Annotated in this window: 55 protein-coding genes, 2 pseudogenes and 1 riboswitch (1 of these 58 running past the window's edge); of the genes and pseudogenes, 45 read left to right on the top strand and 12 right to left on the bottom strand. The window is 53.3% G+C overall.

The window, feature by feature from the left end; genetic code table 11:
* Both ACI1P2_RS25815 and ACI1P2_RS25810 read left to right on the top strand, forming a co-directional pair.
* Positions 1–661: the 3' portion of an ABC transporter ATP-binding protein gene (locus ACI1P2_RS25815; protein ID WP_355324876.1), read on the top strand. It extends 401 nt beyond the left edge of the window; the window shows 661 of its 1,062 coding nt (coding positions 402–1,062); its start codon lies beyond the left edge, outside the window; the stop codon is at positions 659–661.
* Positions 662–751: 90 nt separating this feature from the next.
* Complete coding sequence (locus ACI1P2_RS25810; protein ID WP_355324873.1) at positions 752–2,464, top strand: adenine deaminase C-terminal domain-containing protein; 1,713 nt, start codon at positions 752–754, stop codon at positions 2,462–2,464.
* 72 nt (positions 2,465–2,536) lie between these two features.
* Here ACI1P2_RS25810 and ACI1P2_RS25805 read toward each other — a convergent pair whose 3' ends face one another.
* Positions 2,537–3,010 carry a MarR family winged helix-turn-helix transcriptional regulator gene (locus tag ACI1P2_RS25805; RefSeq protein ID WP_355324870.1) on the bottom strand — a complete coding sequence of 158 codons (474 nt, stop codon included), beginning with the start codon at positions 3,008–3,010 and terminating at the stop codon, positions 2,537–2,539.
* 123 nt (positions 3,011–3,133) lie between these two features.
* Here ACI1P2_RS25805 and ACI1P2_RS25800 point away from each other — a divergent pair, with 123 nt between their 5' ends.
* From ACI1P2_RS25800 to ACI1P2_RS25775, 6 genes are all read left to right on the top strand, one after another.
* Positions 3,134–3,889, top strand: coding sequence for an SDR family oxidoreductase (locus tag ACI1P2_RS25800; protein ID WP_355324867.1), 756 nt, complete (start codon positions 3,134–3,136; stop codon positions 3,887–3,889).
* 109 nt (positions 3,890–3,998) lie between these two features.
* Positions 3,999–4,919 carry an alpha/beta hydrolase family protein gene (locus ACI1P2_RS25795; RefSeq protein WP_355324865.1) on the top strand — a complete coding sequence of 307 codons (921 nt, stop codon included), beginning with the start codon at positions 3,999–4,001 and terminating at the stop codon, positions 4,917–4,919.
* 418 nt (positions 4,920–5,337) lie between these two features.
* Complete coding sequence (locus ACI1P2_RS25790; protein ID WP_355324862.1) at positions 5,338–5,760, top strand: SRPBCC family protein; 423 nt, start codon at positions 5,338–5,340, stop codon at positions 5,758–5,760.
* Between the two features lie 292 nt (positions 5,761–6,052).
* Positions 6,053–6,535 carry a Dps family protein gene (locus tag ACI1P2_RS25785; protein WP_355324859.1) on the top strand — a complete coding sequence of 161 codons (483 nt, stop codon included), beginning with the start codon at positions 6,053–6,055 and terminating at the stop codon, positions 6,533–6,535.
* Between the two features lie 163 nt (positions 6,536–6,698).
* The gene (locus tag ACI1P2_RS25780; RefSeq protein ID WP_408976351.1) at positions 6,699–7,826 is read left to right on the top strand and encodes a nitric oxide synthase oxygenase; all 1,128 of its coding nucleotides are present in this window, start codon (positions 6,699–6,701) and stop codon (positions 7,824–7,826) included.
* A gap of 113 nt (positions 7,827–7,939) precedes the next feature.
* Positions 7,940–8,398 (top strand): hypothetical protein, encoded by a 459-nt coding sequence (locus ACI1P2_RS25775; RefSeq protein ID WP_355324856.1) that lies wholly within the window; start codon positions 7,940–7,942, stop codon positions 8,396–8,398.
* Positions 8,399–8,497: 99 nt separating this feature from the next.
* Here ACI1P2_RS25775 and ACI1P2_RS25770 read toward each other — a convergent pair whose 3' ends face one another.
* From ACI1P2_RS25770 to ACI1P2_RS25745, 6 genes are all read right to left on the bottom strand, one after another.
* Entirely contained in the window at positions 8,498–9,217 is a 720-nt protein-coding gene (locus tag ACI1P2_RS25770; RefSeq protein ID WP_355324853.1) for a 3-ketoacyl-ACP reductase, read from the bottom strand.
* A 42-nt stretch (positions 9,218–9,259) separates the two neighbouring features.
* A complete protein-coding gene (locus tag ACI1P2_RS25765) occupies positions 9,260–9,568 on the bottom strand; it encodes an antibiotic biosynthesis monooxygenase (RefSeq protein WP_355324850.1) in 309 nt (102 codons plus the stop codon).
* Positions 9,569–9,749: 181 nt separating this feature from the next.
* Complete coding sequence (locus tag ACI1P2_RS25760; protein ID WP_355324847.1) at positions 9,750–10,424, bottom strand: S-layer homology domain-containing protein; 675 nt, start codon at positions 10,422–10,424, stop codon at positions 9,750–9,752.
* 222 nt (positions 10,425–10,646) lie between these two features.
* Positions 10,647–12,188: an FAD-dependent oxidoreductase gene (locus ACI1P2_RS25755; RefSeq protein ID WP_355324845.1), complete on the bottom strand. Its 1,542-nt coding sequence runs from the start codon at positions 12,186–12,188 to the stop codon at positions 10,647–10,649.
* Between the two features lie 263 nt (positions 12,189–12,451).
* Entirely contained in the window at positions 12,452–12,835 is a 384-nt protein-coding gene (locus ACI1P2_RS25750; RefSeq protein WP_408976350.1) for a hypothetical protein, read from the bottom strand.
* A 184-nt stretch (positions 12,836–13,019) separates the two neighbouring features.
* Positions 13,020–13,628 carry a hypothetical protein gene (locus ACI1P2_RS25745; protein WP_355324839.1) on the bottom strand — a complete coding sequence of 203 codons (609 nt, stop codon included), beginning with the start codon at positions 13,626–13,628 and terminating at the stop codon, positions 13,020–13,022.
* Positions 13,629–13,849: 221 nt separating this feature from the next.
* On the opposite strand from ACI1P2_RS25745, the gene ACI1P2_RS25740 reads away from it, so the two are divergent.
* Positions 13,850–14,500 (top strand): helix-turn-helix domain-containing protein, encoded by a 651-nt coding sequence (locus ACI1P2_RS25740; RefSeq protein WP_355324835.1) that lies wholly within the window; start codon positions 13,850–13,852, stop codon positions 14,498–14,500.
* Positions 14,501–14,544: 44 nt separating this feature from the next.
* Here the strand turns inward: ACI1P2_RS25740 and ACI1P2_RS25735 are convergent, their stop codons facing one another.
* The 3 genes from ACI1P2_RS25735 to ACI1P2_RS25725 all read right to left on the bottom strand — a co-directional run bounded on the left by ACI1P2_RS25735 (position 14,545) and on the right by ACI1P2_RS25725 (position 17,518).
* Complete coding sequence (locus tag ACI1P2_RS25735; protein ID WP_355324832.1) at positions 14,545–14,955, bottom strand: DUF948 domain-containing protein; 411 nt, start codon at positions 14,953–14,955, stop codon at positions 14,545–14,547.
* A 119-nt stretch (positions 14,956–15,074) separates the two neighbouring features.
* Complete coding sequence (gene nrdG, locus ACI1P2_RS25730) at positions 15,075–15,584, bottom strand: anaerobic ribonucleoside-triphosphate reductase activating protein (RefSeq protein ID WP_355324829.1); 510 nt, start codon at positions 15,582–15,584, stop codon at positions 15,075–15,077.
* Positions 15,581–17,518, bottom strand: a complete 1,938-nt coding sequence (locus ACI1P2_RS25725) for an anaerobic ribonucleoside triphosphate reductase (protein WP_408976352.1) — start codon at positions 17,516–17,518, stop codon at positions 15,581–15,583. Before ACI1P2_RS25725 ends, nrdG begins: the two co-directional genes overlap by 4 nt.
* Before the next feature lie 232 nt (positions 17,519–17,750).
* Between ACI1P2_RS25725 and ACI1P2_RS25720 the strand changes: the two genes are divergently transcribed.
* The 5 genes from ACI1P2_RS25720 (at position 17,751) to ACI1P2_RS25700 (ending at position 23,472) form a co-directional block, all read left to right on the top strand.
* The gene (locus tag ACI1P2_RS25720; protein WP_355324823.1) at positions 17,751–18,194 is read left to right on the top strand and encodes an RrF2 family transcriptional regulator; all 444 of its coding nucleotides are present in this window, start codon (positions 17,751–17,753) and stop codon (positions 18,192–18,194) included.
* Between the two features lie 199 nt (positions 18,195–18,393).
* Positions 18,394–19,980, top strand: a complete 1,587-nt coding sequence (locus ACI1P2_RS25715) for a spore germination protein (RefSeq protein ID WP_355324820.1) — start codon at positions 18,394–18,396, stop codon at positions 19,978–19,980.
* 27 nt (positions 19,981–20,007) lie between these two features.
* Positions 20,008–21,228 (top strand): Ger(x)C family spore germination protein, encoded by a 1,221-nt coding sequence (locus ACI1P2_RS25710; protein WP_355324817.1) that lies wholly within the window; start codon positions 20,008–20,010, stop codon positions 21,226–21,228.
* 19 nt (positions 21,229–21,247) lie between these two features.
* A complete protein-coding gene (locus ACI1P2_RS25705) occupies positions 21,248–22,345 on the top strand; it encodes a GerAB/ArcD/ProY family transporter (RefSeq protein WP_355324814.1) in 1,098 nt (365 codons plus the stop codon).
* Positions 22,342–23,472 carry a GerAB/ArcD/ProY family transporter gene (locus tag ACI1P2_RS25700; protein WP_355324811.1) on the top strand — a complete coding sequence of 377 codons (1,131 nt, stop codon included), beginning with the start codon at positions 22,342–22,344 and terminating at the stop codon, positions 23,470–23,472. The genes ACI1P2_RS25705 and ACI1P2_RS25700 overlap by 4 nt, the downstream gene beginning before the upstream one ends.
* On the opposite strand, the gene ACI1P2_RS25695 is transcribed toward ACI1P2_RS25700, so the two are convergent.
* Positions 23,368–23,685 (bottom strand): hypothetical protein, encoded by a 318-nt coding sequence (locus ACI1P2_RS25695; RefSeq protein WP_355324808.1) that lies wholly within the window; start codon positions 23,683–23,685, stop codon positions 23,368–23,370. The two genes, ACI1P2_RS25700 and ACI1P2_RS25695, sit on opposite strands and share 105 nt — an antisense overlap.
* A gap of 181 nt (positions 23,686–23,866) precedes the next feature.
* Here ACI1P2_RS25695 and ACI1P2_RS25690 point away from each other — a divergent pair, with 181 nt between their 5' ends.
* The 21 genes from ACI1P2_RS25690 to ACI1P2_RS25590 all read left to right on the top strand — a co-directional run bounded on the left by ACI1P2_RS25690 (position 23,867) and on the right by ACI1P2_RS25590 (position 45,611).
* Entirely contained in the window at positions 23,867–24,262 is a 396-nt protein-coding gene (locus ACI1P2_RS25690; RefSeq protein WP_355324805.1) for a Fur family transcriptional regulator, read from the top strand.
* Positions 24,238–25,038: a winged helix-turn-helix domain-containing protein gene (locus tag ACI1P2_RS25685; protein ID WP_355324802.1), complete on the top strand. Its 801-nt coding sequence runs from the start codon at positions 24,238–24,240 to the stop codon at positions 25,036–25,038. Before ACI1P2_RS25690 ends, ACI1P2_RS25685 begins: the two co-directional genes overlap by 25 nt.
* 619 nt (positions 25,039–25,657) lie before the next feature.
* The gene (locus ACI1P2_RS25680; RefSeq protein WP_355324799.1) at positions 25,658–26,071 is read left to right on the top strand and encodes a BlaI/MecI/CopY family transcriptional regulator; all 414 of its coding nucleotides are present in this window, start codon (positions 25,658–25,660) and stop codon (positions 26,069–26,071) included.
* 3 nt (positions 26,072–26,074) lie between these two features.
* Positions 26,075–26,938, top strand: a complete 864-nt coding sequence (locus ACI1P2_RS25675) for a M56 family metallopeptidase (protein WP_355324796.1) — start codon at positions 26,075–26,077, stop codon at positions 26,936–26,938.
* Between the two features lie 93 nt (positions 26,939–27,031).
* Positions 27,032–27,442: a DoxX family protein gene (locus ACI1P2_RS25670; protein WP_355324793.1), complete on the top strand. Its 411-nt coding sequence runs from the start codon at positions 27,032–27,034 to the stop codon at positions 27,440–27,442.
* 582 nt (positions 27,443–28,024) lie between these two features.
* Positions 28,025–29,620, top strand: a complete 1,596-nt coding sequence (locus ACI1P2_RS25665) for a spore germination protein (RefSeq protein WP_355324790.1) — start codon at positions 28,025–28,027, stop codon at positions 29,618–29,620.
* A 3-nt stretch (positions 29,621–29,623) separates the two neighbouring features.
* Positions 29,624–30,808, top strand: a complete 1,185-nt coding sequence (locus ACI1P2_RS25660) for a Ger(x)C family spore germination protein (protein ID WP_355324787.1) — start codon at positions 29,624–29,626, stop codon at positions 30,806–30,808.
* Entirely contained in the window at positions 30,801–31,022 is a 222-nt protein-coding gene (locus ACI1P2_RS25655) for a hypothetical protein (protein ID WP_355324784.1), read from the top strand. The genes ACI1P2_RS25660 and ACI1P2_RS25655 overlap by 8 nt, the downstream gene beginning before the upstream one ends.
* Positions 31,023–31,066: 44 nt before the next feature.
* Complete coding sequence (locus ACI1P2_RS25650; protein ID WP_355324782.1) at positions 31,067–32,167, top strand: GerAB/ArcD/ProY family transporter; 1,101 nt, start codon at positions 31,067–31,069, stop codon at positions 32,165–32,167.
* A gap of 96 nt (positions 32,168–32,263) precedes the next feature.
* On the top strand, positions 32,264–33,127 hold the full coding sequence (locus tag ACI1P2_RS25645) for a uroporphyrinogen-III synthase (RefSeq protein ID WP_355324779.1): 864 nt from the start codon (positions 32,264–32,266) through the stop codon (positions 33,125–33,127).
* A gap of 222 nt (positions 33,128–33,349) precedes the next feature.
* Positions 33,350–33,931 (top strand): LOG family protein, encoded by a 582-nt coding sequence (locus ACI1P2_RS25640; protein WP_355324926.1) that lies wholly within the window; start codon positions 33,350–33,352, stop codon positions 33,929–33,931.
* Positions 33,932–34,011: 80 nt separating this feature from the next.
* A riboswitch (cobalamin riboswitch) is annotated at positions 34,012–34,201 on the top strand.
* 474 nt (positions 34,202–34,675) lie between these two features.
* A complete protein-coding gene (cobJ, locus tag ACI1P2_RS25635; RefSeq protein ID WP_355324923.1) occupies positions 34,676–36,397 on the top strand; it encodes a precorrin-3B C(17)-methyltransferase in 1,722 nt (573 codons plus the stop codon).
* A gap of 93 nt (positions 36,398–36,490) precedes the next feature.
* Positions 36,491–37,522: a sirohydrochlorin chelatase gene (locus ACI1P2_RS25630; protein WP_355324773.1), complete on the top strand. Its 1,032-nt coding sequence runs from the start codon at positions 36,491–36,493 to the stop codon at positions 37,520–37,522.
* Positions 37,519–38,334, top strand: coding sequence for a precorrin-6A reductase (gene cobK, locus ACI1P2_RS25625; protein WP_355324770.1), 816 nt, complete (start codon positions 37,519–37,521; stop codon positions 38,332–38,334). Before ACI1P2_RS25630 ends, cobK begins: the two co-directional genes overlap by 4 nt.
* Before the next feature lie 64 nt (positions 38,335–38,398).
* The gene (locus ACI1P2_RS25620) at positions 38,399–39,049 is read left to right on the top strand and encodes a precorrin-8X methylmutase (protein WP_355324767.1); all 651 of its coding nucleotides are present in this window, start codon (positions 38,399–38,401) and stop codon (positions 39,047–39,049) included.
* Positions 39,050–39,145: 96 nt separating this feature from the next.
* On the top strand, positions 39,146–40,252 hold the full coding sequence (locus tag ACI1P2_RS25615; protein ID WP_355324920.1) for a cobalt-precorrin-5B (C(1))-methyltransferase: 1,107 nt from the start codon (positions 39,146–39,148) through the stop codon (positions 40,250–40,252).
* Entirely contained in the window at positions 40,245–41,504 is a 1,260-nt protein-coding gene (gene cbiE, locus ACI1P2_RS25610) for a precorrin-6y C5,15-methyltransferase (decarboxylating) subunit CbiE (RefSeq protein ID WP_355324764.1), read from the top strand. Before ACI1P2_RS25615 ends, cbiE begins: the two co-directional genes overlap by 8 nt.
* The gene (gene cobI / locus ACI1P2_RS25605) at positions 41,504–42,214 is read left to right on the top strand and encodes a precorrin-2 C(20)-methyltransferase (protein ID WP_355324761.1); all 711 of its coding nucleotides are present in this window, start codon (positions 41,504–41,506) and stop codon (positions 42,212–42,214) included. Before cbiE ends, cobI begins: the two co-directional genes overlap by 1 nt.
* The gene (gene cobM, locus ACI1P2_RS25600; protein WP_355324758.1) at positions 42,211–43,035 is read left to right on the top strand and encodes a precorrin-4 C(11)-methyltransferase; all 825 of its coding nucleotides are present in this window, start codon (positions 42,211–42,213) and stop codon (positions 43,033–43,035) included. Before cobI ends, cobM begins: the two co-directional genes overlap by 4 nt.
* Positions 43,028–44,149: a cobalt-precorrin 5A hydrolase gene (locus ACI1P2_RS25595; protein ID WP_355324755.1), complete on the top strand. Its 1,122-nt coding sequence runs from the start codon at positions 43,028–43,030 to the stop codon at positions 44,147–44,149. Before cobM ends, ACI1P2_RS25595 begins: the two co-directional genes overlap by 8 nt.
* Positions 44,139–45,611, top strand: a complete 1,473-nt coding sequence (locus ACI1P2_RS25590) for a cobyrinate a,c-diamide synthase (protein WP_355324753.1) — start codon at positions 44,139–44,141, stop codon at positions 45,609–45,611. Before ACI1P2_RS25595 ends, ACI1P2_RS25590 begins: the two co-directional genes overlap by 11 nt.
* Positions 45,612–45,897: 286 nt before the next feature.
* Here the strand turns inward: ACI1P2_RS25590 and ACI1P2_RS25585 are convergent, their stop codons facing one another.
* Entirely contained in the window at positions 45,898–46,347 is a 450-nt protein-coding gene (locus ACI1P2_RS25585; protein WP_355324750.1) for an AbrB/MazE/SpoVT family DNA-binding domain-containing protein, read from the bottom strand.
* A gap of 334 nt (positions 46,348–46,681) precedes the next feature.
* Here ACI1P2_RS25585 and ACI1P2_RS25580 point away from each other — a divergent pair, with 334 nt between their 5' ends.
* From ACI1P2_RS25580 to ACI1P2_RS25535, 10 genes and pseudogenes are all read left to right on the top strand, one after another.
* Positions 46,682–47,347 (top strand): ThuA domain-containing protein, encoded by a 666-nt coding sequence (locus ACI1P2_RS25580; RefSeq protein WP_355324747.1) that lies wholly within the window; start codon positions 46,682–46,684, stop codon positions 47,345–47,347.
* 81 nt (positions 47,348–47,428) lie between these two features.
* Positions 47,429–47,788, top strand: a complete 360-nt coding sequence (locus tag ACI1P2_RS25575) for a phasin family protein (RefSeq protein ID WP_355324744.1) — start codon at positions 47,429–47,431, stop codon at positions 47,786–47,788.
* Positions 47,789–49,447, top strand: coding sequence for an ABC1 kinase family protein (locus tag ACI1P2_RS25570; protein ID WP_355324741.1), 1,659 nt, complete (start codon positions 47,789–47,791; stop codon positions 49,445–49,447).
* A gap of 415 nt (positions 49,448–49,862) precedes the next feature.
* Positions 49,863–50,054 (top strand): annotated as a pseudogene (locus tag ACI1P2_RS25565) (STAS domain-containing protein); the annotation flags it as partial.
* A 226-nt stretch (positions 50,055–50,280) separates the two neighbouring features.
* Positions 50,281–51,621 (top strand): annotated as a pseudogene (locus ACI1P2_RS25560) (DEAD/DEAH box helicase); the annotation flags it as partial.
* A gap of 118 nt (positions 51,622–51,739) precedes the next feature.
* A complete protein-coding gene (locus tag ACI1P2_RS25555) occupies positions 51,740–52,888 on the top strand; it encodes an AI-2E family transporter (protein ID WP_355324735.1) in 1,149 nt (382 codons plus the stop codon).
* Between the two features lie 207 nt (positions 52,889–53,095).
* Positions 53,096–54,139 (top strand): FecCD family ABC transporter permease, encoded by a 1,044-nt coding sequence (locus tag ACI1P2_RS25550; protein ID WP_355324732.1) that lies wholly within the window; start codon positions 53,096–53,098, stop codon positions 54,137–54,139.
* On the top strand, positions 54,139–55,167 hold the full coding sequence (locus tag ACI1P2_RS25545) for a FecCD family ABC transporter permease (RefSeq protein WP_355324729.1): 1,029 nt from the start codon (positions 54,139–54,141) through the stop codon (positions 55,165–55,167). Before ACI1P2_RS25550 ends, ACI1P2_RS25545 begins: the two co-directional genes overlap by 1 nt.
* Before the next feature lie 47 nt (positions 55,168–55,214).
* On the top strand, positions 55,215–56,093 hold the full coding sequence (locus ACI1P2_RS25540) for an ABC transporter ATP-binding protein (protein ID WP_355324726.1): 879 nt from the start codon (positions 55,215–55,217) through the stop codon (positions 56,091–56,093).
* A gap of 209 nt (positions 56,094–56,302) precedes the next feature.
* Complete coding sequence (locus tag ACI1P2_RS25535) at positions 56,303–56,779, top strand: glutathione peroxidase (RefSeq protein WP_355324723.1); 477 nt, start codon at positions 56,303–56,305, stop codon at positions 56,777–56,779.
* Positions 56,780–57,188: the final 409 nt, after the last annotated feature.

The following is a 57,188-nucleotide window of genomic DNA, read 5'->3' as shown; positions in this document are numbered from 1 at the left end:
GTCGGGGGGCCAGCGGCAGCGTGTCGCCATTGCGCGGGCGCTTGTCATTGAGCCGGATTTGCTGCTGTTTGACGAACCGCTCAGCAATCTGGACGCCAATCTGCGGGTGAACATGCGTGTGGAAATCCGCCGCATTCAGCAGGAACTAGGCATTACGACAGTCTACGTGTCCCATGACCAGGAGGAGTGTTTTTCGATATCCGATCAGGTGGCTATTATGAACAAGGGAACGATCGAGCAGCTTGATGCTCCTTCGGCCATTTTCAAGTATCCGTCAACGGAGTATGTGGCCCGGTTTATAGGTTTCAACAACTTCCTTCAATTTGACGAGAGAATCGTAGAGGATGAGGGGCAGCTTACACTGACTTCAGGGGGCAGACCTTTCCTGCTTTCCCGCAATCCGGGAACTGCCCAGCCGGGCGCGCGGATGGGTGCGATCCGTCCCGACGATATCATCATCCGGGAGAACATGGGGGAGAGCTTGCCCAATGAGATTCCAGGCATCATTAAAGTGAGCACCTATCTCGGAAGAAGCTATCAATACGTTGTTGAGACCGAGCAGGGTCTCTTCACCGCCAACCAGGAGACGGATGTGCCTTACCCGAGCGGTCAACGGGTCATTCTGCATTTTCCCCAAGACAAAATGGTGCTCGTTCATTAATGAGCGATCGTGACGGTCCGGCGTTTGCGCCTCCGGTTTCAGCCGAAGGTACGCAGCAGCAAGAACGGCGAACTGAGAAGGAGATACCTTATGCGTGCAGATAAGCTGATTTTACAAGTGCAAGTCTATAATAGCTTTTACAAACGATTTGAAACAGGGAACGTGGCGGTGCTGAACGGACAATTCATGTACATTGGCAGCCGCGGACTGGATACGTTTCATGCCGATGAGATTGTCGAGGGCGGCGGCAGATATATGATTCCCGGCCTGATTGACATTCATCTTCATATTGAGAGCTCGATGGTTACACCCGCCGCCTTCTCGGACGGGCTGATCCGCAATGGTGTGACAACGATTGTTCCGGAGCCCCATGAAATGGCCAATGTGTTCGGTCTTGAAGGGATCCAAAAGATGATGGAGGCGAGCCGGGAATGTGTGGCGGATATGTTTTATGCCATTCCCAGCTCCGTACCGGCGACACCGATGGAAACGTCCGGCGGGGAAATCGATATACCGGAAATTGATCAGCTCCTCCAGACCGGAGAGATGATCTGTCTTGGCGAAATTATGAACTATGTAGATGTGATCCGTGATCCGGACAGCAAAACCAACCGGATTCTGAACCATGTCCGCGAGCATTATCCGGACCTGATCATTGAAGGCCATACGCCAAAGCTGCTTGACCTCGATCTGCATCGCCTGATTTATGCCGGCATCGGCTCCGATCACACCCATCAGAGCATCGAAGGCATGACAGCCCGGATCGCCGCAGGCATGTTTATTGAAATTCAGGAAAAATCGATGACCCCCGAGGTTATGGAATATTTGATTCGTGAAGATGTGGCCCAGCATTTCTGTTTTGTGACCGATGATGTGATGCCGGATTCCTTTGTGGAGCGGGGGCATCTCAATCATATCGTACGCAAGGCGGTAGAGATGGGCATGCAGCCTGAGCATGCCATCTATGCGGCGACCTTTACACCTGCTGCGCGGATGCGCATGAATGACCGCGGGACCATCTCTCCGGGCAAAATTGCCGACTTCGTGCTGCTGTCCGATTTGCAGAGCTTTGAGCCGGATCAGGTGTACAAGAGCGGGCTCAAGGTGTTTGACCGGTATGAAGAACAAGCAAGCAAGCTGGCGTCCGGTTACTTTCCGCAGCATTTTTATCACAGTGTGCAGCTCCCGCTGCTGGAGGAAGAAGACTTCAAAGTCGGTATTGACGAGGAAGACGGGGTGCATGATTGCCGCGTGATGATCGTTAAGGATGGCTCCACGTTTACCGAAGAGCATATTGCCCCGGCTGTGGTACGTGACGGCCTGCTGCAGTGGGAAGAAGGGGAATACGGCCTGATTGCCACATTTGAACGGTATGGCAAAAACGGGAACCGTGCGTACGGCTTGATCGGTGGAGACACCATCAAACGCGGAGCGGTAGCAACAACGTATTCGCACGATAATCATAACCTGCTCGTGGTCGGACATAATCCACAGGACATGGTGCTGGCGGCCAACACCGTTATTGCAGGGCAGGGCGGCTTCTGCGTTGTGCATGACGGCAAGATTTTAGCTCATCTGCCCCTCACTGTCGGCGGTATTCTGACGGAGGAGCCGCTTGACATCGTGGCTGTCAAGGTTAAAGAGCTTCGCTCGGCCATGCTGTCACTGGGTTATCGCCATTACAACCCTATAATGTCGCTGAGCACACACTCTCTGCCCGTAAGTCCTGCTTTCAAAATTACCGATCATGGGCTGATTGACGTGAATGGGGGCCGAGTTGTGCCACTGCTGGTAGAAAAATAACATGGAAAAATGGATATGATAAAAAGAGAAAAGCAGCTTCATCCTCATCCGGGGATGGAGCTGCTTTTCTCTTTAAGATTCACTATCCGTTTTGCAAGACGTTGAAGATCCTGCTTTGGTTCTTTCCCCCAGCTTCATAATCAACTCAATGTCTTGATCGGTTAATCGATCAAGGAAATGTTTGCGTATTGCCTGGGAGACGATGGGGCGGGCCTCAGCCAATGCCAATTTTCCAGTGGAAGTGATGATGACTTGAACACCACGATCCGTGTCTAATGGTTTCCTCATCACAAGTTCGCGTTTTTCCATCCGTGTCAGATGGTGTGACAATCGGCTCTTATCCCAGCCCATCGAGTCGGCCAATTCCTGCTGGCGAAGGCTGCCGTCCCCCAAAAGGTCTAACCGATCCAGTACCCCATAATCACCCTCTGATAGTCCTGTGTGCTCGGACATCTCTTTGATTACGCGACCGAAGATGCTCTGAAAGGAGCCTTTCCACGTATGCCATATTCGCATTTCTTCTGCGTTCAATTCGTTTTTATCCATAGCAACATCATAACATGGTTGACGCATCAACTTCAATATGTTACAGTGGATTTAGGTTGACGTGTCAACTTGATTCAGAGCTATATTTGGCTACATATCGATACCAAAAAGGAGACTGTGTCTATGCAGGATAAACCCGTCGCCCTGGTCACCGGGGCCAACAAAGGAATCGGCCTTCAAATCGCAAAGGATCTCGCGGAGCACGGCTTCACTGTGCTTGTCGGGTCGCGTAATCTCGAGCATGGGGAGACGGCCGTGAAGAGCGTCGGAGCAGATGCCCGCGCCCTCCAGCTTGACGTCACGAATCAGGCTTCCATCACCGCCGCGGCAGAGCGCATCCGCAGCGAGCTCGGCCGTCTTGATGTGCTCGTCAACAACGCGGCCATCTCGCATACGAGTCGGCCGCCGGGCATGTCCGTCGAGGAGTACGCTAAGTCGACCATGCCGAGCAACGTGTCCCTCGATGAATTGCGTACGGTGTTCGAGACCAACGTGTTCGGCGTCGTTGCCGTTACCCAAGCGATGCTTCCGCTTCTACGTGAGGCCCCGGCAGCCCGTATCGTCAACGTGTCGAGCGGCGCTGGCTCGCTGACGATGAACGCGGCCCCGGACTTCCCTTGGCGCTCGATTTACGGCCCCGTCTACCCTGCGTCCAAAACGGCGCTCAACGCCATGACACTTGCCATGGCGATCGAACTGGAGTCGACGGGCATAAAGGTTAACGCTGTAAGCCCGGGCTTCGCTGCGACGGCTCTCAACAATTTCGCGGGCACGCTCACCGTGCAACAGGCTGCACGCGAGCCCGTGCGCCTCACACTCCTCGGCCCGGACGGACCGACAGGCACGTTCTCGGGCGAGAACGGCCCAATTCCGTGGTGATGCAGTCTCGAGTGCATGATCCTGAGGGATCGCAGATTGGAAATGAAGTACAGAACGGTTGGGCCAATCTCTCTAAAAAATATGTTGTTATGGAAGGGAAAGATATAATATGGAACTCAAAGTTAGTGCACCCACTCAAGTCATTTCAGTGAAACCGGTCGTGCTGTCCGCCCCGGGCCGTGGTGAGGAACTGCAAGTACGAGTATCTGCGCCCGTGACTGGGAGCGAATTGCCTATTATTATTTTCTCGCACGGCTTTGGCTGGTCGCTGGACGGCTACGCCCCGTTGGTTGATTTCTGGGCTGCCCACGGCTTCGTGGTCATTCAGCCCACACATCTCGACTCAAGAAGACTGAGCCTTGCTCCGGAAGATCCGCGTACACCATTGATCTGGCGTTTCCGGGTCGAGGACATGAAGCACATCCTCGACCAGCTCGATCTCATTGAAGCTTCTGTTCCCGGTCTCAGCGGGCGCCTCGATCGAAGCCGCATCGCCGCCGCCGGACACTCCTTCGGGGGTCAGACGGTGGGCATGCTGCTCGGCGCGCGAGTCCTCGATACCAACGGCGAACCGGGAGAGGACATGTCCGACTCACGGATCAAGGCGGGCGTGCTGCTTGCCACGACTGGCAAGGGCGGAGCTGACCTGTCTCCGTTCGCAGCCGAGCACTTTCCATTTATGAATCCGGCCTTCGCGGAGATGACTACGCCGACCCTCGTGGTTGCGGGGGACCATGACCAGTCCCAATTGTCCACCCGGGGGCCGGACTGGTTCACCGACCCGTACTTCCTTAGCCCGGGCAGCAAGGATCTGCTCACCCTCTTCGGGGCAGAGCACATGCTTGGCGGAATCTCTGGCTACGAGGTCAAGGAAACAACGGACGAGAGCCCCGAACGGGTGGCCCTGATTCAGCGTGTCACGTGGGCTTATCTTCGCACTGCGCTTGGCCTCGACGCTTCGAGCTGGCCAGAAGCCCGCGCGGCTCTGGAAGAGAGCGCCAACCCGCTGGGCCGCATAGAGTCTAAGTAAGGGGTGACGGAGGCATCTTTTTAAACAACTGCTCTTTTGGCGGACGCTCATAAGGTGTCCGCTTTTTTAATACCGTCCAGGGATGCGAAAGACTTTGGCCCAAAATTTGTAGGGAGCTGGTCTTGTTCACAATCTGTCACAGCATAAATGCGACATCTCCTTGATTACAAGCTTGGCGTCAGATGCGCTTTACCCCTGAAACATTATGTATGTTATTTTTCTAAAATACGAATAATAAAGGACAGTCAGCATTAAACTACCCTCCCGTTATCTCCCAAATTTTTTAACTATAAGTTGAGAAAACTTCCTTCATGAAGTATCGGTGGGAGATGAATAACATTTCACTTCCAAAACAAGAACGTATGTGCTATTATCTTCGTGCCACACATGAATTCAACTAAGGAGTTGATAATGAACCATGACAGCAGATCAGAAAGCAAGCATCACGGTAGAAACTACAGTTGATGCACCGATGGAAAAAGTATGGTCGTATTGGACCGAGCCGCAGCATATCACAAAGTGGTCTTTTGCTGCAGAAGATTGGCATGCGCCCAAGGCTGAAAATGACTTAAGAGCTGGCGGAGCCTTCCTTACACGAATGGAAGCGAAGGACGGAAGTTTTGGCTTTGATTTTGGCGGAGTATATGATGAAGTGAGACCCCATGAATTTATTGCTTACACACTTGGAGATGGAAGAAAAGTAGCCATTACTTTCAGCAGTCAAGGGAGCGAGACGAGGGTAACTGAGGTTTTCGAGGCAGAAAGCGAAAACCCCATTGAAATGCAGCAAGCAGGCTGGCAGGCATTTTTGGATAATTTCAAAAAATATTGCGAGAGCTGAAAGAACGGCAAATCAAATGGATGCTAATGAACTTTATGTGCCACCCATCAGAGTTTTTAGGTTTTCTGAAGGGTGGCGTTTTTCTATCTGCAAATACTCCGTGTTCATCCAATCTTCATGCAAATCTTCCCCATCATGACTGTTCAATTGAAACCCACCATGCTATAATTAAAACAGGATTTAGATTAAGTCTAAATTCTAATTTGTTGAAATTTGAAGAATGCAGCATAGGTTTCGGCAAAGATAAGAACATAAGCAAGCGAACAAATATTTCCGGGAAGGGGTAAGCAATATGACCACATTAAAAAATGCAAATACGAATACAGCCAATGAGGCTGCAACCCATCTTTATGAGGCGTTAAACCGCCAGGTGGCTACATGGTCCGTCTTTTATACGAAGCTGCATCATTTTCACTGGTACGTAAAAGGAGCTCATTTCTTTAGATTGCATGCAAAGTTTGAAGAGCTGTACAATGAGGCGGCCGAGCATATGGATACAATAGCAGAGCGCCTGCTTGCGATCGGCGGCCGTCCGGCAGCCACAATGGCAGAGCATTTGCAGCTGTCCATTGTGCGTGAGGCTGAAGGACAGCCAAATGCCGAGGAGATGGTAGAGACAGTAGTCAGCGACCTGAAGCTGGTGACCACCGATTTGGCCCAAGGTATGGAGGCTGCAGAAGCGGCCGGCGATGCTTCGACGGCAGATATACTGAACGGTATGCGGGAAGCGGTGGACAAGCATATCTGGATGCTGAACGCTTTTCTGGGCAAATAACAGTATTTCGTCTAACAGGGATGGAAGGCATTGTCACGGATGTGTAGATCGCGTGAATAAAAGCCTCATTCCATTGGTTCTCCCTGTTCCGGGGCGTATAATGAAGGTTATTAAGCTGGAGGGGCCTGTGCGGCCCCACGGCACGGAACAGGGGAGCTGGATAGTGCAAACGGAAAATACGGTGCTTCTGCAGGAAGCGGAGCATTTTATATATAAATGTTATAAGGAGCTGGGTCTGAGCCGCGAGGAAGCGGGGGCCCGGTTTCTTGATGTAAAAAGGGAAATTGAGCTCACAGGAACCTATGAGCATACCTTTGCCGAGTTGGAGCACGGAGCCCGCATGGCCTGGCGGAACAGCAACCGCTGCATTGGCCGGCTGTTCTGGGACAAGCTGCGTATCAGGGATGAACGCCACATTACCGGAGCCGCCATTATTGCGGAGTCGCTGTTCCGTCATATTGAGACGGCCACGAACGGCGGGAAGATTGTTCCTACCTTGACGGTGTACAGACCCTCACAGCCGGACAAACCGGACATCAGAATATGGAACCACCAGCTGATCCGTTATGCAGGGTATGAGACGGAGCATAGGATTGTCGGTGATCCAATCTCTCTTCAATTGACGAAGCTGTGCCAGCGGCTGGGCTGGGAGTCCCAGGGGAGCGATTTTGACGTTCTCCCGCTGGTGATCGAGGCGGACGGTCAGGCCCCTATGCTGTTTCCGATCCCGGAGGAGATTGTGAAGCAGGTTGATATCGATCATCCGGATATCGAGGGCTTCGCTGGGCTGGGCCTGCGCTGGTACGCAGTGCCCATTATTGCCGACATGATGCTGAGCATCGGCGGCATCCGCTATACGGCGGCTCCGTTCAACGGCTGGTATATGGGAACGGAGATTGGCGCGCGCAATTTTGCGGATACGTTCCGTTATAACAAGCTGCCCGCAGTAGCGGAGCTGATGGGGCTTGACCGCTCCAGTGAAACGACGCTCTGGAAAGACCGCGCTCTTATTGAGCTTAATGCGGCAGTTCTGCATTCGTTCCGACGGGATGGGGTGAGCATCGTCGATCATCACACAGCGGCTGCTCAATTCAAGCTGTTCGAGGAACGGGAACGGAAAGCTGGCCGGGAGCTGACAGGGGATTGGACCTGGCTGATTCCGCCCCTTTCACCAGCCGCCACCCATATTTTCCACAGCTCTTATGAAAGCAGGGTGGTAAAGCCTAATTTTTTTGCCCAGGAGAAGAAGTATGCGTCCCGTCCGGGCACCGGCGGCTGTCCGTTCCATTAAGATTTTTTTCTAAATAAACTGTTTTGCATATACGCTGCTGCAGCATATTATGTTATGATCACGTATTAATAGAACAGATGATATAGATTGATTTATGGGGGACACGAGCAGAATTGAAGACAAAGCAATTGGAGCACTGCATTGAAGAGCTGCTGCGGCGGGCGGATATCGGCGTGAGCGTCCGGCTGGAGAAGAAATTTCCCGGCGGGCGTATGGTAGGAGGCAAGTACAGTATGAATACCCACACTATCACTATGTATACTGATATTATTCAGGCACAGTGCATGCAGATGTTCGGTAGTTTGGAGCAGGCTGAAGAATACTTTGCCGTCGTGCTCGCTCATGAAATCGGCCATGCGGATGATCCTGAGCTGCGGGCGCTGTCGGAGGCTCTGGATGAGACGGATGATCCGTCAGTAAAGCGGCTGACCGCGCTGCGGATTGAAGAAAATGCGTGGAATTATGCATTGAACCTGCTGCCTGAGGCAAATTCAGAATTTATGTCCATCATTATTGACGAATCGCTGTTTGCTTACCGCGAGATGGTGCGAGATCGGGCGGTTACGGCTTAAGTGCATTATATAAGAAAAATATATCCTTGAATCAAAGAAAGGGAGCGGTTCCGGTCCATTTGGCCGGGAATCGCTCCCTTTTGGTTTGCAAAAGAGTTTTTACTGAGGGTTGGTTGTCCAAATGCCTGCCGTTTTAATAAATACACGCTGAGGAAGCTTCAGGGTGGCCAATACCAGCTCGGCCACGTCCTCCGGCTGCATCATGCGGTCTTCATCACCGATTTTGAGCCCGGCGCTGGAGGCAAGCTCCGTATTTACAGTGCTTGGTGTCAGTGCCGTGACACGGATGTTTGATTTGCGAACCTCCTGCATCAGCGATTCTGTAAAGCCAAGAACCGCAAACTTCGATGCGCTGTAAGCGGAGGTAGTGGCTGCTCCCCGTTCCCCTGCCGTCGAGGAAATGTTGATAATGGTGCCGCTGCTTTGCGCTACCATGCTTGGCAGGGAGGCACGGGTCACGTAGTAGGTGCCCATCAGGTTGACGCGCACGATGCGCTCCCATTCTTCCGGATCCATATCCAGTACGGTACCGAAGGTGGCGGTTCCCGCATTATTGATCAGAATATCGATAGCCCCAAGCTCCATCTCGAGCGAAGCTACAGCCGCTTCAGCCTGCGTGCGGTCGGATACGTCCGCCGCTGCGCCGGCTACTTTTACACCGTATGTATCTCCCAATGATGCCTGAAGCTGCTCCAGATCGGCAGCCGTTCGCGCGATGAGACCAAGATTGACGCCTTCCTTGGCCAAAACTTCAGCGATCGCTCTGCCGATGCCCTTGCCTGCACCGGTAATGACCGCAGTTTTGTTCTTAAGTTCCATGAAAATATGCCTCCTGATTACAAGGGATTTAGTATGAATGGGTTATTCTTCTGCGGATACCTGCACCATTAGCTCATAGGTGTCCAGGGAAGCGCCAAGAATGGCCTCGTTTTTGCCCCGCCCCTGGTGTGCCGCACGAAAAGCATCGCTTGACGTCCAATTGCGGAAAGACTGCTCATTCTCCCACATGGTGCATACCTTCAGCTCTTCCTGATCCTTATTGACACCATGCCACACTTCGAGACGCACAAAGCCCGGCATTTCCTGTACGCCCTGCCCCTCGGCAAATCGCTTGGCCAGCTCTTGGCCAGCCCCTTCCTTGACTTTGATCGTATTGGTCACAACGAACATCGTGATTCTCCTCCCCGGGTAAGGTCCGCTTCAGCGGTAATGCACATGACAAGTCTATTATAACGATTCCTGTCCGGCGAAAACAAACAGCGGTGGGGAGGGACTGTTGCAAATAAACTGAACATATCTCGCAAGAGTCATCTAAGCATAACAAGCGAAAGTTTTGAAATCCCTCAGGACTTCAATTTGCATACGTATCGCCCGCTGGGTGAGTCTTCAAATATTCTATGGCATTGTAAATTTCTTCAGCGGCTTCCGCCCGTGTAATGTTCTTTTTTGGATGGAACGAGCCGTCTGCATCCAGCTTAATGACACCATAGGCAAGCCCACGTTGAATAGCGCCGGAATATTCGACCTTCAGTTGCTCCTGATCCCGAATCTCCACAATAACCGGTTTGATCAATGGCAGCTTCCCATGTGCCTCCATCGCCAGAATCAGCTCGGCTGTGAACGCTTCACGTGTCATCTGGGCATCGGGATCCAGGTCCTTATCGAGCGGAACCCCGTTAGCTCCGGCAGTAATCAACGCATTTGCATACCATGCATTGTCATCGGCTTTTGAAAAATAATTCGTAGCTTTAGGTTCGACCAGGAATCTGATGCCATCCAAATTGAGTCCAAACGCATTCACAATAAGTTGAACGCTTTGTGCAGCGGAGAGGGTGGTCTGTGGAGCAAACAACTCAGATGTGACCCCTGATACGATATCTCTTTGTTGCAGGCTGATAATTTTGTCCTTTGAAGAAATATTGTCTAAATCTGTAAAGGAGCTTGAAGCAGCAAAGCTTTGTCCCAATAAAGCCGTAGAAATTAAAGCTGCCGTTGCAGATACTGTAATTTTATGTATTATTCTCACTGCATTCACCTCATAACATAGTGTTAAGAACTAGGTTCTTGCTACCCTAAACGGCTAGAGATTTGAAAAGGTTGCATGAAATTGGACAAATGCATCGAACCAGCTGGTTCGATCAGCCTGTTGAGAAACTCTCAACAGGCATTTCTTCGTATTCATTATTTACCTGTTCAACCTGAGCAGAGGGCGACTACCCTTGTGATATCAGGGCAGGCTGAATTGGGCTTACTGTTCTGGATTTAAAGGAGTTAAATCCTTCATGGCGGGTCCTTCAATTACTTTGCCGTCAAAGTTAAAACGAGAGCCGTGACAAGGGCAGTCCCAGGAGCGCTCGCCGGCGTTCCACTCCAATTCACAGCCCATATGGGTGCAGGTGGTATCCACCACATGCAGGCGGTCTTCCTCATCTCTGTATGCCCCGGCCCGTTTTCCGTTGAGGCCCACTACGGCTCCTTCGTTCTTTTGCAGATCTTCGATATTTTTGTTCCCGAGGCTCATTTTGCCAGTGATCAGCTCTTTGGCTACATTGGCATTTTCGGATACCAGTGTCGTGACACTTGTAGTTCCCTTGAAACGGGATGGTGTGAATACATCTTTATATGGGGTCTCTCTGCCAAGAATTTGCGACGATATCATCTGTCCGGCCAGTGTTCCCGAAGTCATGCCCCATTTGGCAAAGCCGGTTGCGACCCAGATGTTCTCCTTGTCCTCTGTAATCTGTCCGATATAAGGGACATTGTCCAGCGTGATCAGGTCCTGTGCCGACCAGCGGAATAAAATTTTGCGGATGCCGAGCAGCCCCCCGGCATATTGCTCCAGCTGTTCATAATAGGAGAGCGTGCAGCCGCCTTGTCCTGTCTTGTGGCCTCCTCCGCCAACAATCACCAATTGCTCGTCATTGTGCATCACCGAACGGAAGGAGCGTTTGGGCTCGTCCATGGAAATGAACATACCGCCCTCGTACGTCGTCTCCGGTTTGATCGCAATGGCATAGGAGCGGCTGGGATGGAGGCGGGCAAAATACATTCCCGGATCATAGAACGGAAAATGAGTAGCCACCACAAGATGGTCGCAAGTGATGGTATGCTGGTCCTGGGTGCTGAGCCGGATAGGAGTGCCTTCCTGTACTTCTGCCACGGTTGTATGCTCGTAGATGGTCACCCCCATACGAACGAGCTCATTAAGTATGAATTTAAGGTACGACAGGGGATGGAACTGCGCCTGCTCTTTCAGGCGAATTGCCCCGCATGTGGTGATGGGAAGCGGAATACGTTCCACCCATTCCCCGGGAATACGCAGCTTTTCGTAGGCTTCGAATTCCTTTTTCAGCGTCTGCAGTGAGCTCTCGGCTTGGCCGTATACATACGCCGCTTCTTCTGTGAGCTGGCAGTCGATGCCGTGATCCCGCACCAGCTCCCTGATGAAGCGGAGCGCTCCTTCATTGGCCTCATAGTAAAGCCGGGCCTGCTCTTCGCCGAAGGTGCTGATCAGCTTGTCGTAAATCAGTTCATGCTGAGCTGTGATTTTGGCAGTGGTATTTCCGGTTGTCCCGTCCAGGATTTTTCGGGCTTCAAGTACGGTTACCCGCAGGCCTTCCTTGGCCAGCAGAAACGCGGTGGTCAACCCGGAGATCCCGGCGCCGACAACGGCGACATCCACGCTGACATCTTCAGCAAGGGGAGGGAACTCTGGTAACGGAGTAGTGGCGTGCCAAATGGATTCGGAATATGGGGGGAGCTCTGTGGAAGTTCGCTTGTTTTCGTTCATTAAAATCGTTCCTCCTGTAAAGGTTCTTTCTTAATGATTACCACTTCTTAACAGGATGAAACTCTCTGGTTCCTTTAATTCGCGGTTTGCGCGAAATATGAAAGGCTTTATACACAGAAATCCCTTTAAGCTCGGGCAACGGTGCTCTGGCGATCAGCACCAATTTGCCGTCTTAAAGGGTAGGGTATCGTAAGAAAAACTACCGCTAAATGCGGTCCAGAACACCCGTCCTATTTAAAAATGCCAAACAAAAAAATCCCTCGTTAGGATGAGGGATTTAGTTTCATTTTGGCTTGAAGTCTTGTTGTTCTTTGAACAAGTAGATCAACAACATTGTCGGTTTCTTCTTTCCATTCCGAAATCTGTTCGACTCGCTTGTCGATTCGTTCCAGCGTTGCAATCAGATCATCATGCTGGTGCGCTTCAATTCGGTTGACGGTTCCTTTAATGCTCGAAATGTCAACTTCCATACGTCCCATTTTTGTTTCCATGCTGTCTGTTCTTGAATCTATGCTGTCTATTCTTGAATCTATGCTGTCTATTCTAGACTCCATGTTGCCCATTCTAGACTCCATGTTGCCCATTCTAGACTCCATGTTGCCCATTCTAGACTCAATGCTGTCCATTCTAGACTCAATGCTGTCCATTCGCTCAATCATTTGAGACATTTGATTCTGTATCCCGCTCATTTGCGTCTGCATTTGACTGAGTATATCAAGTACCTTTTCGTCCAAGGATATCACCTCGCTTCATTATAACACCGCATATATAGCTAAACAACGACATATTCAAATCACACACCCTTGGCTATAGCTATCTTTTCGTCGTCTTTCAACCACAATGCTTGACTAAAGAAGTAGGGTAGGGGCTTCCAATCTCAGCAAGTAAGGAGGAGAATAAACAGTAACCGTGCAGCATACCGCGCAAAAAGTAGATTTCTTTTATCTCTTCCTGAACCAGGCCGTACAGCCCGTCCATTTCATGCAAAAAACCAATGCAACGTGTTGCGCGGTTATCTACTGCCTTTTGATGTATCTTCTTATGTAGCTGGTTGATGCACATTTGTTCCCGGAGGATCGCTTCTTTCTCTGTTGGGTGTAAATCACGCCTGTAAAGCTCTGTATGCCCGTATTCAAACAGGTGGGGATGAACAGATTCCTTGGGCGAACCATTGATCACCGATTCCCCTTGGATTGCAAGAGAATAAGCGAACGCCATTCCACGGCGAAAGAATATCTCACGGTGAAGGTCTTGCCGCCTTGTATAAGCATCTTCCAGTTCAATGAGTGTAGACTGAATTCCACTGTCAGCATGAAGCGTTCCTTCAATAAGCTTTGCCATATGTCTGGCCATTTGCTCCTGAATCCTCAAGCGTTCATCTTCAATGCTTTCGTCATGAATATTCAACCAATCGAGCACGTATTGTGCTATGAAGCTCACCGTATATCCTCTCCTTGAATCCTTTATTGGATTGTCATATATTTATAGGAAAATTCGGGTTCCGCTTTCAATTGTTAATTAGGTTTTCAAAGAGCAATGGCATTTGGTACTATTAAAAGCGAGTAAGAAAGTGCCTACATAATCAATCATACTATCTTATGACAGTGAAATCAAGAACAATTTCCGTCTTTTGACAGTAAAAATAAGAAAGGTTTGAAATTATGAGCATTGAGCATGAAAGTCTGAATACAATTGGTGAGCGAATTCACCTTTTACGAAAAGCGAAAAAGGTATCAATGGACGTGCTGGGGAAGGCTATCGGTACGAACTCTGGAAACATTAGTGATTGGGAGAACGATAAAAAGCAGCCAAGTGCAAAATTTTTAATAGCTTTGTCCGACTACTTTGGCGTAACCGCTGATTATATCTTAAAGGGTACGGGAGCGAGTCATAATAAGAGTCCAATGCCAATTACCTTAAAAGAAACCGCGTGGTTGATCAATGAATGTATAATGAACGACGTTATTGTAATGGTTGAAATTATGAATTACGGATTATTTTCTTTTGAACTTTACACAAGGGTCTATGGGGCCAAAGTAAGAAATATGGATGTGGTTCTTTCACTATTTCATGGGCAGGATATTGAACAAGCCTCCAGAGACGGAGAGAGTGTCGAGCTATTAAGCCTAAAAGCAACGGATGCAGAATTATATGCAAAACTTTCTCATATGGATGGTGACTGTGTTCATATTGATACTGTAAATAGCTGTTTCCTGGAGGGGGAAGAGAGGAGTAGAAACCGTACCTTCAGGCTAACCCTAAAATGCAGCCACGTGTTCTTTTTAGAAAAGTACGAAGAAATCCGCAAATGAACATAAAAAATATGCCTGTTGAGGGAGGCTCAACAGGCTGACTGCTAAACGCGATCTGTCTCCTTTGCAGTTGCGTCAATAGACGTTTTTCTTATCGTAATTTTGTTGGTTGGCACATATTCGGGCTGCGCTGCCTGGGTGCTGTGATTCAACACGGCGACGGCTTTTCTGGCAGTGTCCGTAACGGTATGCAGAATTTGGCCGACATCCTGTGCGGAGTTGACAATGGCATCGATGGCCCGGATTTTGTCTTTGACCTGGGCGGCAATATCGTTTGCATGCCCGAGCACGCTGCCCGCCTCGCTGCCTAGATCCCTGACGGCCTCGCGCGCTTCGGCCAGCGCTTTGTTCGCTTCGTCCAGGGTGGCCATCGCTTTGCGCAGCAGTATGATGATGCTGACGACAAGCCCGATAAACGCAACGGCGATCAGGAAAACACTGAATTCAACCGACATACATCATCCTCCTTCTGCTACCATGGTATGTACAAGTTCATTGGCTTTATGCCTAATCTTTGCATGGTATTCGCAGCAGGAAGATACAGACCAGCAAGCAGACCAAGCTGCAGTCCAAGCTATAGAGGCGCCAGCTGCCAATCGATCACCCGGCCGGCCGCCAGGCTCCTGGGAACATCGACAAGCCTCTGGTTACGGCTTCCCCGGAAGGGGAGGGAGACGTCCTTCTCTTCTGCGATAAAGGGACCGTCCACGATGACGTCGCACAGTCTGGCAAGCTCAAGCATGGACGAGTCCTGGATCAGCGCTCCGAACGTAAAGCCTGTGTACGCCCAGACCGTATGGGCGGGGCAGGCGGCTCTGTAGGCCTGTACGAACGGGATGCATTCCACCGCCGAGAAGAAGGGATCACCGCCGCACAGCGTAAGCCCGTCCAGCAGCGGATTGGCCGACGCTTCGCGGATCACGGCCTGCTGCAGCTCCCGTGTAAAGGTATCCCCCGCGCGGAAGCTCCAGGAAGCGGGGTTAAAGCAGCCGGGGCAGGCATGGCGGCAGCCGCTGATGAATACGACGGCACGCAGGCCGCTTCCTTCATTCAGCGATTCGGGAATATAACCGCACCAATTCAACGATGCTTCACCCGGTCCCGAACCTCCGCCTGCTTGGCCGCATTAAAGCGGACGGTATAATCTCCGGTCAGGTAACCTGTGACGCGGCGCAGCCGCTGAAAGTGGGTGTCCCGCTCATCCGTGCCGCATTGCGGGCACTCGCTGCCAATGATGCCCTCATATCCGCAATCCGGACAGCGGTCAATCGGGTGATTGATGGAGAAATACCCAATATTCTGGGACAAGGCGTACTGCACGATGGTCCGGAACGCATCCGGGTTGCTGCGGGCATTGCCGTCCAGTTCAACATAGGAGATGGCGCCCGCATTGCAATAAGCATGGAAAGGCGCCTCGAGATCAATCTTGCGTGCTGCCGCCACCTTGTAATACACGGGAATATGGAAGGAATTCGTGTAATATTCGCGGTCCGTAACCCCTTCAATCTGTCCAAATTCCGCGGCGTCCAGCTTCGTGAATTTGCCTGCCAGCCCCTCGGCAGGTGTCGCAAACAAGGTGATGTTCAGGTCATGTGTTTCGCTCATCCGGTCACAGAAGGTGCGCATGGCGGCAATGACCCGCTGTGCTTCCCTGTGTACGACATCGCTCTCCCCGTGATGCTTGCCGTACATCGCTTTCATGCATTCTGCCATCCCGATAAATCCGATCGCCAATGTACCGTGCTTCAGCAGACGGCCGACCTCTTCCTCGGGCGACAGCTGGCTTCCGCCTTCCCATACATCCTCCCTCATCATGAAATCGGAGGCCTTCGCAGGCTGATGTGCCTGAATGCGATAACGGTGGATCAGCCCCTCCAGGGCAATGTTCATGCTCTTCTCCAGCTTGGCATAGAATCCCTTGATATCCGGGTGATTGCGGCTCCCTCTGCAAATCCCGTGCTCAATGCCGATGCGTGGCAGGTTAATCGTATTGAAGGACAGATTTCCTTTCCCGCTCTGGCGGTTTCTGCCGAACCGGTCGCCGATGGTGCGGGTGCGGCAGCCCATGGTGGCTATAATCGTATCCGGGTCGTTTTCGCGGTAATACGGCAGATTAAAAGAAGCGTCCACGTTGACGAAGTTCGGGTACAGGCGCTTGCTGGAGCATTCGACGGCCAGCAGGAACAAGTCGTAGTTAGGATCGCCGTGCTTTTGGTTGATCCCCTGCTTGCACTGGAAAATATGCTGCGGAAACACCGGCGTCTCGCCCGCGCCCAGCCCGCTGATCGTTGCTTCCAGCAGCGCGCGTGCTACAAGCCTTCCTTCGGGTGAAGTGCACATGCCGTAATTGAGCGAGGTGAAAGGAATCTGACCTCCGGCCCGGCTGCTCATCGTATTCAGGTTGTGTATGAGGGACTCCGCCGCCTGGCGCGTTTCTGTTCCCGTCTCTTCCATAGCGAACGCGTAGGAGCGTGGGCATGCTTGCCGGGCCGTTTCACTTTCCATATGTATTTGCTCATAGTCAAGCGAGGCTGGCTCTGCGAAAAGCCGCTGTCCCTTGCTAAAGTGTCTTCGGAAAGAACGAGCTACATAGGGGGCAAGGTCCCAGTCGATCTTATTGGCGGACACGCCGCCAAATTGGCTGTTTTGCTGCGCCTGAAAAATGATGGCCACAAGCGCCATGGCGGACATGATGGTCTGGGGTGTCCGTACCGACCCGTTGCCGGTATTAAATCCTCTTTCCAGCAGCCTGTTAAAGGGAATAAAGATACAGTTGGTCGTGCCAAGCGCATACTGGTCCAGATCGTGGACATAGACGTATCCCTGATCTACCGCCTGCTTGAGCTCCCCTGGGAGAATGAATTCCCTGGCATACCATTTGGCGTATTCCGATCCCAGCCTGCTCATTTTGCCGCTGAAGGATTCTCCGTTCAGATTGGCATTTTCGCGCAAAATGTCGGGATCACTCGCTCCGATCACCCGATCACCGATGGCATGGACGTTGGGGTCTGACAGCATATTCATCATTTGTTCCTCCATATTTCACAATATATAGATCACATTTCCCTTATTTTAGCTATATATTGTATTTGGTTATGTGATGTTAATCACATTAAGCTTGTCGTTAAATGAAAGCGTGGAATTTCAAGTGTCGTAAATGCCCGTATTTTAGAAAGCGTTTTCCTTGAACTTGGAGCTGTCTTCACGTACAATGCAGACAACGGATTTTACATTTAGGGGTGCCATTATTGTGACTATGGAGAAAAAAGCGCGGACGGCTACGCCCAAGTGGCTTGGCGTAGCCGTTCAGGCGCTCTTATATCTGAATAGAGAAGACGGAAAGCTGCTATCAAGCGGGGAAATCGCAGGGGCCATCGGAAGCGAGGTGACGCTTGTGAGACGGGTTCTGACACGGCTTGTACAAGCGGAAATCGTTACTGCCAGAGAAGGAAGAGAGGGTGGTTACATGCTCGCCAGGTCCCCTGATGAGGTCACCCTGGCTGATATTTACCGGGCTGTGGAAATTTGCGATCCCATCTGTCCGGGGATTCTCCCCAAGCCGGAGCATAATGAATTTTGTACGGATGTTGCTGCCGCCGTCTCGGAAGTTATTGAAGCAACCGAGAAGCAGATGCTGGAGCTGTGGGATGCTCATACGCTGGCGTCCCTTGCCAGCCGCTGTGAACAGGATTGATCGCTGTGTGGGGCAGGTTCCATTCGTGGAGTATGATTATGAACAGACCAGGCCGGCTGCCGGTCGAGGATTGAAAAAAAGCTGTGATCCATTGCTGCTGCAGGGGTCGCGGCTTTTTCTATTTTCACTCCTGAAAAAAGCATAATTGAGCATAAATTGTACATACTCCAGGTATATCCAATCCGGAGGGGATAACGCCATGATACGCTTTCGTTCGAAAAAACCGATACGACGAACCGGGGGCAGTACTCCACCGTCTCCCAAGCCGGTCGATGAAAAGCTTACCTGGGACCTGGAAGCGAACCTGGAGCATTTTCAGAAGCTGACCGGGGGCAGCCCTGACTTTATTGTCCGTAAATTTTATACCGGAATTGAACACCCCGTTAAGACAGCCATTGCCTATCTGGACAGCATGGTGAATACCGACGCCGTCAACAATCTGGTGATGCGTTCGCTGCTAGGGGAGCCGGCAAGAGAAGCTACCGCCAATGAACCGACAGCTGAGGGCATATTCCGTCTGCTGCAGGAACGGGCTTTGACAGTGGGGGAAATCAAGGGGTACCAGGAATGGAAGATCATGATGGCCGCGCTGCTGTCCGGGGATACGCTCATCTTCGTGGACGGCTGCGAGCGGGTCATCGGCTGCAGCACACGTGGGGGGGAGAGCAGGGCAGTCAGCGAGCCTACTACGCAGAATGTGGTGAGAGGCCCCAAAGACGCCTTTGTCGAATCCCTGTTCACGAATGTTGCTCTGATCCGGCGGCGGATTAAGAGCACTGATCTTGCACTGGAAGTGCTCCAGATTGGTGAAACCACTTTAACGAACGTTGCCTTGCTGTATATGAAAACCATTGCGGATGAAAATACGGTCGATGAAGTCAGACGGCGGGTGAACGACATTAATATCGACGCCATCTTTGAATCAGGCATGGTAGAGGAATTGGTCCAGGATCGCAGGCTGACTCCTTTTCCAACCATTTATAATTCGGAGCGTCCGGATACTGTGGCCAGCAACCTGCTGGAGGGAAGGATTGGCCTTATCATCGACGGTTCGCCTTTTGTTCTGATGATGCCTGCAGTGTTTGCCAATTTCTTTCAAAGCTCCGCCGATTACGCAGAGCGGTATGATTTGGCTACAGCGCTCCGGCTGCTGCGGTATGTTTGCTTTATCATCCTGGTTCTCGGTCCCTCGATATATATCGCGTTTACAACCTTTCATTACGAAATGATTCCCACCCCTCTCCTGATCAGCATTCTTGCCCAGCGGGAGACGGTGCCATTTCCAGCATTTTTGGAAGCTGTACTGCTGGAATCCACCTTTGAAATCATGAGGGAGGCGGGTATTCGCATGCCCCGCTTAGTGGGCCAGACGGTGTCGATCGCGGGGGCGGTGGTCCTGGGACAGGCGGCGGTGCAGGCCGGGATCGTGACTCCTCTGCTGACCATCGTCGTAGCAATCACCGGTATTGCCAGCTTTGCCATCCCTTCTTATAACATGGCTAATTCGGGCCGGCTATTCCGTTTCGGGTTTATGGTCCTCGCCGCTTTGTTTGGGCTGTACGGTCTTGCGTTGGGATTGATTACGCTGGTTGCCCATTTGACGAGCCTCAAGTCTTTTGGCGTGAATTATATGAGCCCGTTCAGCCCTTTTGACCTGAACAGCCTGAAAGATACGATACTCCGTCTCCCCGCATGGAAAGTGAAGAAACGTCCGCTCATGACAAGCAGTAAAAACATGCGTCGTGCCCGGGGCGGCCCCCCGTCAGCCGAGGGTCAGGAATCATAGCGGGATACAGGCAGGAGGAATTGAAAGATGGGCGATATCACAGGTGGAAATACCGATCCATGCCGGAGGCTTGTCGGCTTGTTCCTCTGCATCGGCATATTGCTGCTCCTCACCGGCTGCTGGGACTCGAGGGAGCTGAATCAGCGCGCGGTTATCGCGGCTATGGGCATTGATAAAGGAGACGTACACCGCTATGAAGTTTCCTTCCAAGTGATCGTGGCTGACGAGATCGCGGGGGAGAAGGCAAGAGGGGCTGCACCGGTCGTGCTTTACCGCGAGGAAGGGGATACCATTTTTGAGGCCGTTCGGAAAGCGTCACGGAAGGTGTCCAGGCAGATTTCCTTATCCCATGTCAGGGCGGTTGTCATCAGTGAGGAAATGGCCAGGAAAGGGATCAGTCACCTGGTCGACTTCCTTGAAAGGGATGCTGAAACCCGCCTGACCATAGAAATGTACATTGCCCGCGGGCACCTTGCCCGAGAGGTGCTGTCGACCATGACCTCAGTCGGCCGTATTCCGGCTAATGATATTACCGGCAAGCAGCAAATGTCGATGCGGATGTACGGCGAAACATATACATCCCAGATCGATCAGGTGATTCGGGATCTGTCCGGCCATGGAAAGGGCCCCGTCATTCCGGGACTCAGGGTGTCGGGCGACATGAAGAAGGCTCCCACAAAGGATAATGTGGACAGCATCGAGCCCAAAGCCGTCATGTATATTCAAGGGAGCGCCATTTTTCAGGGAGACAAGCTGGTGGGATGGATGGATGGAAGAGAAGCGATCGGATTGTCTATTCTCCACAATAAACTGCAAAGCAGCGTCACACCTCTGCCATATGATGACAGACCTGAAGCCGTCACCATTGAAACGATATTTTTAAAAAGCAGGACACTTGTTTCTTTGGAGAAGGGAGAGCCGGTTTTCACCATTGAGGTAGACCAGAATGGGGCCGCGGGGGAAGTCGATCTCCCCCTGAACCTGAATTCAAGCCGTGTGATCGAAAAGATGCAGAGGAAATGGAGTGCGGAAACGGCGGATTATGTAAGGCATGCGGTCCGTGCGGCCCAAGCGGCTAAGACGGATGTTCTCGGCTTCGGAAGGGTCGTTGAACGGAAATACCCGCAGCAGTGGAAAAAGCTGTCCGAAAAGTGGGGCAAGGAATTTCCTGAATGCACGGTACACATCCGTGTAACTTCCGTCATTAAGAACACCCAGACCCGGAAAAATCCGTACTTAACACACTAGAGGAAGGTGGAGCGAACACGTGAAGCAAGCTCGTATGGGAGCTGTCGCCATGAGTTCCTTGATGGTGCTTTTTCAGTTGGGGAGCGCACTGGTTGTCAATCCGGCAGCAAAAGCCGGGAGGGATGCTTGGATATCCACACTGATCGGCGTGGCGGCGGGCATGCTGTTATTTCTGTGTTACAGCAGTCTACACAAGCGTTTTCCGGACATGACGCTTCCGGGGTATTCCAGCGCGCTGCTGGGCAGGCTGGCCGGTAAAGCGGTCGGCATGGCATATGTGCTGTTTTTTATGTATGCAGCGACCCGCGATCTGCGGGTCGGCGCTTTTTTAATTGATAATATAGCCTTGCGGTATACGCCTACACTGATTGTTCAACTGCTGATGATACTAGCCGTGATCTATGTTTTGTACTTGGGGATTGAGGTGGTTGGGCATACGGCTGTGATTTATTGGGGAATCTCCATATTTCTTATATTTTCCAATATCGTGCTTATTTTTGCTTCGGGCATTGTGGAATGGGGCAATCTTCTGCCTGTGGCGGAGGGCGGCTGGAGAGTGATAGCCGAGACAGGCTTTACCTCGGCTTTTATGTTCCCCTTCGGAGAGATGGTTAGCTTCACGATGCTGCTCCCTCTGTTAAAACGGAAATACAATGCGACCGGTGTCGGTATCTCATCGTTGTTCGTCGGAGGAGGGCTGCTTGTCTTATCTTCCCTGTTAACCGTATCATCACTCGGCAGGGAAGTGTTTGAGAGGGCAGCTTTTCCCCTGCTGAACACGATCGGAAAAGTTGAACTATCCGAGCTGATCAACCGGGTGGACGTGATGGTGGTGATGTCCATTATTATTGGCGTATTTTTCAGGGTCGCCGTTCTGTTTTACGCTGCGCTCAAGTCGGCTGAGGAAGTGCTGCAAATTGCTCATGGCAAGCTGATGGTGCCATTCAGCCTGATATTGCTGCTGTCAGCCTCACTGGTAGCCCCCAATTGGGAAGAGCATTTGCGGGAAGGAAGCTTTATGGTGAAGACTGTATTTCCGTTGTTTGCAGTGGTACTGCCGGTGCTGCTGCTGATTATCGCTGCAATCAGACAAAAAACAGGGAGTAAGGTGGGATGAAAGTGAATATGCCCCGGATCAGCAGCGGGCAAATGTTTGCCCTGATGGTACACTTTATATTGGGAACATCAGAATTTGTAAGTCTCGGTGCAGAGGCTGAAAGAGATGCATGGCTTTCCGACCTGATCGGGATGGCAGGCGGCTTGCTGCTGTTCCTTCTGTACTATTATCCATCTTTTCTCTTTCCACGGATGACGTTAATCGAATATTCCCGCCAGCTTTTGGGCAAAGGACTCGGATCGGCAACGGGATTCCTGTACAGCATGTATTTTCTGTATGTTGCCGCTGTGAATTTACGTGACGGTGTTGAACTGGTCAATATCAACATGCTGACTGCCACACCGAAAACAGTCATTGCTCTCCTCATGACTCTATGCATGATGTATGTTACAAGCCTGGGCGCCGAAGTGCTGGCGCGAACGGCGCTGATTTTCTGGTTTGCCATTACTGTTGTTATTTTGACGATGAACTCTTTATTGCTTATATCAGGGAGCCTGGAATTTGACCGCCTGCTGCCGATACTCAGTAATGGATGGCAGCCTGTACTTGACAGTGTTCTTCGCGAGACGCTGATGTTCCCATATGGGGAAATGATCTGTATCATGATGCTGATGCCTTTTCTGAAGACTCCTGAGAAAGGGCTTCCCGTCGGCATAGCCGCAATCTTGACAGGGGGAGTTCTGCTTATTCAGGCGATGGCGCTGAACATAGCTTCACTTGGCCCTGAGATAGCAACACGTTCTGTCTTTCCGCTTGTCATTATGATGGGCAAGATCCAGCTTTCCGAATTATTCACCAGAATGGACATTTTCGCATTGACGCCTATGATCATTGTAGCTTTTATTAAAGTGACCATCCTTTTTTATGCCGCACTGCTCGGGTTGTCCGACATTTTTCGGATCGAATTCCGCAAGCTTGTTCTCCCCATGGGATGCATCCTCCTGGTGTGGTCGGTTCTGTTGGCCCCTTCGCTTATGCAGCATCTGGAATTTGGGGCCAAGCTAATATTATTTATACACCCCCTATTTGTTGTAGCCATCCCTCTGCTGCTTGCGTCCTCCGCCTTCTTCCACAGACGCAGAGGCGGGGTCCGGGGCTTCCACAAAACGGACCCACAATCTGAATAGTTTGCCGAACATCCGGCCAAGCTGTTTTCTCAGTGCCATAACGAACACGGCCAGCGTCATGCCTGCAATGACGACATATTCAGACGGCCTCATCACAGCTAAAGTTGAAAGCATGGGCTGCCAGGGATTTTTTACGCCGTACAGCCAATCCAGCAGGCCGTTGGTGCCGATCATCAGGATGAAGAAAACTATAAACAGAACCAGTTCTTTCATACAGCATCCTCCGATCACGTATTGTGATGCTATCAGTTTGATTAAAAAAAGGGATGTTTATCCCTGTATTGACGAATTGTAGATTAAGATTTATACTAGGTCTAAAGATAAACGATAATGATTCTAATCTTATATCGATTTTAATAAAATGACTTTGTGATATAAAAGGGAGATGCACGGGATGAGATCTCTGAATTTAACCTCACAGCGGCAGGCTGTGTATGATGTGGTGCGTGAATCCAATGATCACCCCACAGCGGCGGACGTCATGAACAGGCTGATGGAGCGGGGCTACAATCTGGCCTACGGTACAGTGTACAACTCGTTACGTTATCTGACAGATAAAGAGCTGATCCGCGAACTGAAGCTGGGAGAGGCGGCCAGCCGCTATGACGGGCGTATGGATGATCATCAGCATGTCATCTGTCAGGTGTGCGGACGGGTGGATGAGGTGATGAGCGGAGTTCCGTCGGAATGGACGAAGGAAGTTATGGCAGAAACGGGGTATGATATTGCTCATGCCCACGTCGTATTCGGAGGTGTGTGTCCGGAATGTCTAAGCAAACGAACCAGGTAAGCCAAGCGGTTGCGAGAGTCCGGCTTCCGCGGACAGTACGGGCGCGTTTCGCCCCGACGGCGCCGATGCCGGCTAATGAGCCTTTGTTCTGTACGACTACACGGCGGATTGCACTGGTCAGTGCAGTTCCGGGTGTTGTGCAGACATGGGTGCGGATGCTGACGGATGCCTGCTATGATGTCATGGCGTTTCATCGCTGGAGCCCAGAACTGCGGGAGCAGCTGAATCCGGATCTGATTCTTTTTGATGCTACCATCTTTGAGGATGAGCTGGCGCTGAAGCGGTGGCATGAGTCTCTCGATAAGGGGACAGAACCGCGCTTATATCTGATAAATGATGCTCTGATGGAAGCCGCCAGCCGGCTGCTGCCTCATGAAGAGATTATGAGCTGGCCTGTCGCTTCCGCCCGCCCGGTGCAGCGGATTGAGCGGATGCTTAGCGGGCGTTCCGCGCAGAAGAAGCCTGCTGCTTCCGGACAGCGCATCGTCTTTAAGGATATATGGATTGACCGCGGCAAAATGACGGTACATCAGGGGGAGCGCCTGCTTAGTCTGACCAAGACGGAATACGATTTGCTGCTTAAGCTGATTGAAGCCCAGGGCCGTGTATTATCCCGCGAGCAGATGATGCATGACATATGGGATACGGATTTTATCGGAGGCAGCAATGTGGTGGACGTGCATGTCAAAAGCCTCAGAAAGAAGCTGGGAGACAATGCGGCGGCACCCCGCTACATCACCACGGTAAGAGGCGTAGGTTATAGATTGGCTGATTAAAGTAACGGTGGATATTTTGGGATCACTCTAACGGGTGCCACAACCGCTATTGGCTCCAAGAACGTTGATTTCAAATTATAGCGGTTGCCATGTCGCTTATTTCGATTAATCCGGATGATTTCTCCTGAATTTTGGGAAATAACGTTGGTCACGACCGTTAGAATTAAGAAAAGGTCTTATTTTGTAAAATAGCAGCTGCTGCAACCGTTAGATTTCCGGCGGGCGTATGATCGGCCCGAAAACCTGAACTTTTGCGAAAATAAGAAAGGAACAGGGCTACAAGTTGTCTTTATGAAAGAGTTAATGCAACGTTAGGGCGTGAATAGGAGAATTTCTTCTATTCTCGCCTTTTTTTAATTAGTAATCGGAAGGGATTAGCGATTTCTTTTTGTATTCTTAAGTAGGGGTATGCACGAAGCAGCGGAAGGGACGAAGCAATTTCCGAAAAAGCGGCAGCGTTCGCCTTTATCCCCAAATTTCTTCCACTGAAAAATAATTACGAAATTTGGGGATAACAGCGATTGGAGGAATGGTTCGTTCTCGGAGCGTCTCAACAGCTTTTGGCAGTTGACTTCCAGATCAGTCATCACTACAATGGGTAGTGTGAGAGGTGTGCAGGATGAGAAGACTGAACTTTAAGACCGGAGAGAGAGGGCTGAACCGCTTTTTCGGACCTCTGGAATCCCGCATCATGGATATTTTATGGGATAGGCCTGATCGGAGCATCAAGGAAGTGCAGACGCTGCTTGAGCATGACAAGGACATTAACTTTAATACGGTGATGACCGTCATGAACCGTTTGGTGGACAAAGGCGTGCTCAGCAAGAAGCTTCGCGGACGAACTTCGCTGTACTGTCCGGTGCAAAGCCGGGAGAAATTTATGGACGAGCAGTCGAAGGAGCTCAGCCATGAACTGGTAGAACAGTTCGGACCACTTGCGGTCAACCATATGATTGATGCCCTGGAAGAAGCTGATCCGGAGCTGATTGAGCGTCTTGAGCAAAAAATCAAACAATGGAAAAAGGAATTGTGAGCGATGTGGAAAACGCGATCCAAACTGCTGTTTACGGCCGGTGCGGGTATGTCCGGCATCATGCTTCTGCAGATGGGGATGTATGGCGGTCATATGGCCTTCGGCTGGGATTTGAACTTTAATGTTTTTCAAATCTGCAGGCAGCTGCTGCATGCCTTCGGCATCGATTATGTAGTTGACGGATTGACATGGCTGGTCGCGTTAACCTTCGCGGTGGCGGGGTGGCTTGCCGTACGTCAATGTGTAGCGACAAGGAGAGCATTCCTGCGGCTGGAAAGCATGCGCAATCTGCAACTGACAGAGGAATTGGGCGAAAGGTATGGCGAACTTGGAGGCCGCATTTGGGTGATTGAATATGACAAGCCCGCAGCCTTCACAATGGGGCTTCTTTCCCCGAAGATTGTACTGTCCTCCACACTGCTGGCGATGCTGGATCAGGAGGAAGAGGCAGCGGTCGTCTATCATGAAGCTTACCACCTGCGGCATTACGATCCTTTAAAAACATGGCTGCTGCAGCTATGCTCGTCCCTGTTGTTTTATATTCCCGTGCTGCGGCATATTCTGGAGCATTATAAGACAGCCCGCGAAATTCTAGCGGATAATGAAGCCATTCACCGTACCGGGACGCCGGCCGGACTCGGCAGCGCACTGCTGAAGCTGCTGCGCAACCCTTCACGGGGAGCTTCTTCCAGACCTGTGATGACAGCCGTCTGCTCATCCTTTGCGGAGACCTCGATTAATTACCGGATCTCACGCATTCTGGATCCGCAGCAGACACTGGCGCCCAAGCTGCCTTGGCGGCCTGTTATGACCTCTTTGTATGTATTGTCTCTGCTGTCCCTTCTATTCGCGCTTGCGCTTATATAGTCCGTGCGCGAATAGAAGATTATATATAAAGGAAAACAAAATTTTTTGGTTTATAACACTACATATCGTAGTGAATAAAAGGAGGAATAAATAATGAATCAAACGATGACAAGCATAGGGCTGCTGCTGTTGAGATGGATGACGGGTATCATTTTTATTGTTCATGGCACCCAGAAATTTCAGGGGCTTGGCGGGACGGCAGGGTTCTTCCAGAGCCTTGGCCTTCCAGGTTTGCTTGCTCCGGTCGTAGCCACGGTTGAGCTTGTTGGCGGTATTCTGCTCATTCTTGGCTTGGGGACACGTTTTGCCGGCGCGGCGTTGACGGCTGTTATGATCGGCGTGCTGCTGACAGCCAAGTTCGGGCAAGGATATATGGCGATGGAATTCGATCTGATCGTTTTGTTCGCTTCTCTGCAGCAGGTATTTACGGGAGCAGGAGCTTACTCAGTGGATGCGGCCATTGCACGCAAACGTTCCGGGTCCAACCGCACCCAAACCGCTTAATTTCAGACGAGCTTACGCACACTTCGTGAAAAAGGACTGACCAGGCAAAAAATTGCCCTGTTCAGTCCTTTTTTACATATTATCTGTGAAGTCGAGAACCTTCCCGTCTACCATGATCGAGATGTTAATACAAGCAAGAACATCCTTGCTGAAGGAAAAACTCGTGTCTGCATCGATGCGATAATCACAGGAACTGCAGGAAATGCGGGAATCACAACAGGTGAAGAACAGGGGAGCCAGATCCTGTTCTTCACCTTTTTTATAAACAAAGCAGGTAATGGATGGGCAGTCCGGGTTTTTGGAAGTGATTTTGTAGATAGGGGATATGCACGCAGCAGCGGAGAGAACGAAGCAATTCCGGAAAAGCGGAGCGCTCGCCTTTGACCCCGAATTTCTTCCGATTAAAAAACAATTTGAAATTCGGGGTCAACAGCGATTGTAGGAATGCTTCGTTCTCGGAGCGCCTCACAACATACGAAGAGCGCCTCAGAACATAAATGTACATAAATTTACCTGCCAAAACACATCCTAACCTGCAGAACCACATTCGGCCAAGCAAGGAGTTCTGGAGGAAGAGGGCAGATGAAAAAGATCAGATATCCCTGGAAGAGAAGTACGCCGCCTGAAGCAGACCGGAGCCGGAAAGCTCACCAAAAGCTGCCGGAAATTACCTGGCTCGATAAGCCTCTCAGTTCCAGCCTGGAGGACAATGAGAAGGCGATGAAGGACATTTTGCGCGATTGCTCCGATATCGTATTCCGGAAGCTGACCGTGGCGCCTGGCCGCAAAGGGCTGGTGGTCTATTTGGAGGGAACGGTCAAAACCGAGGATTTGGAGATGCACATGATCAAGCCCCTCATTCAGGCGCTGATTCAGACGAATGAAGGAACAGAGGTGCATCTGGAGCCGGTTGACGAAACGCGCATTTCACTCTCCCAGGTCAAATCAACGGATCAATTCCAGCAGGTTACGGAAGCTGTGTTGGATGCCAACGCTGTATTGTTTTTGGAGAATTCCACAAGGGCTTACCTGTTTAGCGTAAAAGGCGGTTCACGGCGCGGCGTGCAGGAGCCCGAGACCGAAGCCGTCATTCGCGGGCCCAGAGAGGGTTTTACCGAGACACTGCGGGTGAACACGGCATTGCTGCGCTTCAAGCTGAAAACACCAATGCATAAATTCTACAGCCTTAAAATGGGAGAACAGACCAAGACTAATGTCGTGCTCACCTACATCGAGGGAATTGCGAATGAACAGCTGATTGAAGATGTGAAAAAAAAGCTGCACGACATCAAAATCGATGCCGTGCTGGAGACGGGCTATATCGAAGAACTGATTGAAGACCACCCCTATTCGCCTTTTCCGCAAATGCAGTATACGGAACGTCCGGATACGGTGGTCGCCCAGCTGTTGGAGGGACACTTTGCCATCATGGTGGACGGCACTCCGTTTGTATTGATAGGTCCTGTAACGATGTGGCAGATGATGCAGGCCAGCGAGGACTATTATGAGCGCTTCTTTATCAGCAATATGGTGCGCTGGATCCGTTACTTTTTCCTGGCGATCGCCTTGTTCCTGCCTTCGCTTTATATTGCGGTGACCACCTTTCATCAGGACATGCTGCCAACAACCCTGATCCTGAGCATTGCCGCTGCCCGAGAATCCATTCCTTTTCCTGCGGTCGTCGAGGCCATGATGATGGAAATTTCTTTTGAAGCGCTGCGCGAGGCCGGCATCCGGCTGCCTAAGACCGTCGGACAGGCTGTCAGTATTCTCGGGGCGCTGGTGATTGGACAGGCAGCGGTACAGGCCGGCATTGTATCTGCGCCAGTGGTGATTATCGTATCGCTGACCGGTATCGCATCCTTTACGATTCCGCGCTTTAATTTTGCAATTACGGTCCGGATGCTGCGTTTTCCGCTTATGATCATGGCGGGGGTGCTCGGTTTGTTCGGTATTGTCATCGGCACAGTCCTGATCACCGTTCATTTAACCAGATTAACCTCCTTCGGCATGCCGTATCTGGCTGGTTACAGTCCGTACAGCTCCGAGGATCAGAAGGACATCCTGGTTCGTACACCATGGTGGAATATGGTTGGACGGCCCGCCTGGATGTCACATGATCGCCAGCGGCTTAAAAAGAACATGAACGGAGAAGACCTTGAGGAGAAGGAGTGGTAATCCATGAAGGCGGGAAAGGTGCTGCTCCTGCTCATTTGTTCATGCCTGCTCGGGGGCTGCTGGGACCGGAAAGAGGTGAATGATGTCGCATTTGTATTGGGAACGGCCGTAGATAAAGAAGGAGAGGAGTACCGGACAACACTGCAGATTGCTTTGCCCAGCCAGCTCAGTACCGCGGGCACTTCCGGAGGCGGGGGAGGTACCAGCGGGGACAGATCCTATTACCTGGAATCGAAGACGGGAACGACGATGCGGGAATCCAATGACAAGGAGCAGGAGAATACGTCAAGAAAACTGAACTATTCGCACCGGCGGACGCTGATTTTAGGAGCAGATTTGGCCAGGGAAGGAATTGCCCGGATGACCGATGTGCTGGCTCGTACCCCCGAGAACAGGCTTTCTTCTCTTATCGTGGTTGCCGAGGGGCGCGGGTCTGAAATTTTGGAGGCACAGGCACCGATTGAGCAGTACCCTGCCGAGATGGTCCGCGAACTGGCTTATACCTATATGAAGGAACCGCGCAATCTGAAGCTTCTTATCCATACGATGCTGAGCGAGGGTGTCGATCCCGTTGTGCCTGTTGTGGGGCTTGTCGACACGATGCCGCAAGGCGGGAAGGAAAATAAAAAAAATATCAAAATTAAAGGCCTGGCTGTATTTAAGGGCGACAAGGTATCCGGTACAGTGAGCCAGAGACTTGCCAGGGGGCTGCTGCTTGTCCTGGATCAGGCCAAGACTACGGAATACGTAATAAATCCGCCTGAAGGAGCAGGAAAGCTCACGCTGCTCTTGAACGAAACGGACGTTAAGGTCACACCTACCGTCCGGGGGGATGATATCCGGATGACGGTCGAATTGCTGATTAAGGGAGAATTGAGCGAAAACCAATCCTCTTATAACATGGCAATTCCCAAAAACATGAATTGGCTTGAACATGAAGCCGAGGATATGATCCGCCGAAGTGTTGAGGAAAGCATCAGGGTCGTACAGCGTGATTACGAGTCGGATGTTTTGGGGTTTGGGAGAGAAATAAAAACCAAAATGCCTAAGATATGGGATCAGGTGAGAGGCCGTTGGCGCGAATTGTACCCGGAAGTTGAAGTGGAGGTTCGCCCGAGAGTGCATGTCGAAAGCACCGGAGCCATCACAAAGCCCTTCGGGCTGAGAGAGGATCAACTACATGATTGAAAAGCTTGTCATTCCGCTGCTGCTGATCATCCTGCTGATGTATGTGCTTGACAGGAAAAAGCTGAAAAATTCTCCCGCTGTGAACCGCTGGTTTGCTTACATCCTGTACGCGCTCAGTTTTGCCATCTGGCTTTATGAAACAAGGGGAACAACGGCAATACATCCTTCGGTACTGCTGGCCAGGATGATTGATTCGTTGATCCCCCTGCCCTAGGTTTGTAAGTATAGTGGATTTTCGGCCGGGAAGGAGATGGATAAATGAAAAATTTTACAACAAGGCAGATGGTTTTTCTTGGAATTTTGATGGGGGTAACCATCACGCTGGTGCATGCGCCTGCCCAGGCCGCTGAAGCCGCCGGTCAGCATACTTTTCTCACTCCGCTCCCGGCCGCTTTGGTGCTGGCATTTTCTGTCTGGGTATTGAGCAGGATTCAAAGACGGTTTTCAGGCCATGACCTGTTTGGAGCCCTCATTACCCGGTTCCCTGTATTTGGGCGGCTGCTGGTGATCCTGTATTTCGTATTTAATCTGGTGGTGATGGCCAGAGATATGCGATTGCTGACCGATTATGTCGCGATTACGCTGCTGCCTTTGACACCGATTATCGCGACCGCGTTTTGTCTGCTGCTCACCATCATCTTTATGGTTCGGGGCGGGATTGTTACGCTGGTTGGTATGACTGAAATTTATATTCCGTTCCTGATCGCTACAGCCATTGTGATGCCGATTGTGCTGGGAAAAGCGATGGACTTTTCGCTGCTGCGTCCTATGTTCCATTTTCATTACAGTGATTTCATGCGCGGGAGCTGGAATTTATTGGCTTACATGGGGGATCTGGCGGTGCTGCCCTATGTGTTTCCCGGAAAAAACTACAGGATCCGCAGCGCGCTTGGCGGAGTACTGGGCTGCACGCTGCTGCTCATGATACTGCTGCTATTGCAGCAGACCGTGCTCGGCCCGCCCATTACTGCCCGTCTGTCCTTTCCGTCCTATGAAATTGCCCGGCAGATGCAAATTACGGATTTCCTGGACAGGTTCGATTTGCTGATTGGGGGAATGACACTCCCTACAATCATCATCAAAGTGGGCTTTGACCTGTATGTGCTGTGCAGTGCTTCAAGGCGTCTGCTGCCCTCCGTGAAGGGGGAGCTTACGGTTCTGCCGGTAGGAATTCTGGGTTTCGTGTGCACCTTCTGGTTTTTTGAGAATTTGCCGCAGGTTTTTGCTTTCAGCAAAGAATGGGCAGTGCTCGTACTGTTCTTCTATGTTTTGCTGCCGGTAGTGCTCCTTTTTATGCTGCATCCGAAGAAAGAAGGCCGAGCGGAAGGGGGGGCACAGCCGCAGCCTGGACAGTCATAGTCAAGCATCAACTCCCATGAGCAATTTACAGTTGCCTTTTTTGCGCCGGACTGTATACTTGTACCAAAACGTACCGAGCAGCAAGGGAGGAGCTTTATGGCATTGCGTATGGCAGGCAAGACCGTAGCGTTGGCAGGGCCGCGTAAATCTGAGGAAATGAAGTTATTGGTGGAGAAAATGGGGGGAACGGCGCTGCTGCGCCCGGCACAGGGGACCGTGCTCCTGGACGATGCCGAGCTCCGCGCAGGCATAGAATCATGGCTGAGCTCCCCTCCGGAATGGACCCTGCTGACGACAGGCATGGGGCTGGAGGCCCTGTATCAAATGGCTGAAGAAATGGAGGTTGCCGAGCGGTTGCACGAGCTGCTGGCATCATCACGTATTGCGGCGCGCGGTTACAAAACCGTGAATGCGCTCAAGAAACGCGGATTGACGCCGGTGGTACGCGACGATGACGGCAGCACAGCCGGGCTGATCCGTTCCTTTGCGCCCTATAACCTGAAAGGCAAAAAGGTGATTCTGCAGCTGCACGGCGATCCCGCCCCGCGTCTGGTCGGCTGGCTGCAGGAGCAGGGGGCCGATGTCCGGCAGCTGCTGCCTTACAAGCATGTGCCGCCGAAAACGGAGGATCTGGAAGACCTGATCAATGATATTACCCAGCGGAGGGTGGATGCCGTGGCGTTTACCAGCGGACCGCAAATCCGTTTTCTGGCCGAATATGCACGCAGCCGCGGCGTTATGGAAGACGTTCTCGCTGCATTCCGGAGTGACATCATTGCCGTTTCCGTCGGAAAAGTGACGGCACAAGCGATGCTGGAAGAAGGAATAGAACGCATTGTCATGCCGACCGAGGAGCGCATGGGCAGCATGATGGTGGAACTGGGGCGCTACTTCGAATCCGGGGGAATGGCGAACGGATACGGACTGGACAGGGCTGCGGCGGCAGACAAAGAACAATAACTGGAGGACCTCCCGAAAAGGCAACCCGGATACATCAGCATCCCGGTTTGCCTTTTTTGTCTTGCTTGCCAGGGCCACTTCCACATGAGCGGCAGCTGCTGACTCCTCAAGAACCTGTGGTATTCTTCTTTCCAATAACCGTAAGTTCTTAGTATGATACAACGAGACAGGTAGATTTCAGACAACAAAATGCCCTGAATATACAGAAAGAGGTGCTGAATGGTGAAGTCGATTTGTGTGTTTGCAGGCTCCAACGACGGGAAGGCTCCGGAATACAGGGAACAAGCTGCCCGGCTTGGAGAGCATATCGCCCGCTGCGGGCTGCGCCTGATCTATGGAGGCTCCAGCTTCGGACTGATGGGTACGGCCGCCAATGCCGCGCTAGCAAGCGGGGGACTGGTAACGGGCATCATGCCTACGCCGCTGTTCCGGCGGGAAATCGTGCACGAGGGGCTGACGGAGTTTATTGAAGTCAGAGACATGCATGAGCGCAAGGCGACGATGCATCGGTTGGCTGACGGCTTCATTGCGCTGCCGGGAGGGATCGGCACCTTTGAGGAATTATTCGAGGTGCTGTGCTGGGCTCAGATCGGCCTGCACAGCAAGCCTGTCGGACTTTTAAATGTAAACGGCTATTACAACCCGCTGATGGAATTAATCCGGCACAGCGTACAGGAGGGTTTTGCGGGCCGGACGCATCTGGATCTGATCATGCTTGAGGAGGATGCCGAAGCGCTGGTCAAGAGAATGTGTTCCTCTGGAGGGCTGTCCCTTCAGCAGACCGGAGATGCGGAAACGGTCTAATGTGGCTGGAATGACGAGTCGTGCTCCGTTTTTCATGCTTGCGCTTTCTGCAAAGGCAGGGTTATGATGGATTCACAATGGAATAAGCGACCAGGCAGGGTGCCTTTGCCGAGGGGCAAAGGGTAACAGGGAATCGGGTGCAAATCCCGAGCGGTCCCGCCACTGTATTGGGGAGGCTCTTCTTCAACATGTCACTCGAACCAGACCCGGGGAAGACGAAGAAGGCTGATGATCCAAAGCCAGGAGACCTACCCTGCCTGTATGCACCGTAATCCTTCGCGGAAAGGAGTGGTGTACGAAAATCAGTGGACGAGCCTATCGTGGTGGCTCCCTATATTCCGGAACGCTTTTCACCCGGGGAAGGAAAGAAGGTTAGACCCTTTCATCTCCCTGTTGACCGGGATACGGGCAAGCTATGCGTAACGGAGCCTTGTTTAAGGCTGCCCGGCTAACTTTAACTGAATTACGTACATACAGCCCCATCCTGAGCGGATGGGGCTTTTTTGAGCTTGTAAATATGAACGGGCGGATTTTTTCTTCCCTTCTTTGCGCTCGGTGTCCGCTGTGTAACCCGCTTGACGAAAGAGGCCCCTGAACTGAAGCTGATGCTCGGGCCTTTGCTCATGAACGTGATTGGCTCTATTGCTGCTGTTCGGGCTGCGGGAAGGCGGGCCTGGTCCGCGCAATAAGGAACAGTTCAAGATCATATCTGGCGAGTCATCTTGTGAATGGAGGAGGAGTTATATGAATAAGCTTGGCAAGCTGTTGGTGATCGGCTTCGGACCTGGGGATATGGAGCATATTACGAAGCGCGCGCTGGACGCGCTCGCCGAGAGCGAAGTCATTATCGGGTACAACACCTATGTGGATCTGATCCGCCCGCTGCTGAGCGGGCAGGAGATCGTCCGCACGGGGATGACGGAGGAAGTGAGCCGCGCTCAGGAGGCGGTGCGGCAGGCGGAGGCCGGTCGCAAGGTGGCGGTAATCTCCAGCGGAGATGCGGGCGTATACGGCATGGCGGGATTGATCTACGAGGTATTGATGGAGAAAGGCTGGCGGCGCAGCGACGGGGTCGAGGTTGAGGTCGTCCCGGGCATATCTGCCATCCAATCCTGCGCTTCGCTGCTGGGGGCGCCTGTTATGCATGATGCATGCACGATCAGCCTCAGCGATCATTTGACCCCGTGGGAGACAATCATCCGGCGCGTTGAAGCGGCTGCGTCCGCGGATTTCGTGATTGCGCTGTACAATCCGCGCAGCGGCCGCCGCACGCGGCAGATCGTGGAGACGCAGGCAGTTCTGCTGCGCTACCGTGATCCCAAGACACCGGTCGGACTTGTCAAAAGCGCTTACCGGGACCGCCAGCAGGTCATCGTCACCACACTGGAGGATATGCTGAATCATGACATCGGCATGCTGACGACCGTCATTATCGGCAATTCGTCGACGATGGTCTACGACGGTCTGATCGTCACGCCGCGCGGTTACCAGCGCAAGTACACGCTGGGCGCGGCGGAGCAGCCGCTCAAGCCGCACGAGCGGCTGCGGCCGGAAGCCGAGCCGTGGTCGCTCGGCGCGGCGGGGAATGGCGGCGGTGAATTGGCCGCCGCCCCTGTGGCAGCACGGCAAAGCACAGCCGTGCTGGAGAGGCCGGAGCAGCCGCGCGGGACAGCGGCTGCTGCACCCGGCCCGGCCGAGCTGGCCGCGGAGGCGCTCGGCCGTCTGGCCGCCGGCGGGCGGCTGCCGGAGGCAGCAGCCGTCCGCTGGAGCGGCCAGGCGCCGCCGGTGCCCGCGGCGGCGACAGGAACAGCGCCCAAGCCGGCGCTGTTCGAGATCGGTGTTGCCCCGGGGGTGGGCAACAAGAAATTCAGCGCCCGTCAGATAGCGCTGCTCGCCGAGGCCGCAGGTGATGAGGGTGAACTGGAGTATACGACAGATCACCAGATTATCCTGCGTGTCCCGTGCGCCGACCCCGACGAGCTGGTCACGCGCCTGCGCGAGGCGAAGCTGATCATTATGCCGGTCGGCGATGTGATCAAGGTGAAGGCCTGCGACTTCTGCAATATGGAGAAGGACGATGCCGTACCGGTGGCCGAGCGGCTGCAAGCTGTTATTGGCGGCCTGTCCGCGCCAAAGGAAACGAGCATCGCGGTGAACGGTTGTGCGATGGCTTGCTACGGCGCCGTGCTTGAGGACATCGGCATCGTGTACCGCAAAGGCGGATACGACCTGTTCCTTGGCGGCAAAAAGTTCGGACGGAACGCACATCCGGCACAGCCTGTCGCGGAGGGCATTCCCGCCGATCAAATTGCGGACATCGTAGAGGGTGTCGTGGCAGAGTTCAAGGAAAAAGGGCACCCGAACGAGCGCTTTCACAAGTTTTTCAAGCGAGTGGGCGTTGTAGGCGGGTTCCGTCATGAGGATGCCCCTGCTGCTGTCGAGGTCAATCCGGTTTGCGGCGATTAAGGCTATAAAAGTATAGATTGGTCCCAACCGTTTCGGTTACGGTCAGGGATAGCATTGGTTTCAAGCTTTGGCAATACGAAGGGAGAGAGTGCAATGAATTCAATACTGCTGGTCGGACATGGAAGCCGGGACCCGGAGGGGAACCAGGAGCTGCTGGAGTTCGCGAAAACGGTTGCCTCCAAGTCGCCGGATACGCTGGTAGAGACCTGCTTTCTGGAGCTGACGGGGCCGACGATTGCCGAAGGCATCGCAGCCTGCGCGGCGCAGGGGGCAAGCCGGGTCGTGATCGTTCCGATTATTTTATTTGCGGCTGGTCACGCCAAGATCGACATTCCGATGGCAATTGATCGGGCGAAGGCCAAATACCCCGAAATTGAGTTTGTGTACGGACGTCCTATCGGGGTGCACGAAAAAATCATAGAAATTTTGCAGAGCAGGCTGGCAGAGGCGCAGCCTGTGGCTGCGGCGGCGGGAATGGCCCGAGGGCCGGCTCTGGCGGACGAAGCGACGGATCAGGATACGGCGGTGCTTGTGCTGGGCCGCGGCAGCAGCGATCCGGACGCGAACAGCGATTTCTTCAAGATGACCCGTATGCTGTGGGAAAAGCTGCCCTACACCTGGGTGGAGAGCTGCTTCATCGGTGTAACGCAGCCGTCCTATCCGGAGGGGATTGAGCGCTGTCTGCGTCTTGGTGCCAAAAAAATTATCGTACTTCCTTATTTTCTGTTTACAGGCGTGCTGATCAAAAAAATTAACGATATGACCCTGGAATTTGCCGAGGCTCATCCGGAGGTGCAGGTGGAAATCGGCGGTTACTTCGGCTTCCATCCGCGGCTGGTGGAGCTGGTGCTGGAGCGCGTGCAGGAGGGATTGCACGGGCGGGCGTTCGCCAACTGTGACAACTGCCAGTACCGATTGGCGGCACAGGAGCACCATCACCACCACCATGATCACGACCATGGGCACGATCACCATGACCATGACCATGACCATCATGACCATGACCATCATCACGACCACGACCACGATCATGACCACCATCACCATAGTGACCATCATAATAATCACCACCATGATCATGGGCACACACATACCGACGCGGATAAAAAGGTGAATGGCTTATGATCTTCATGCTGTGTGGAACAAGTGACGCGAGGGAGCTGGCGCTGCAAATCCAGGGCAGCGGCTACCGTGTGCTAACCTCCGTCGTGACGGAGAGCGCGGCTGCCAGCCTGCGCGCAGCCGGGCTGGAGGTTCGAACCGGACGTTTGACGGCTGCCGATATGACAGCACTGATCAAGGAAATGGGAGTGCGGGTGATCGTTGACGCCAGCCACCCTTTTGCCGAGGAGGCACATGCAAATGCCATGGAGGCCGCAAAGGAGTGCGGGCTTCCCTACATCCGATTCGAGCGTGCGGGACTTGTCTACGACGACCATCCGCTGCTGCATGTTGTTGCTTCCTACGAAGAGGCGGCTGACACCGCCCGTTCCTTGAAAGGCTCCATTATGCTCACGACCGGCAGCAAGACGCTGGAGATTTTCACCGAACGGCTGCTTGGCGATCCGGACATCCGGCTGGTCGCACGCATGCTTCCACGTATGGACAACATGGAGAAGTGCAGCCGGCTTGGCATGGAGCAGAAGAATATCATCGCCATGCAGGGGCCTTTTTCCAGAGAATTAAACGAGGCGCTGTACAAGCATTTCGGCACTACCGTCATGGTGACCAAAGAAAGCGGACGCACCGGGGCGGTTGACGAAAAGGTACAGGCCGCTCTGGACGCGGGCATTCGTGTCGTGCTGATTTCACGGCCTGAGGTCGATTTCGGTACGGTGCGCGACCAGTTTGAAGGCATACTGGAGGAGCTTGGACGTATTCCGGATCTATCCGGGGGCACGGGCGGTGAAGCTGCCTCCCTTTCGGTCAGTGGATAAAAGCCAGCAAGATCCGAACCAGCACGGCAGATGGAAATCATGTGATAACAGGGAGTGAAAGGCGATGGATTTTAAAACTGATTTTAAACCACTCACAGTGCAGCCGCAGGAAATCGAAGGCAAAAGCTTTGAAATGATCACGGAGGAGCTTGGGGAGCACCCCTTCACGGACAGACAGTATCCTGTCGTGCAGCGGGTCATTCACGCTTCCGCCGATTTCGAGCTTGGCCGCAGCATGGTGTTTCACCCGGATGCGATCGAAGCGGGCATCCAGGCCATTCGTGCCGGTCAGCCGCTTGTGGCCGACGTGCAGATGATTCAGGCGGGTGTCAGCAAGGACCGTCTGAAGCGTTTTGGAATGGATGTGAACGTATATATTTCCGACCCGGACGTTATGGAGGAAGCGAAGCGGTTAAATACGACGCGGGCGATCATCTCCATGCGCAAGGCGATCCGGCAGGCGGAGGGCGGCATCTATGCCATCGGCAACGCGCCGACCGCATTGCTGGAGCTGATCCGGCTCGTGAAGAGCGGCGAGGCGAAGCCTGGCCTCATTATCGGCATGCCTGTTGGCTTCGTGTCGGCCGCCGAGTCGAAGGACGAGCTGCGCAAGCTGGATATTCCGTTCATTACGAATATCGGGCGCAAGGGCGGCAGCACCATCGTCGTGGCCGCCGTCAATGCGCTGTCGCTGATGGCGGCACAGGAGGAGTAGAGCGGAACGAGCAGTTTGCTTGAACTACAGCTTAGAGCAGGCGAAGGAGGATGACGGATGGAGAAGGAATCGGCAGCCGCGGGACAGCCCCGCCGCATGAAGAGCGGCGAAGCTCCCGCGCCCGACAAGCCGATGCGGTCGGGGTTTACGACCGGCGCATGTGCCGCCGCAACGGCCAAGGGAGCGGCCCAACTGCTGCTCACCGGGACAGTTCCGCATCAGGCCGTCATTTCACTGCCGGCTGGCTTTGATCATGCGTTCGAGCTGATTGAGCAGCAACTGGACGTGAATTCCGCCTCCTGCGCCACCATCAAGGATGGCGGTGATGATCCGGACGCCACGCATCAGGCCAAGATCGTTGCGACAGTCAGCTGGAGGGAAGAAGCAGGCATAGAGCTTGACGGCGGGATTGGGGTCGGCCGTGTAACGAAGCCCGGATTGCCTGTTCCTGTCGGCGAGGCGGCGATCAATCCGGTTCCGCGCCGCATGATTACGGAGGCCGTCTCCCAGGTGCTTGAGGAGCATGGGGCGGCGCGCGGCGTCCGGGTGGTGATCAGCGTGCCCGACGGTGAAGAAATCGCCAAGAAAACATTAAATTCACGACTCGGCATCATTGGCGGCATCTCCATCCTGGGTACGCGCGGCGTGGTGGTACCGTTTTCCACGTCGGCTTACAGGGCCAGCGTCGTGCAGGCGATTTCGGTGGCGAGTGCGAGCGGCTGCGAGGAGATTGTGCTGACGACCGGCGGCAGCAGCGAGAAATACGCCATGCAGATGTACGCTCATCTCCCCGAGGAAGCCTTTATCCAGATGGGGGATTTTGTTGGCTTTGCGGTCAAGCATGGCAAACGGCTAAACATGAAGAAGATTATCCTGGTCGGCATGCCGGGTAAGCTGTCCAAGGTGGCCCAGGGGGTTATGATGGTGCATTCCAAGAGCGCCCCAGTAGACTTTGGCTTTTTGGCGGCAATTGCGCGCGACGCGGGGGCAGACCCCAAACTTGTGGAGGCAGTGGCCGCAGCGAATACAGCTTCACAGGTGGCGGATTTGATGACGGAGGCGCAGTGTCTGAAATTTTTTGAGCTGCTGTGCGGCTGCGCGTGCCGTCATTGCCTGGAGCATGCGGAAGGCGGAATTACGGTGGAAATGGTGCTTGTGACGATGAAAGGGCAGGTGCTCGGAAAGGCGGTCATCAGTGGATAACAAAATTTATGTCATCGGTATAGGAGAAGACGGAGCGGACGGCCTGACGGCAGAGTCGCTCCGGCATATACATAACGCTGACCTGCTGATTGGCGGGGAGCGGCAGCTGGCTTTTATTCAGGATTTTAAAGGAGAAAAACGGGTGCTTAAAAGCGGGCTTGCAGCACTTGTCGAGGAACTGAAGGAGCGGTGTACGCGGGAACGGGTCGTCGTGCTCGCCTCGGGTGATCCTTTATTCTTCGGCATCGCGGGTTACCTTGCGGGCAAGCTCGAACCGGGCATCCTGGACATCATTCCTCATCTCAGCTCTGTGCAGCTGGCCTTTGCGAAGCTTGGAGTGAGCTGGCAGGATGCGGTCGTGGACAGCGTTCACGGGCGCCCTATCACAGGTCTGGCCCAGCGGATTGACGGGCAGAGCAAGGTGGCGCTATTGACGGATGAGATCAACACCCCTGCCGCAGTGGCGGACTATTTGCTGCGTTTTGGCATGACGGAGTACGACGCTTTTGTAGGAGAGAACCTGGGCGGTCCTGAAGAGAAGTACCGCCGCTGCAGCCTGGAGGAAATGGCCGCGACCGAATGCTCGTCGCTGAACGTGGTCATTCTGCTCCGTAAGCCGAATGCTCCCGAGCCGCGCCGGGGTTTCGGCTTTGCGGATGAGGAATTCCATCAGCGCAAGCCGGAGAAAGGACTCATTACCAAGCGCGAGGTGCGGGTTTTCAGTTTGTCGGAGCTGTACCTGTCCGAACGGAGCGTCGTATGGGACATCGGGGCAGGCTCCGGATCGGTGGCGGTGGAATGCGCGCGGCTTGCCAGGTATGGCAAGGTGTTTGCCATAGAAAAGAACGAGGGAGATCTGGCGAATATTGAAGCCAACAAGAACAAATTCCGCACGGATTTTCCCGTCATTCACGCAAAGGCTCCTGCCGGTCTGGAAGACCTGCCTGATCCGGATGCCGTATTCATCGGCGGCAGCGGCGGGGAGCTGGCGGGGCTGATCTCCCTCTGTGCGTCACGTCTTCGTCCCGGGGGCCGGATTGTCGTGAACGCGGCCACCATTGAGACGCTGCATGATGCCATGAACGCCTTGAAAGCAGCCGAATTGGAAGCTTCGGTCACGCTGCTGCAGACGGCGCGCAGCAAGCCGATTCTGGGCATGACACGCTTTGACGGGCTGAATCCCGTCTATGTCATTACAGGCCGTCCGGTGTCTCCGGGAGAAGAGGCTGCTGAAAAGGAAGGGGAGAGCTGATGGGTACAGCGGGAACGCTTTATGGTGTAGGGGTAGGTCCGGGAGATCCTGAATTAATTACGGTCAAAGCCTACAGGCTGATCCGGGAATGTGCGGTCGTCGCCTATCCCCGGAAGCGGATGGGTGGCAAATCATATGCCCATGAAATTGTGGAGCTGTATGTCAATCCTACGGAAAAGGAAATGCTGGGCCTTGTGTTTCCGATGACCAAGGACCCGGCCGTACTGGAGCGTGAATGGAACAAAACAGTGGCGGCCTGCTGGGAGGCGTTAAGTCAGGGTAAGGACGTTGCCTTTGTTACGGAAGGCGATCCGAACCTGTACAGCACCTTCATTCATCTCGCCCGGTTAATGAAGGAGCTTCATCCCGAGGTGCGGGTCGTGTCGGTGCCCGGCATTTCTTCCGTGCTTGGCGCGGCGGCGGCGCTTGGAACACCGTTGGCGGACGGAGATCAACAGGTCGGCATCATTCCGGCGACTGATGACCGGGAAGCGATGCGCCGTGCGATAGAAAATCATGATACTGTCGTATTCATCAAAGTGGCCAAAGTGCTGGACCTGATTCTGGATGTGCTGGATGAACTGGGGCTGGGGGGCCGTGCCTCCGTCATTACCAAGGTAACCTCCCCTTATGAAATGGTGTGGAAGGATGCCCGCACCCTGCGCGGACAGGAGCTGGAATATTTAAGTCTGATGGTGGTGAGCAAATGAGAACACATTTCGAGCCCAAAGAGCAGTCCGGTCTGGAGCCTAAAGTTTATATTGTCGGCGCCGGTCCGGGCGATCCGGAGCTGATTACGGTGAAAGGCTCCAATATCCTGCGCAGCGCCGATCTGGTGCTGTATACCGATTCGCTGGTGAATGATGAGCTGATCGCCACGGCCAAGCCGTCGGCGCAGGTGCTGCAAAGCTCGGGCATGGATCTGGAGCGGCAGGTGGACATCATGGCAGAGGCGGTCGCCAAGGGACGGAGCGTGGCAAGGGTTCATACGGGCGATCCCGCCGTATATGGCGCCATTCTGGAGCAAATGGTGCTGCTCAAGCAGCGCGGCATTGATTATGAAATCATACCTGGGGTCAGCTCGGTGTTTGCTTCGGCCGCAGTATTGGGAGCTGAGCTCACCGTGCCGGATCTGACCCAGACCGTCATTTTGACGCGGGCGGAAGGCAGAACGCCTGTGCCCGAGCGGGAGAAGCTGCGCGATCTGGCCTCCCACCACTGCACGGTCGCCCTCTTTCTGAGCGCGACATTGGCCAAGAAGGTGGTGGCCGAATTTATGGCGGCAGGCTGGAGCGGAGACACACCGGTGGCCGTCGTTCAGCGCGCGACCTGGCCTGATCAAAAAATCGTGCGCACAACACTGGAAAACCTGCCAGCCGACCTGCGCGCAGCCGGTATTACGATGCATGCCATGATTCTCGCAGGCTGGGCGCTGGACCCTGAGCTGGTGAACAAGGATGTCCACCGGTCCAAGCTGTACGATAAAACCTTCACCCACGGGTACCGGAAAGGAGTGAAGGCCGGTGAGTAATCCGTATGCGGCCGTTGCCATTACGAAGCACGGAGTTGAAATGGCCCGCGATCTGGGCGGACGCTTCCAGGGTACGGACATTTATTATATGTCCAAATTTGCGCGCGGCGATGAAGACTCCCTCGGTATCCGCCTGTTCGACGGCTCGGTCAAACTGATTCTGCCCGACCTGTTCCAGCGGTATAATGGCATCATTCTGATTATTTCCCTTGGCGCGGTGGTGCGCATGATCGCACCGCTGCTTATTGATAAAAAAACGGACCCCGCCGTGCTGGTCATCGACGACAGAGGTGAGCATGTCATCAGTGTGCTGTCAGGACATCTCGGCGGGGCGAACGAGCTGACCCGGCAGGTAGCCGCCGTGCTGGGGGCAAGACCTGTCATCACGACAGCCTCCGACGTGCAGGGCACGATTCCCGTTGACCTGTTCGGCAGAGAACTGGGTTGGACCGTGGACAGCTTCGATAAAGCGACGCCCGTAAGCGCCGCCGTCGTCAATGAAGAGCCCGTGGCGGTCATCCAGGAGACGGGCGAACGAAACTGGTGGAAGTACGACAAACCGCTGCCTGTGCATATCCGGGTGTACCCGGACCCGGTCTCCGCTTTGCTCGAACCCTTTAATGCCGCGCTTGTGATCAGCGACCGCCTGCTGAATGACGAGGAGCAGGAGAAGCTGCTGGCGAACGGGGTGCTGTACCGGCCGAAAAGCCTGGTGCTCGGGATCGGCTGCAACCGCGGCACAAGACTTGAGGAGCTTGAAGCCGGGGTGCTTAGTACGTTGGAAGAGCTGCGGCTGTCGGTGAAAAGCGTACGCAATGTGGCGACGATTGACCTGAAAAAAAACGAAGAAGGACTGCTTGCACTGTGCAGCAAGTACAACTGGGAGCTGGTCACTTATACCCCTGAACAGTTGAACAAGGTGCGGCTGCCCAATCCGTCCGAAACTGTATTTAAATATACCGGCGCCTACGGTGTATGCGAGCCTGCCGCGCTGCTGTCCTCCGGGGCGGAGAAGTGGCTGCTGGAGAAGAAGAAAATCGGCAATCTGACCCTATCGGTGGCGCGGGTAGCCTTTCCGCAGCTTCCGGTCAAGGAGAAAGCCCATGCACAATGAATCGAAAAGTACCACAGCCCCCGGAAGTTCACCTGTCCGACGCAGGCTTGTCATTGCCGGAACAAGCAGTGGGGCGGGCAAAACGACGATTACGCTCGGACTGATGAAGGCCTTTGCGGAGAAGGGGTTGAAGGTGCAGGGCTTCAAGTGTGGTCCGGATTACATTGATCCGACTTACCATACGGCCGTAACCGGTATTGCTTCCCGCAATCTGGATTCATGGATGACCTCCGGGGATTATGTGCTGGACCTGTTTAAGCAGGCTTCGGCAGACGCGGATATTTCCATCATAGAAGGAGTCATGGGCTTGTATGATGGAAAAGACCCGCGCAGCAACACCGGGTCTACGGCGGAAATCGCCATGATAACCGGCAGTCCCGTGGTGCTTGTGGTGGATGTCCGCAGCATGGCGCGAAGCGCGGCGGCCATTGTGCTCGGGTACCAGCGCTTGGAGCCGAAGCTGCATATGATCGGAGTCATTGTGAACCGCTGCGGAAGCCGGGGCCACTATGAAATCGCCAAAGCGGCCATAGAACAGGAGTGCGGCATCCCTGTTCTCGGCTGGCTGCCCCGTGATGAAGAGCTGGACATCCCGGAGCGCCATCTCGGCTTGGTGCCGGCCATTGAACGCGGTGAACTGGAGCCATTGTTCCGTCGTGCGGCGGAGCGCATCCGTGAAGGCACAGACCTGGACAGGCTGTGGGAGCTTGCAGGCTCAATTGCGCTGCCGGATTCCGTATCCGCTGAACATCTAGCTTCTCCTTTTGCAACCACCTTGACGTCAGCTATGAAGCCATCTGCCGTCACTGTCCGGGATAAACCTGTCATTGCCGTGGCGCGGGATGTGGCTTTTAATTTTTACTATGAAGACAATATGGAGCTGCTGCGCCGGGCAGGCGCCGACCTTGTGTTCTTCAGTCCGCTTGCGGGAGAAGGCATTCCGGCAGGAGCGTCCGGACTCTATCTCGGAGGGGGCTTTCCCGAGGAATATGCGGCAGCTATAGCGGCCAATCAAGCTTTCTTGAACGGCATCAGGCAGGCGGCGGCCAGCGATATGCCGATGTTTGCCGAGTGCGGCGGTTATATGGTGCTGGCACGCACGCTGACTGACCGTGCGGGAGAAGTGCATACCATGGCGGGCATCATTCCGGCCCATGTTCGAATGCAGGAGAAACGGGCTGCACTCGGGTACAGGGAAGCCAGAGCAATCCGTGACTGCCTGCTGCTGGAGCAGGGGGAGGCGATTCGTGGTCATGAATTCCACTACTCGGTCATATCCTTCGACGAAGAGATGCCGGTCCCTCATGCTTATGAATCCAAGGGTATGCGAGGCATAACAGCTGAAGGCTATGCGCGGGGGCATGTGCTGGCAGGCTACACCCATGTCCATTTGGCTTCACAGCCCAAGGCGGCGGAACGCTGGGTGCGGGCATGCGCCTTATACGGCACAGCACAGATGTGATAAGTCCCACAAAAAAACAAAAGAACCGGCAGGACCGGTTCTTTTTAACTATGAGGAATATAGATTATACTTTTTGGACCAAAACCGAAATCGGTTCTTGACCGGGGTACCCATTGGTCAAACACCGATTTTTAGATTGAACCTGCTTTTTCAGCGGAAATTTATCTGCAAATAGAGAAGCAAGTATTGGATTATTGTCCGGCTGGCCCTCATATAATGAATAGTACTGCTGTTTCTTTAAGCATTTTCTTTAAGCATCCTGCGATTGGATTGCTCCGCCGCCGGGCTACATCAATTTTTTTAATTGAGATACCCTGCCCTGGCTGATACCTAGCATGGAGGCCAGCTGTTTTTGAGAAGATTGAGGATGCTCCTGCATAAGCTCTCTCATTTTGGCCAGAATGTCATCGGTCCGGCGATAGGATTTCTTGGACGGAACATTATGAGGCGAAGGTACTGCGACAGGTCCCGGAATCGGAACAGGCTGCGGTTTTGCCGTCTTAAGTTCAGCGGCACAGTCATTACAGATAAACTGATCTTTATAGTAGGTATTGGTGTCTAGCGAACCGCAGAACGTACAATTGGTAGACTTGTACTTGCGAAGCATCAAGGTCTTGTCTTCAATAAAAAATTCAAGCGGATCTCCAATTTCAATCTCCATCGTCATACGCATTTCCTTGGGAAGGACAATCCGTCCCAAGCTGTCCAAAGGCCTGGTCATTCCCGTTCTTTTCATCCATTCAACCTCCTCATTCGACTTATTTTTTTCGAGTATACCACAATTAAAACGCATTCACTGATTCTAATTTTACACTATAAAGGTGATAAAAATATACATAAAATGAACAAAAGTCTAAGCAGCATGATAATGTTTTATGTTACTTGAAATTTCAAAAGAAAGAAAAGGTATAAATAATGTAACATAATGTAATTTTCAGCTTGCTGAATCCACAATTGGAAAAGGTGTTTGCGGGAAAATGTGGAATTGGTAGTAGATGCAATCCGAAAACAAGGCTTGTGCGGGCGTGGCGTGATGGCGCGGACAAGGCGAAGATAGGAGAGGATTCCAAATGGAAAAACGTAAAGCGCTCTTGCTTGGTGATTATACATATCCCGAGTTTCACCCCCTGCAGGGAATCGACAGGGAGGTGACGCACATCCTGCAGGATTGGATGACGGTACAGTGCAGCGAGAACCGCAAAATGCTGTTGAAGGAGAACATCAGCGGCTTCGACCTGTGCATATCTTACGTGGATAACTGGAAGGACCCGATGTCCCCGCAGCAAACAGCGGGCCTGCTGTCTTATGTCAGCGGAGGGGGAGGACTGCTCGTGCTTCATAACGGCATCTCGATGAACAACAACTATGAGATTGCCCAATTGCTCGGAGCGAAATTTACCAGGCATCCCGCGTATGCCCCGCTAAAGTTCCGGACAACTGCGCCGGACCACCCGATTATGGAGGGAATCGCTTCCTTTGTAATGGATGAGGAGCCTTATCGCTTTGAATTCGATCCTTTTACCCAAAAAACGGTACTTATGGAGTATGAGCTGGATGGGGACGTCCGTCCGGCTGCGTGGGCGCATTCCTACGGCCTTGGAAGGGTCGTGTATCTGATGCCGGGGCATCACCAGGCGACCTTCCGGAATGAGCATTTCGGGCGCCTTATGGTGCAAGCGGCCAAGTGGGCGGCGCGTCTGCGGGATAATCTGCCGAGGGTTCATGAGTTCTCCTGATTTTGGTTTTATGGAAAATCATCGTTATAATAAGAGTATCCGGACACGGATTCCGGTCTAACAGCAAGGGGAGGAATGATCATGAGCGATTTGTTAAAAAAAGCAATCTCGTTGGGTTGGGGCCTCACCGTTGTCAGTAAGGAAAAAGTGGAGCGAGTCGTGGATGATCTGGTAAAGAGGGGTGAACTGGCGCCTTCGGAATCCAAGGCCTTGGTTGACCGGCTGATTGGACGCGGGGAGGAAGAGCAGGCCCAGTTCAAGACGATGATTCGCGAACAGGTAGCCAAGGTGCTGAAAGAGCTTGATGTACCGAATGAGAATGATATGGCCAGCCTTGAGCAGCGGATTGCGGTGCTTGAGAAGCAGGTCGCGGAGCTGGAAAAAGAGAAGGCGGCGTCCTCCGGGCAGCTTTCATCCGACGAAGGGAATCTTCCCGGATAGATGGCTGTTCATATGAGGCATGCAGGCCGTTACAAGGAAATCGCCATGGCGTTCGCACGTCATGGCTTTGGCTACATACTCGAAGAAATCGGTTTGTCCATGCCGCGCGGATGGCTGTCACGGGAGACGAACGGCACCAGAACGACCGGAGAGCGGATCAGGCTGGTGCTGGAGGATCTGGGCCCTGCCTTCATTAAGCTTGGGCAGCTGGCAAGCACGCGGGCGGACCTGCTGCCGGATTATATTATCCGGGAGCTGGTCAAGCTGCAGGATCAGGTGCCTCCGTTCTCGGCGGAGACAGCCAGCGGCATTTTGGAACAGGAGCTGGGTATGCCGCTGCACAGCATCCTGTCCCGGTTCGAGGATACCCCTCTTGCCGCCGCGTCCATCGGTCAGGTTCATCTGGGCAGGCTGCACAGCGGGGAGGACGTGGCGATCAAAATCCAGCGTCCCGGCGTGGACCGCATGATCCGCCGCGATCTGGAAATTCTGCGCAACCTTACCGCCATGGCGGCGAAGCGGTGGGAATGGGTCGAACGTTATCAGCTGCCGCAGATGGTGGAGGAGCTCGGCAAATCATTGATCAGTGAGCTGGACTACACGCATGAGGCCCGCAACAATGAGCGGATTGCCCTTCAGTTTGCGGGCAGCAGGGACGTCTATATACCGAAAATTTATTGGGAGCATACAGCCTCGCGGATACTTACGATGGAGTTTGTGGAGGGCATTACCCTGAGCCGGCGCGAAGAGCTTGTGCAAAAGGGCTTCGACCTGAAGGATGCCGCTCAGAAGCTTGTCGATGCGATGCTGCAGCAAATATTTATAGAAGGCTTCTTCCATGCCGATCCTCATCCGGGCAATCTGCTGATGATGAAGGACGGGAAGCTGGCCTTCCTTGATTTCGGAATGGTCGGACATCTGAATGAAGACATGAAGTCGCCGCTCGCTTCCCTGATTATTGCCTTGATGCGGCATAATACCGACAGTATGATGCGGGCGATTAACCGCCTGGGGCTGATCGATCCGGACGTGGATGCGCAGAAGCTGCGTAATGACCTCAACCGTTTGCGTGAGGAGTATGCGGATGTTCCTTTTTCCCAAATCAGCCTCGGACAAGCATTGAACGATCTGTTCAGCACGGCGCAGAAGCACCGGATCGGCCTTCCGTCCGACATTGTCATGCTCGGCAAGGCACTGCTGACGATGGAAGGAGTGATCGAGAATCTCGATCCGGAGCTGAGCATCATCAAATTGGCCGAGCCCTTTGGGCGCAAGCTGGTCAAGGAACGCTTCAGCACACGCCGGATCCGCGGCAAGCTGCTTGGAGGAGCGGCAGAGCTGGCGGAAACACTGGTTGAGCTGCCAACTCAGGTCCGTCATCTCGCTTCTGTCATCAGCAAAGGAAAGCTGAAGCTGGAAGTCACGGTACCTGAACTTGAGATGCTGCTGCGCAGGCTGGATCAAATCAGCAACCGCTTATCCTTCAGCATCGTGCTGCTGGCGTTCTCGATCATCATGGTGGGTCTGATCATCGGCTCCTCGCTGGCACACAGGTCGACTTTGCTGTGGGATGTGCCTGCCATTGAAATCGGCTTTGTGGTGGCGCTGCTCATGGTGGCCTTCCTGCTATACTCCATCTTCAGGTCGGGACGGTTCTAGGTTGGTCTGCAGCTGCTCCGAGATCATTCCGAGACCGCTTCGAGATCTCTCTGAGCCCCCGTCGACCGTGGCAAGGCATATGAACTCGCTGCCTGGAAGCTTTGCACCATTATCCCATTGGATCAGGTAAGGAAAAACAGAAAACCGGGAACCGAAAATATATTTTGGGCACGTTAAAGAAAATAACGGATCAAGTGAGCACGAAAATGCCTGTTGTTACGCTATTCAGGACGATCGAACGTGCCTTATGAAGAAGCAGATCGGTTCGAGATCATGAGGCGATCTTAGGAGAAAGCGGAGCGTTTAGCTGATGTGAAGCAGACCGAGAGTCTGAGCGAAAGGGATAATCATGCAAAGCTGTATGGAGAGGCAACAAGCAACAGGCATCAGGTAACGAACACCAAACACCAAACACTCAGAGGACCCGGATCGGGTCAGCATCGACTTCACCGACTCGCATGTCTGGGATCAGTCGGCCGTGACGGCTATCGCGAAGGTGACGGAGAAGTACAGGAAGGCCGGCAAAGAAGTGGGATTAAAGGGACTGAACGAGGAAAGCCGTATGATTGTGGAGAAAATCGGGCTGTCCTCCGCTTCCGGTCATTAAAATGGCGTCATGCGCAAATCATAGTGCGTAAGCTCTGTGGTTTGCGCTTTTTTTGTGCAGTATACAGGCCTGCTGGCGGTCAAGAGTGACTTCGCGTATACTGGGAAAGGCAAAGGCTGGGCGGATGCTTGGAAGCCGCTTGCCTGGTGCAAGCTAAGGAAATCCGGCCCATGGGGCCTCATGATAGCCGATATGAACGATTACAAGAACAGGGAAGTGACATTCATTGAAAAATTTCGCATCGCTCGGGGTAGAGCCCCATTGGGTGGAAGCACTGAAGGCACAGGGAATCGCCGTGCCGACACCGGTACAGCGTGAAGCTGTACCGCTGCTGATGAACGGACAGGATGTGATTGCCGAGGCGCATACGGGAACGGGGAAAACGCTCGCTTTTTTGCTCCCGATATTGCATAAAATCGACAGAAACAAAAAATACCCGCAGGCGCTGGTCATTGCGCCTACGAGAGAGTTGGCGCTGCAGATCACCGAGGAGGCCGCCAAACTGGCGTCTACGACCGAGGGTATCTCGCTGCTCGCCGTGTATGGCGGACAGGATGTGGAGCGGCAGCTGCGCAAGCTGCAGGGTGGAGCACAGCTCATTATCGGCACGCCTGGGCGGCTCCTGGACCATATGCGCCGGGAGACGCTGCAGCTCGGCGGCGTGCGCATGCTGGTGCTGGATGAAGCCGACCAGATGCTGCATATGGGCTTCCTGAACGAGGTGGAGACCATCATTCAGGCTGTTCCGTCCCGGCGGCAGACGATGCTCTTCTCTGCCACCATGCCGGCAGCGGTCCGCAAGCTGGCCAGGGCTTACATGCAATCCCCAGCGGACGTCAAGGTGGAGTCCGAATCACCGGTGCCGGTGAATCAGATTCGTCAGCTTGTCGTGGAATGCACAGACCGGACGAGGCAGAAGGCCTTGATTGAAATGATCGACACGCATCGACCGTATCTGGCGGTGATCTTCTGCAGAACGAAGATCCGTGCCGCGAAGCTGAACGAGGCATTGCAGATGCTCGGCTACAAGAGCGGTGAACTGCACGGGGACCTGTCCCAGAACAAGCGGGAGCAGGTGATGAAGGCGTTCCGCGAAGCGAAGCTACAGCTGCTGGTGGCCACCGATGTGGCGGCGCGCGGCCTGGATGTGGAAGGCGTCACTCACGTGTTCAACTACGATATGCCTCATGACGCCGAAAGCTACATCCACCGCATCGGCCGCACGGGCCGCGCCGGCGGCAAGGGCGTGGCGGTGACGTTCGCCTCGCCCAAGGATATGGACGACCTGCGGCGGATTCAGAAGGCCGCAGGTCTGACGCTGGCCCGGGCCGAATGGTCGGGCCAGCAGGGCGGTTCCGCCGCGCCGTCCGCGGAGCGCGGCGAGAAAGCCCGGCCCGCGCGCACGGCCGGGGCTCCATCCCGCGGCCGCGCGGAAGGCGGACGCCGCGGCGCGGGCAAGGACAAGCCGCGCCAGGGACGCCCGGGCGCGGGTGGCGAGCGCCGCTCCGAGCGGGCAGACCGCGGCGGCGGCTCCCAGGGCGGCCGGCGCGGTGGGCGCCGCGGCCGCTAAGCTGTTTAGCCCCGGGCCAAGCTCCCGGGGCCTTTTGTTTTCCATACATTGTCCGTGTATAATTTGGTAATAGTAAGCAACACATCTAGAAAATCTGATTGCCGAGAGGGCTGCCATGGAACCGAGGAATGACTGGAAGGAACGCTTCAAATTCTTTTTTCTGAACAACAGATTCGTACTGTTCCTGCTGATTACGCTGCTGATTGGCCTGAATATCATGGTATTTACCCGTGTATCTTATATATTCCACCCACTTGCGGTGCTTGTTAAAACCGTCATTTTGCCGTTCATTCTGACAGGCGTTGTATTTTATCTGTTGAACCCCATTGTCGATTATTTGGAGCTCAAAAAGGTTAAACGTGCATATTCCATTATTGTGTTATACCTGCTGGTGATTGGCATCATTACGATCATTATCACCTCCGTTGTGCCTGTCATCCGCGAACAGGCGGCGCGGTTTATCAGCAACGTTCCAACATACAGCGCCGAGGTTCAGACCCGGTTCGAGGAGTTGACCGGCAGCGATTTTATAAATCAATTCCGTGACACCATTAACTATGATCCTGCGGAATTGGCGAACAGAGCTTCAGAGTGGGCTACGTCCGCATTGAACAATGCCTGGAAAAGCATCGGCTCCATCGTGGGAGCGGTGACAGAAACGGTCGTTTCCATCATCACCGTGCCGTTTATCCTGTTTTATTTGCTTAAGGATGGACGCAAACTGCCAAAGTTTATTCTGGGGTTGCTGCCCACGGCGCTGCGCCCGCAGACCAGCCGCATCATGAGCGAAATGAACCATCAGGTCAGCTCCTATATCCGCGGTCAAATTATCGTAAGCATGTGCATCGGCGTGCTGTTGTATATCGGGTATCTGATTATAGGCCTCGATTATTCGCTCACGCTTGCCCTTATTGCTTCATTCACCAGCGTGGTGCCGTACCTGGGACCGGCAATCGCCATTACACCGGCACTCATTGTCGCGCTTGTAACATCTCCGGTCATGTTGATCAAAGTGATTGTTGTGTGGACGGTTGTACAGCTGATCGAAGGCAAATTCATCTCGCCGCAAATTATGGGCAAGTCGCTTAGCGTGCATCCCATTACGATTATTTTTGTTATTTTAACAGCAGGCAATTTGTTCGGCATTGTAGGGATTGTCCTGGCGGTACCGGGATATGCGGTATTGAAGGTCATTGTGACGCATTTATTCCAGTGGATCAAATATCGTTCCCGGATGTATGAGCCGGAGGAACAGCAGGCTTGATGCGGACGTTAATTGTAAATATTGCGATCATTTATTGTGAATATTAACGATAGTAACCCGTAACGGACCCGAAAGGGTCCATTTTTTTGTCACATTTCTCAATAAGTTGGGTCTGGGCTATTGACAATTGATAATGATTATCAGTATCTTTATTTATAGAATTTAAATGAAGATTGCATGAATTTCGCTAAGAAAGAGGCTTGCTGCATGGATAGCTCTACAACCGGGAAGGAAGAACAGCTGCGGGAACAGCTCTGGGCGCGTCCGGGAGCGGCAATGGGCATCATCGTGATCGGGCTGGCTGCTCTCCTGTTCATCATGGCTCTCGGAATTGCGGTAGGAGCGGTAAGAATCCCGCTGAGGACTGTGTATCAAGCGCTCTTCTCATTTGACCCGGGCAATACCAATCATCAGATCATTTGGGATTTGCGTTTTCCGCGTGTGCTTGCGGGAGCGCTGGTCGGAGCGGCATTCGCCGCTTCCGGCTCGATTATGCAAGGAATGACGCGCAACCCGCTGGCCGATCCGGGCCTGTTGGGTATCAACGCGGGTGCTGCCTTTGCGCTGGCTATCTGTTTCGCGTATTTGCCGCATCTTTCCTTTAATAGCATTATAATTATCTGTTTTGCCGGGGCAGGTCTCGGCGTTGCACTGGTATTCGGTCTCGGCCGGTTTTCCAGAGGCGGACTTACGCCCGTCCGGCTTGCGCTGGCAGGCTCAGCCGTTTCCGTCCTGCTTACCAGTCTCAGCCAGGGCATCGCTCTGATGAACGATGTTGCCCAGGATCTGGACTTCTGGATTGCAGGCGGTGTCGCCGGCACCCAATGGAGCCAGCTCGCTCTGACGGCTCCGTGGATCGGCGCCGGACTGATTGCTTCGCTCCTGCTGTCACGGTATATATCGATTCTCAGCCTTGGCGAGGACGTGGCTCTTGGCCTTGGGCTGAGGACGGGACTCATCAAGCTTGCCGCCTCGGCAGTGGTGATGGTCCTGGCAGGCGCTTCGGTCGCTATGGTAGGAACAATCGGGTTTATAGGACTGGTGGTTCCGCATGTCGCCCGCTTCCTTGTCGGCAAGGATTATCGCTGGATCATCCCCACCTCGGCGGTGCTTGGCTCGCTCCTGATGGTTTTAGCCGACATTGCGGCAAGACTGGTCAAGCCGCCCGAAGAAACGCCGACCGCGGCCATGATCGCCTTGATCGGGGTTCCGTACTTCCTGTACCTCATCCGGAAAGAGGTGAGGGACTGATGAAACGGCAGACAATCTGGAGCTCCGGAAGAAGCGCCAGAGCTTTGACCGTCGCGGCGGTTTTGCTTGCGCTGATCGTTATTGTGTTGATCATCAGCATCAACTCGGGGCACACCTCACTAAGTCCGATGCAGGTGCTGAGGACCTTTATGGGCATGGGAAGCAGGACGGAGTCGCTCGTTTTGTTCGAATTCCGGCTGCCCCGTATCGTCATTTCCCTGCTCGTAGGGGCAGGGCTTGCCATAGCGGGCGCGGTGCTGCAGGGGGTGTCCCGCAATCCGCTGGCCGACCCGGGCATTCTCGGAATTAACTCCGGCGCCGGGCTGGCAGTTGTGCTGTACGTATCGCTGAATCCGCTGCGTACGGGGGCTTCACCGTTTACTTTGCCCATTCTTGCCATCATCGGCTCGTTTGCAGCAGCGGCGGCCATCTACATGCTGGCCTACCGCAAGCATAAGGGCTTGTCCACTTCACGCCTGCTGCTCGCCGGGATTGCCATGGCGGCCGGGATCCAGTCCTTGATGCTGGTACTGGTCATCCGGCTGGACGAGCAGAACTATACTTTTGTAGCCAATTGGCTGGCGGGCAGCATTTGGGGAACAACCTGGGATTTCGTATTGGCGCTGCTGCCTTGGATTGTTATTCTTGTACCCTTTATTTTCTCCAAAGCCAGGCAGATGGATGTGATGATGCTGGGAGATCAAACCGCAGCAGGCCTCGGAAGCTTGCTGAACCGGGAACGGTTGCTGCTTATAGCGGCTGCCGTAGCCCTCAGCGGAGCCTGTGTCTCCATCAGCGGAGGCATAAGCTTCCTGGGCCTGATCGGTCCTCATTTGGCCCGCAGGCTTGTCGGACCGCGGCACATGCATTTCGTGCCAATATCGGCGCTGGTTGGTGCATTGATCATGCTGGCTGGAGACAGCATTGCCCGCACGATTATACAGCCGTCCGGTATTCCGACCGGTATCGTCGTCGCCGTTATCGGCGCTCCGTACTTTTTATATTTGCTCGCCAGATCAAGGGGTTGACCATACCCCATACAAGCTGCCTTCAGAATAAAGAAAGGGATGATCACATGTTTCGTTTAAATACAGTCGGTTTGAATATCGCTTATGAGGATCGTTTGATTGTCGAGGATTTGAACATTGAAGTACCGCAGGGTCAAATTACGGCACTGGTTGGAGCGAACGGCTCCGGCAAGTCAACAATATTGAAAACGATGGCCCGCATCATGCAGCCCAAGGGCGGAAGCGTGCTGCTGGACGGCAAATCCATTCATAAGCAATCCACACGTGAAGTGGCGAAGCAGCTTGCGATTCTACCGCAGAATCCAACTGCTCCGGAAGGGCTGACTGTAACGGAACTTGTATCTTATGGTCGTTTTCCCTATCAAAAGGGCTTCGGCTCGCTGAAGGCAGAGGACCGGAAAATGGTCGAATGGGCGATCGGGGTAACGGGCATGCAGGATTTCCATGACCGTCCAATTGATCAACTCTCGGGCGGGCAGCGCCAGCGTGCCTGGATTGCCATGGCACTGGCTCAGGATACGGATATTCTGTTCCTTGATGAGCCGACTACGTTTCTTGATATGGCCCATCAGCTTGAGGTCCTGCAGCTCCTTGAGCAGTTGAATGCCAACGCCGGGCGCACCATTGTCATGGTGGTCCATGATTTGAATCATGCGGCCCGTTATGCCCAGCATATGATTGCCATTAAAAAAGGTAAGGCCCAAGCTGTCGGCTCCCCGGTTGAGGTGATGAAGCCGGAAATGCTGCGCGATGTATTCGGAATCGAAGCGGATATTGTGACTGATCCGCGTACGGGGGTTCCGCTGTGTCTGCCTTACGCGCTGGCTGGGCACCACGCCTTGTCCAACGTTACGGCCGGTCCCCGAGCAGATGCTATGCTCGTCCCTGACAGAGCAGAGAAGCTTGTGAGCGCTGCTGCAAGGTAGTCCGTTGAAAAACATCAGGATTGGGGTTCGGATGAAACGGCAACCAGATCGAGCTTAATATTTTATTCAGTCGGCTGGCGGTAACGCCAGCTTTTTTCGCACGATTGTTATGGATTTGGATTTTCTTTTGTATTTGGTTATGATATAGAAACAGATTCATCTTACTTTGTATTAATATCAGGCAGTTTTATAAAGGAGGAGAAGCCACCATGTCCATTTATTCATTCCAGGCGATCACGCCCGCCAATCAGGTATTGTCTCTGGAGACTTATACAGGCAAGGTGATCGTGGTTGCCAACACGGCAAGCAAATGTGGTCTGACACCCCAATACGGGGAGCTTCAAAAGCTGTATGACGAATACAAAGAACGGGGACTGGTTGTGCTAGCCTTCCCGTGCAATCAATTCGGCGCTCAGGAGCCAGGCACCAGTGAAGAGGCGGAGGAGTTCTGCAAGGTCAACTACGGCGTGAACTTTCCCGTTTTTGCCAAGGTTGAAGTCAATGGGCCTGACACGCATCCATTATTCCAATATCTTAAAGACAAGCTGCCCGGCGAGCAGGAGAACGGGGAGATTGCCTGGAATTTCACGAAATTCCTGGTGAACCGCGAAGGAACGCCGATCGCCCGCTTTGAGCCGAAAGAATCTCCAGACTTGATGAGATCGGCCATTGAGGAACTGCTCTAACCAGCTTTGCAATCACAGGTTAGTCATGACGTATAAATCTCCCGGGCGTTCAGCCGGGAGATTTTTTCTATGCCAATAGCATGTAAGCTTTCCCCTCGGAACTTTCACCATTTTCTCCTTTGTTTAAGACCTAGCATCAGACTTTACGGATATATTTATTTGGATCGAAACCTAAATCATCGCTTTACTGGGGGATAGGTACGAATGCGTATAAAAGAGTGAAAGTTCTAACGGTTGTGGTCGGCGCTATTAAGGTAAAAACGAGGGGGTACAAGATGTAAACATTCCTGTGTATGCTAAGATTTCGTCTTTGAAAAAAACAGGAGCGCCTCGTATGATAGGGGTGTGACGGGTCAAAAGCCCTTAGAAAACCTATCAGGAGGCGCTTACTATGAAGTCTACTCGAATT

Origin of the sequence: Paenibacillus jiangxiensis (assembly GCF_046098255.1) — a bacterium.
GTDB lineage: Bacteria > Bacillota > Bacilli > Paenibacillales > Paenibacillaceae > Paenibacillus > Paenibacillus jiagnxiensis.
Note: the sequence above shows the minus strand (reverse complement) of the source record. Positions and strands in the feature narration are given on the sequence as shown.

Coding starts and splice junctions, on each gene's coding strand:
- ACI1P2_RS25810 (WP_355324873.1), top strand. CDS start 752: ATGCGTGCAGATAAGCTGATTTTACAAGTGCAAGTCTATAATAGCTTT.
- ACI1P2_RS25805 (WP_355324870.1), bottom strand. CDS start 3,010: ATGGATAAAAACGAATTGAACGCAGAAGAAATGCGAATATGGCATACG.
- ACI1P2_RS25800 (WP_355324867.1), top strand. CDS start 3,134: ATGCAGGATAAACCCGTCGCCCTGGTCACCGGGGCCAACAAAGGAATC.
- ACI1P2_RS25795 (WP_355324865.1), top strand. CDS start 3,999: ATGGAACTCAAAGTTAGTGCACCCACTCAAGTCATTTCAGTGAAACCG.
- ACI1P2_RS25790 (WP_355324862.1), top strand. CDS start 5,338: ATGACAGCAGATCAGAAAGCAAGCATCACGGTAGAAACTACAGTTGAT.
- ACI1P2_RS25785 (WP_355324859.1), top strand. CDS start 6,053: ATGACCACATTAAAAAATGCAAATACGAATACAGCCAATGAGGCTGCA.
- ACI1P2_RS25770 (WP_355324853.1), bottom strand. CDS start 9,217: ATGGAACTTAAGAACAAAACTGCGGTCATTACCGGTGCAGGCAAGGGC.
- ACI1P2_RS25765 (WP_355324850.1), bottom strand. CDS start 9,568: ATGTTCGTTGTGACCAATACGATCAAAGTCAAGGAAGGGGCTGGCCAA.
- ACI1P2_RS25755 (WP_355324845.1), bottom strand. CDS start 12,188: ATGAACGAAAACAAGCGAACTTCCACAGAGCTCCCCCCATATTCCGAA.
- ACI1P2_RS25750 (WP_408976350.1), bottom strand. CDS start 12,835: ATGGACAGCATTGAGTCTAGAATGGACAGCATTGAGTCTAGAATGGGC.
- ACI1P2_RS25740 (WP_355324835.1), top strand. CDS start 13,850: ATGAGCATTGAGCATGAAAGTCTGAATACAATTGGTGAGCGAATTCAC.
- ACI1P2_RS25735 (WP_355324832.1), bottom strand. CDS start 14,955: ATGTCGGTTGAATTCAGTGTTTTCCTGATCGCCGTTGCGTTTATCGGG.
- ACI1P2_RS25725 (WP_408976352.1), bottom strand. CDS start 17,518: ATGCTGTCAGACCCCAACGTCCATGCCATCGGTGATCGGGTGATCGGA.
- ACI1P2_RS25715 (WP_355324820.1), top strand. CDS start 18,394: ATGATACGCTTTCGTTCGAAAAAACCGATACGACGAACCGGGGGCAGT.
- ACI1P2_RS25710 (WP_355324817.1), top strand. CDS start 20,008: ATGGGCGATATCACAGGTGGAAATACCGATCCATGCCGGAGGCTTGTC.
- ACI1P2_RS25700 (WP_355324811.1), top strand. CDS start 22,342: ATGAAAGTGAATATGCCCCGGATCAGCAGCGGGCAAATGTTTGCCCTG.
- ACI1P2_RS25695 (WP_355324808.1), bottom strand. CDS start 23,685: ATGAAAGAACTGGTTCTGTTTATAGTTTTCTTCATCCTGATGATCGGC.
- ACI1P2_RS25690 (WP_355324805.1), top strand. CDS start 23,867: ATGAGATCTCTGAATTTAACCTCACAGCGGCAGGCTGTGTATGATGTG.
- ACI1P2_RS25685 (WP_355324802.1), top strand. CDS start 24,238: ATGTCTAAGCAAACGAACCAGGTAAGCCAAGCGGTTGCGAGAGTCCGG.
- ACI1P2_RS25680 (WP_355324799.1), top strand. CDS start 25,658: ATGAGAAGACTGAACTTTAAGACCGGAGAGAGAGGGCTGAACCGCTTT.
- ACI1P2_RS25675 (WP_355324796.1), top strand. CDS start 26,075: ATGTGGAAAACGCGATCCAAACTGCTGTTTACGGCCGGTGCGGGTATG.
- ACI1P2_RS25670 (WP_355324793.1), top strand. CDS start 27,032: ATGAATCAAACGATGACAAGCATAGGGCTGCTGCTGTTGAGATGGATG.
- ACI1P2_RS25665 (WP_355324790.1), top strand. CDS start 28,025: ATGAAAAAGATCAGATATCCCTGGAAGAGAAGTACGCCGCCTGAAGCA.
- ACI1P2_RS25660 (WP_355324787.1), top strand. CDS start 29,624: ATGAAGGCGGGAAAGGTGCTGCTCCTGCTCATTTGTTCATGCCTGCTC.
- ACI1P2_RS25655 (WP_355324784.1), top strand. CDS start 30,801: ATGATTGAAAAGCTTGTCATTCCGCTGCTGCTGATCATCCTGCTGATG.
- ACI1P2_RS25650 (WP_355324782.1), top strand. CDS start 31,067: ATGAAAAATTTTACAACAAGGCAGATGGTTTTTCTTGGAATTTTGATG.
- ACI1P2_RS25645 (WP_355324779.1), top strand. CDS start 32,264: ATGGCATTGCGTATGGCAGGCAAGACCGTAGCGTTGGCAGGGCCGCGT.
- cobJ (WP_355324923.1), top strand. CDS start 34,676: ATGAATAAGCTTGGCAAGCTGTTGGTGATCGGCTTCGGACCTGGGGAT.
- ACI1P2_RS25630 (WP_355324773.1), top strand. CDS start 36,491: ATGAATTCAATACTGCTGGTCGGACATGGAAGCCGGGACCCGGAGGGG.
- cobK (WP_355324770.1), top strand. CDS start 37,519: ATGATCTTCATGCTGTGTGGAACAAGTGACGCGAGGGAGCTGGCGCTG.
- ACI1P2_RS25620 (WP_355324767.1), top strand. CDS start 38,399: ATGGATTTTAAAACTGATTTTAAACCACTCACAGTGCAGCCGCAGGAA.
- ACI1P2_RS25615 (WP_355324920.1), top strand. CDS start 39,146: ATGAAGAGCGGCGAAGCTCCCGCGCCCGACAAGCCGATGCGGTCGGGG.
- cobI (WP_355324761.1), top strand. CDS start 41,504: ATGGGTACAGCGGGAACGCTTTATGGTGTAGGGGTAGGTCCGGGAGAT.
- cobM (WP_355324758.1), top strand. CDS start 42,211: ATGAGAACACATTTCGAGCCCAAAGAGCAGTCCGGTCTGGAGCCTAAA.
- ACI1P2_RS25590 (WP_355324753.1), top strand. CDS start 44,139: ATGCACAATGAATCGAAAAGTACCACAGCCCCCGGAAGTTCACCTGTC.
- ACI1P2_RS25585 (WP_355324750.1), bottom strand. CDS start 46,347: ATGAAAAGAACGGGAATGACCAGGCCTTTGGACAGCTTGGGACGGATT.
- ACI1P2_RS25580 (WP_355324747.1), top strand. CDS start 46,682: ATGGAAAAACGTAAAGCGCTCTTGCTTGGTGATTATACATATCCCGAG.
- ACI1P2_RS25575 (WP_355324744.1), top strand. CDS start 47,429: ATGAGCGATTTGTTAAAAAAAGCAATCTCGTTGGGTTGGGGCCTCACC.
- ACI1P2_RS25570 (WP_355324741.1), top strand. CDS start 47,789: ATGGCTGTTCATATGAGGCATGCAGGCCGTTACAAGGAAATCGCCATG.
- ACI1P2_RS25555 (WP_355324735.1), top strand. CDS start 51,740: ATGGAACCGAGGAATGACTGGAAGGAACGCTTCAAATTCTTTTTTCTG.
- ACI1P2_RS25550 (WP_355324732.1), top strand. CDS start 53,096: ATGGATAGCTCTACAACCGGGAAGGAAGAACAGCTGCGGGAACAGCTC.
- ACI1P2_RS25545 (WP_355324729.1), top strand. CDS start 54,139: ATGAAACGGCAGACAATCTGGAGCTCCGGAAGAAGCGCCAGAGCTTTG.
- ACI1P2_RS25540 (WP_355324726.1), top strand. CDS start 55,215: ATGTTTCGTTTAAATACAGTCGGTTTGAATATCGCTTATGAGGATCGT.
- ACI1P2_RS25535 (WP_355324723.1), top strand. CDS start 56,303: ATGTCCATTTATTCATTCCAGGCGATCACGCCCGCCAATCAGGTATTG.